The sequence below is a fragment of the Pseudomonas sp. NBRC 111130 genome (genome assembly GCF_001320485.1).
GTDB classification, from domain to species: Bacteria; Pseudomonadota; Gammaproteobacteria; order Pseudomonadales; family Pseudomonadaceae; genus Aquipseudomonas; species Aquipseudomonas vlassakiae.
This window is the reverse complement of record NZ_BCBG01000026.1, coordinates 1-56752: the sequence shown is the minus strand read 5'-3', so window position 1 is coordinate 56752 and position 56752 is coordinate 1. Positions and strand designations below refer to the sequence as shown.

The following is a 56752-nucleotide window of genomic DNA, read 5'->3' as shown; positions in this document are numbered from 1 at the left end:
CTGAGCCTGCAGCCAGTCGGCAAGGCCTTGGGCGATGACCTGCAGGCCCGGATCATGGCGCGCCTGGAGAGCGAAGGCGGGGTGCTGGCGGTGAGCGACAAGAGCGCTCCGGAACTGGTCAGCCAGATGTTCAACGTCAGCAAGGGCAACTTCAAGAAGGCCATTGGTGGGTTGTTCAAGCAGGGGCGCATCGTCATCCATGACGATCGCATCGAAAAGGCCTGATCAGGCCTGCACGAAGGTCCGGAAGTCCAGCTGCTCGCCACCCGGGCGGGTGTCGCGCAGCAGCGAGTCACGGTCGGCGCTCAGGGCCAGGCTGATGGTCGAGCGGCGCTTGCCGGGGTTGCGCACTTCCATCTGCTCCTGGTGAGCACGAAGGAAGTTGACCGGCACCTTCAGGTGCTGCAGATCGTCGCTTTCCGGGGTGTGCAGCAGCAGGTTGACCCAGTCGGGCTGGCCTTTGCGCAGCAATGCCACCGGCACCTCGAACCACCACAGGTTGCGCTTGCGGTCGAGGATGGCGAACAGGGTGTTGGCGCTGGTCAGCACCGGGTTGGCCAAGGCCTGGTTACGGCGGGCGATGGCGGTGGGTTTGTCGAGTTTCATGCAGGTTCCTGCGGGTTGACGCTTGATTAGGGCTGCATTGTGAGGGGTGCCACCGGCCCTCGCAAGGTTTGAGGCCCTCATCGCAGTTGAACCCGCTGCCCCGGGTTCAGCACATACCTCGAAGGCAGCGGTATCCCTGTAGGAGCGGGTTCACCCGCGAAAGGGCCATCAGCCCTGGCGACGAACCGGCAGGCTCAACTCTGAAGTGGCCCCATCCGCCGTAGTGACCGTCGCAGTGAAGCTCTTCAACTCACTGATGTTCTCCAGAACCTGGGCAAACCGCGCCTGCCCCTGCTCATCAGTGTTCACCAGCACATCCCCCAGATACCGCTCCGCCTCGGTCCCATCCGCCCGGGCATTGCCAAACACCTCGATGCGCAACAGGCTCGATACCGGCCCCTGCACCTCGCCACGCAATACATTGCCGTCCAGGGCGATCAGCCGTGGCGCCTGCTGGTTGTGGTTGGGCAGCGGCTGGCACGGCGTGGGCTCGCCCTTGGCATCGCAAATGATCGCCTGGTCCTTCTTCGGCAGATCCGCACCGACCCCGCGCGATCCCACGTACAGCGCATGGGCCTGGGCCGGCACGCCAAAGACGATGGCGCCGGTACGCTGGTTCGGCACGCAGGAACCACCGGCTTCACAGCGGCGGATGTCCTGGCTGTTACCCCAGATGCGATTGCCGCTCAGGCGCGTGGTGGTGACGTCCGGTTCCGGTCGCAAGGCTACGCCGATGCGGTTGCCGTGGATCAGGTTGCCGTCGAGGATGTTGCTGTCGCCGGTGACACTGACGCCAATCGAGTTACCGCTGAAGGTGTTGGCGCCCAGGTAGTTGCGCTTGCCCCAGTTGATCTGCAGGCCGTCGGAGTAGTTTTCGAAGCGGTTGCGCACCACGCTGTTGTCGTTGCCCAACAGGATCTCGATGCCCTGTGACGGCTCAGGGTTGGCCGGGGTCGAGCGGAACAGGTTGTCGGCCACCAGGTTGAACGCCGCGCCGCGGGTCAGCTCCAGGCCATCGCCGTTGTCGATCAGCTGGTTGCGCAGCACTTTGTTGTTGACCGTGGTGGTGGCAGTCGGGTTGCCGGCACCGTCGTCGCCGGTGAGCATGATGCCGGCGCCGCCCTTGTTGGCGACGATGCGGTTGTCTTCGATGACGTTGCCGCTGGCGCGGTTGACCAGGATGCCGATGCAGAAGTTGCGCACCTCCAGGCCTCTCAGGTGCACGCCCTGGGTGTCGCGCATCACCAGCCCCGGGTTGGTGGTGGTGCGCACGTTGGTGCCGAACTGGCCGGGCAGGGCGCCTGGGCAGGTGCGCACGCCCTGGTCCTTGATGTAGCCCGAGCCGTCGATGGCGATGTACTGGCCGTCACGGGCCCAGGGCAAGCCGGTGATCTGTACCGGCCCCTTGATCTCCGGCAGCGCACGGGTCGGGCGAATTACATAAGGCGGCTTGCCGACGGCTGCGATCTCGATGCGGTAATGGCCGGGGTTCTGGTTGCTGGTCTCGATGGCCCAGCGCAGGGTGCCAGGTTGGCCATCGTCGGCGTAACGCTCGACTTTAAGGGTTTCGCTGGCCGGTGCGGCGGCCAGGGCAGGCAAGGGCAACAACGGCAGCATGGCCGCGAACAGGGGCATCAAACGCATGGGGCAAATATCCGGAAACTGTTGTTCTTATACGCAGGTTGGCATCGATTCTAGGCCAGCCTTCGGCCCTTGAGCAGTGCGCCGGGCCCTATTCGGTGCGATATTCGCCCGCAGATTCACCGCTTGGCTTGAACCGGGCAAATTGTTTGAAACTCTTGGAGAAAGTGTCAGGTCCACCGACTGTCGACACGGTCCACGTGTCTCCATTCGCAGGAGTTTTGCCATGAGCGGTACCAAAGACAAAGCCAAAGGCCTGGTCAACGAAGCGGTCGGTAACGTCAAGCAAGGTGTCGGCAAGGTGACCGACAACGACAAGCTGCGGGCCGAGGGCAAGGCCCAGGAACTCAAGGGCGAGGCACAGCAGATCAAGGGCAATGTGAAGGATGCGGTGAAAAAGCCTTGATCTGAAATGGCTGTCACCGGCCTCTTCGCGGGCACGCCCGCGAAGAGGCCGTGCAGGTACAGGCATTTTCTTCTGGCATGGCCGGGAGCAGTACATCACCGGCGCGGTCTATTAGACTTACCCGTTGTACTTACGAATCAAGCGGCGAAAGGAGACGCTATGATTTTCCCCGACCTGCGCGGGCTGCCCGTGCACCGCGTACTGGTACGCACCGTCAAGGAGTTCCTCGATGACGAGATGTCGACCTATGCGTCAGCAATGGCCTACCAGATGCTGTTTTCGCTGTTCCCGTTCCTGCTGTTCCTGATTGCCCTGATCGGTTTTCTGCACCTTCCCGATTTCTTCTCCTGGTTACGCCTGCAATCAGAGCTGGTACTGCCGCCCCAGGCGCTGGAGCAGGTGAACCCGGTCATCGACCAGCTGCAGCAGTCCAAGGGCGGGCTGTTGTCGGTGGGTATCGTGATCGCGCTGTGGACTGCATCGGCCGGCGTGCGCCTGATGATGAGCGCCATGAATGCCGCCTATGACGTGCCTGAGGGCCGCCCGGTGTGGAAACGCATTCCCTTGTCGATCATCTATACCGTCGGTATTGCCGGCATGCTGCTGGCGGCAGCCGCGCTGATGGTGCTGGGGCCGCAGGTGATGGAGTGGATTGCCGCTCAGGTCGGCCTGCAGGAAGTGATCGTCACCGTGTGGACCGTGCTGCGCTGGCCGGCGATCATCATCCTGATGATGATCGCGGTGGCATTGATCTATTACGTGATGCCGGACGTCAAACAGAAGTTTCGCTTCATTACCCCCGGCTCGGTGCTGGCGGTAGTAGTATGGATCATCGCCTCTCTGGGCTTTGCCTACTACGTCAAGACCTTTGCCGACTACAACGCCATGTATGGCAGCATCGGTGCGATCATCGTGCTGCTGTTGTATTTCTACATATCTGCCGCCGTACTGCTGCTGGGCGCTGAAATGAACGCGGTGATCGAGCACATGTCCAGCGAAGGCAAGGACCCGGGCGAGAAGGAATTCGAGGGCGCCAGACCTCAGGAAACCATCACCGTGCTCGGCCATGAACACCCGGTCGAGCCCCAACCGACCGAGCCGAACCCGCGATGATCCGTGACATTCTCAAGATGGGCGACGAGCGCCTGCTGCGCATCGCGCCGCCGGTGCCTGAACATCTGATCGGCAGCAGCGAATTGCAGCATTTGATCGATGACATGTTCGAAACCATGCACCACGTGGGTGGGGTAGGGCTGGCTGCACCGCAGATCGGCATCGACCTGCAGCTGGTGATCTTTGGTTTCGAACGCAGCGAGCGTTATCCGGATGCCGAGCCGGTACCACAGACCATCCTGCTCAACCCGGTGATCACCCCGCTGACCACCGAGATCGAGGAGGGGTGGGAGGGCTGCCTGTCGGTGCCCGGTCTGCGCGGGGTGGTGCCGCGCTTCAAGCACATCAGCTACGAGGGCATCGACCCGCAGGGCAATCCGATCAACCGTTTTGCCGATGGGTTTCATGCGCGGGTGGTGCAGCACGAGTGTGATCACCTGATCGGCCGGCTGTACCCCTCGCGTATTCAGGATTTTTCCCGGTTCGGCTATACCGATGTGCTGTTCCCGGGGCTGGATGACCACGAGGACTGAGCGCGCACCATGGCCAGCAAGTCCTTGCTGCGCTGGTAGCGTTGCAGGCGCGAGGCCAGCGCTTCGGGCAGTTGCGCAGTGATGCTGAAGCCCAGGCGCTGGTAGTAAGCCGTGAGGTCGGGGTGGCAAAACAGCCAGGTCGGGCCGCTGTGCCCGGCCAGCGCCGCCTCGACCAGTTGCGCCGCCACCCCACGCTTACGGTGGTCCGGGGCGACGAACAAGCCGGTGAGCCAGTGGCCGTCAGCGACGGCAGTGAGGCAGAGGCCGGCAATGATCCCATCACTGCGTGCCACCCATGATTCACCGTCATTGGCTGCGCGCATGCGCGAACCCTGGTGCTTGTAGAAATGTTCGAGCAATCGACGCTCGGGGCCGATAAGCCGGGTGCAATGCAGGGCAGTCATGGCGATACCTGGAGCGATGGGCTCTACCCAGGGGTTCCAGGTCAGCGAGCCGTTGCGCTTTGTCGCAGATTGTTGCAAATCCCGCAAGGGTGAATATCCGAGTTCAGGATTCAACTATTTTTGCTCGAGAGTAGAATTTCAGCTATTCCCACTCGCAGTAGACGAAGCGGGATCGGTACTTCGTGTCATCTTTGCAGTTGATGACAACTTCTCCGCGCCATTGACGGCATCAGAAGTCACTCGATCAGCTGGATTGCTCTAAAGGCCAAACCCCATGAAACCATTACTGATTCTTGCACTGGTCGGTATGTCCTCGTTCGCCCTCGCCGATGAGGCCAAGCCGGTCTCCAGCGAGCCCGTGGCCCAACAGTACGACTATTCCATGAACCTTGACATCAAGCGGGTGATCAACCTGTCGACCATCCCCAATGTCTGCGAAGTGGTGCCTGCGACCATGACCTATGAAGACCATCATGGCCAGGTACATACCATTCAGTACCGGGCGATGGGCGAAGGTTGCCAGCAAGGCTGATGCGCTGATGGCCCTGTCGCCGCTTGGTCGGTGACAGGGCCCTGAGCAATTTACCAAACCTGCCCAAGGCGATTAGGATCGGTGCCTTACCGACCGATAAGGATGATCGCCATGTTCGACCTCGCCGCCCTGCGCGAAGCCGCCGATTTCGTTCACCAGCACGTCCAGCCGACGCCACAGCGCGTCTGGCCGCTGTTAGCCGAGCGAGTCGGCTGCAAGCTGTGGGTCAAGCACGAAAACCACGCCCCTACGGGTGCCTTCAAGGTGCGCGGCGGCTTGGTGTATGTGCGTTCGCTACTGGCCGCCGGCAAGCCACCGCGGGGCCTGGTTACCGCCACCCGCGGCAACCACGGCCAGAGCATGGCGCTGGCTGCGAGCCAGGCGGGCATGCCGTTGGTGATCGTGGTGCCTGAGGGCAACTCGAAAGAGAAGAACGCTGCCATGCGTGCGTTGGGCGCCGAGTTGGTGGAACACGGTGTCGACTTCGACGTGGCCCGCGAAGAGGCAGCCCGCCTGGCGCAGGAGCTGGGTTATGACATGGTGCCCTCGTTCCACCCAGAGTTGGTACGCGGTGTGGCCACCTATGCCCTGGAGCTGTTCGAGGCGGTGAGCGAGCTGGATTGCGTGTACGTGCCGATTGGCATGGGCTCGGGCATCTGCGGGCTGATCCAGGCGCGCAACCTGCTGGGGCTCAGGACCGAGATCGTCGGTGTGGTCTCCAGTGCCGCCGATGCCTATGCGCAGAGTTTCGAGCAGGGCCGCATCGTCACCACGGCCACGGCCGATACCTTTGCTGATGGCATGGCCTGCCGGGTACCTCACCCGGATGCCTTCGCCCTGGTCCGTGAACATGCCGCACGCATCGTGCGGGTGACCGACAGTGAAGTGGCAGCGGCCATGCGCATCTATCACGAAACCACCCACAATACCGCCGAAGGCGCTGGTGCCGCAGCGCTGGCCGCGTTGCTGCAGGAGCGCCAGCGCCAGGCCGGCAAGCGTGTGGCCGTGGTGCTGAGCGGGGCCAACGTCGACCGCGAGCGTTATGCGCAGGTGCTGGCAGGTACGGAAAAATCCTGAATGGATATCGGGGAATAAATGCTATCTTAATGTGATAGCATTTTTCGATGAACACTCGATACCGAAAAATCTACGACGCTATCTTCAGAACGCCCACCACGGCCTCTCTGGCGTTTTCCGAGGTCGAAGCCCTGGTGCTTCACCTGGGTGGGCAGGTGCTTGAGCGGCAAGGCTCCAGGGTCAAGCTGGTGCTTGGCGGCCAGAGCTGGAGGTGCCATCGCCCCCATCCTGGCAAGGAAGCCAAACGGTATCAGATTGAAGAGGCCCGCGAATTTTTGCTGCGGGCAGGAGTAAGCCTATGAGTTGCATGCGCTACAAGGGCTATGCCGCCCGTATCGAATACGATGAGCGTGATGATATTTTTGTTGGCCGTGTGCTGGGCATGCGCGACATCATCAGTTTTCACGCAAGCTCGGTGCCCGAGCTTCATGAAGCCTTCCGGGAGGCGTTGGAGGATTATCTGGCCGACTGCGCGGAGCAAGGCATTACCCCGGAAAAACCGGCTTCAGGCAAGGTCATGCTGCGCATTCGTCCAGAGGTGCATGCGGCAGCCAGTGTTGCAGCCCGCGCTGCCGGCAAAAGTCTCAATCAGTGGGCGGATGAGGTGTTCGAGCAGGCAGCTCTGGCTTGATCACTCACCCTGTTGGCTGTGGACACATGCCTGTCTCCAGCAAAATTATCCCGTGGCCGGTCGATTTCTCCGGCTACCGTTCGACCATGAGCTGAAGGTGCAAGACATCCTTGTGCCAGAACGCTCATGAACGATCGGAGGAACACCCGATGAACACGGCAGCCGAAAATGAAATCCGTCAGCTTATCGACCGCTGGATGCAAGCCGTGCGTGACCGTGATATCCCCGCCATCACGGCGCCCTACGCCGACGACATCGTCGCTTTCGATGCCATCCAGTCCCTGCAGTTCAAGGGTAAGGCCGCCTACCAGGCGCACTGGGAAATGTGCATGAGCATGTGCCCCGGGCCAATGGTCTTCGAACTTGCCCAACTCACCGTGCACGCCGAGGGCGAGCTGGGCCTGGCTCACTGGTTGAACCGTTGCGGCCCCGGGGATGACGAGAGCCAGTGCGGCTTCATGCGTGCCACTGTCGGTTACCGCAAGGCCGCTGGCCAGTGGCAAGTGATTCACGAGCACTGGTCGGCTCCGTTCGACATGCAGACCCAGAAAGCACTGTTCGATCTCAAGCCTTGATCGGCTATCGCCAAATGCACGTTGCCAACGCCTGGAGGCGACCATGAAATACCTGTGCCTGGTCTATTGTGACGAAGGGCTGCTGCACAGCCTGCCCGACAGCCCGAAAGACGCCGAATGCATGGCTTACGCCGAAGCCCTGCAAAGCTCCGGGCGCATCATTGCGGCCGAGGCGCTGAAAACCGTGCAGACCGCCACCACCGTGCGTGTTCGTGCCGGGCGAATGAGCATCACCGATGGCCCATTTGCCGAGACCAAAGAGCAGCTTGCCGGTTTTTACCTGATCGATGCCCGTGACCTCAACGAGGCGCTGAACATCGCCAAGGGCATTCCGGCGGCGCGAGTCGGCAGCGTGGAAGTGCGGCCAGTGCGTGAACTGCAACCCTGACAGCAACGGAGAACAACAAGAATGACACTTGTCCAACCCGCGCCTGCGCAGCACGAGCTGTCCATCAGTCGCTTGATCGATGCCCCGCCGGCCAAGGTGTTCCGTGCCTGGACCGAGCCCGAATGGCTGATGCAGTGGTGGGGGCCCCACGGCATGACCACCCCGCAATGCGAGATGCAGCTGTGGGTCGGTGGCCTTTTCCGTACCCTCATGCGTGCCCCGGATGGCTCCGAGTACCCTACCCAGGGCGTGTTCCTGGAAATCGCCGCCCCGCGCCGGCTGGTGTTCACCGATGCCTTCACGCCCGGTTGGGTGCCGTCGGACAAAGCCTTCATGACTGCGGTGATCAGCTTTGACGAAGAACACGGCAAGACCCGCTATACCGCACGTGCCTGGCACTGGAACGCTGCCGACAGCCGCGCCCATGAAGAAATGGGTTTCCATCAGGGCTGGGGAGAGAGCCTGGACCGCCTAGTGGAGGTCGTGACCCAGCGGATGCCGGACTGATGACGGGGCCGGCGCAGGTTCGTGCTGAAGTCGAAGCGGTGTACCGGCGGGATTCACGGCGCATCCTGGCGACGTTGATCCGCCTGCTGGGGGATTTCGACCTGGCCGAGGAGGCCCTGCACGATGCCTTCTTTGTCGCCGTCGAACGCTGGCAGCGTGACGGCATCCCTGACAATCCACGGGCCTGGCTGGTCTCGACCGGGCGTTTCAAGGCCATTGACGCGTTGCGCCGGCGTGCCCGCTTCGACCGCTCCCAGGCCGACCTGATCATGTTGATCGAAGGCCAGGGGCAAAACCCCAGTGAAGAGGAACTGCTGGCCGATGACCGCTTGCGGTTGATTTTTACCTGCTGCCACCCGGCCTTGGCGGCCGATGCCCAGGTACCGCTGACCCTGCGTGAAGTCTGCGACCTGACCACCGAGCAAATCGCTCGCGCCTTCCTGCAAAGCCCTGCGACCATCGCCCAGCGCATCGTCCGCGCCAAGGCCAAGATTCGTGATGCCGGCATTCCCTACAAGGTCCCGGAAATGCATGAGCTGCCCGAGCGCCTGGAGAGCGTGCTTCGTGTGATTTACCTGGTATTCAACGAAGGTTATTCGGCGTCCTCGGGCGAGGCCGTGCTGCAACAGGAACTGAGTGACGAGGCGATCCGCCTCGGCCGCTTGCTGGTGCAACTGCTACCGGACGCCGAGGCCGTCGGGTTGCTGGCGCTGATGCTGCTGCAGGCATCGCGGCAGCAGGCACGCTGCGATGCCGAGGGCAATCTGGTGTTGCTTGACCAGCAAGACCGTAGCCTGTGGGACCGCGAGCAAATCGCCGAAGGCTGCGAGCTGGTGCGCCTGGCATTGGCCAGCCGGGCTTTTGGTGCCTATACCGTGCAGGCGGCGATCGCGGCCGTGCATGCCGAGGCCGTGACGGCTGAAGAAACCGATTGGGCAGAAATCGTCGGGCTATATGATGTGCTGCAACGGCATTGGCCGTCAGCCGTGGTGGCGCTCAATCGGGCGGTGGCGCTGGCCAATCGCGACGGTGCGCAGGCGGGCCTGGACGCGGTGGAGGCAATTCTGACGGCGGGTGATTTGCGTGACTATCACCTGGCCCATGCGGCGCGGGCAGAGATGCACCAGCAGTTGGGGAATGTCGAAGAGGCGCGGGCGGCCTGGCAGCGGGCGCTGGAGTTGACTAGCCAAGCGCCGGAGCGGCGGCATATCGAAAGGCGATTGCGCGGATTGAGGTAGGGGCTTTGCCGGCCCATTCGCGGGCACGCCCGCTCCCACAGGTGCTGCAGCGCCTGCCAGGTTCTACTGAACCTGTGGGAGCGGGCGTGCCCGCGAAGAATCCAACGCCGATTTCAGCTGGCGACGAAGTTCGGCGGCGATACCAGCTCGACGGTCTGCTGCTTGCGCGGCGCGAGGATTTCGGCCACGCCCTCGACCACCAGCTCATCGTTCTGGTTGTAGACGTTGGTGGCGATACGCACCTTGAACTTCGGCAGCTTCTCAAGGATTTCCAGGCGCACGGTCAGGGTGTCGCCGATCTTCACGGGCTTCTGGAAGCTCATCTGCTGGCCCAGGTAGATGGTGCCAGGGCCCGGCAGGGTGCAGGCCACCGCAGCGCTGATCAGCGCGCCACTGAACATGCCGTGGGCGATGCGTTCCTTGAACATGCTCTTGGCGGCGAACTCGGCATCCAGGTGCACGGGGTTGTGGTCACCGGACATGGCGGCGAACAGCTGGATATCACGTTCTTCCACGGATTTTTCATAGGTGGCCTTCTGGCCGACTTCAAGGGCTTCGTAAGGCGTGTTGGTGACCTGGGTCATTGGGCTTCCTTAAGGGGCGGGCGAGGGCGCCTATCATTCACTGCGCGCAGGGCGGCCAAGGGCCAGCGCTTGCTCTAACCAAGCGAGGATATCAGCGGTGACCTCGTCGCGGTTGAGTTCGTTGAGTACTTCGTGCCGCGCATCAGGATAGACGCGCAGCTGTACATGTCTATTGCCGGTCGCACGCAGGGCGTCGGCCAGATGGTTTAGACGCTTGCCAGCACTCACCGGATCACATTCACCGCCAATCACCAGCAGGGGCAGGTTCGGGTCGATCTGCGCCAGGTTGTGTGCCTGGCTGATCTGCGCCAGCCCCTGTAGCAGGTCGAGCCACAGCTGGTTGCTGCAGCGAAAGCCGCACAGCGGATCGTTGATGTACTTGTCCACTTCGTCCGGGTCACGGCTGAGCCAGTCGAACGCCGTGCGGGTGGGCTTGAAGGCGTTGTTGAACGAGCCGAACGACAGCCACTCGATCAACGCGCTCTTGCCCAGTGGCCCCTGGCGCCAGGCTTCCACGCGTGCAATCAGGCGCGCCACCCGGTACAGCGCAGCGGGCTGGAAGTTCGAGCCGCTGAGGATCGCCCCTTGCAGGCTGGCGCTGTGGTGCATGAGGTAGGCCTGGGCGATGTAGCTGCCCATGCTGTGGCCGAACAGGAACAGCGGTGTGCAAGGGAACTGCTGGCCGATGTGCTGGGCCAGCAGGCCAAGGTCGTTGACCACGGCATTCCAGCCATGTTGCCGGGCGAACAGGCCGAGGCTGCCTTGCTCGGCGGTGCGCCCGTGGCCGCGCATGTCCGCTGCCAGCAGGGCGTAGCCAGCAGTGCACAGCGCCTCGCCCAGGCGCTGGTAGCGCCCGGCGTGCTCGGCCATGCCATGCGCCAGCAGCACGACGGCCTTGACCGGTGTGGCCGGCAGCCATTGGTGCACGTACAGCCTGCAATGTTCGCTGGCAGCTAGCCAGAAAGCGTCATGGGGCATGGCGAGTCCTTTGCGCGAAGGTGACCCGCACAGTGTATGCACAACCGGTCGAATTGCAGGAAGGGCACAAATAAGATTCACAATGTTAATGGCGGCACTTGGCGTATATGCCGCCTCGGGCTTACCTGCTAACGTCGGTTCAACGCCTGTCTGCCATCTGGCAGACAGGGCAAAGGATCCGTGCGGGCTCAGGCAGAGGAACAATAATAAATGCAAGCCGACTTCTGGAATGACAAACGCCCCGAGGGCGTGCCTTCCACCATCGACATCCACGCATACACCTCGGTCGTTGAGGTGTTCGAGCGCAGCTGCAAGCGCTTTGCCGAGCGCCCGGCATTCAGCAACCTCGGCGTGACCCTGAGCTACGCCGAACTCGAGCGCCATTCGGCAGCCTTTGCTGCCTGGCTGCAGCAGCACACCGACCTCAAACCCGGTGACCGCATCGCGGTGCAGATGCCCAACGTCCTGCAATACCCGATCGCCGTGTTCGGCGCCCTGCGCGCCGGGCTGATCGTGGTCAATACCAACCCGCTGTACACCGAGCGCGAAATGCGTCACCAGTTCAAGGATGCCGGCGCGCGCGCCCTGGTGTACCTGAACATGTTCGGCAAGCGCGTGCAGGAAGTGCTGCCCGATACCGGCATCGAGTACCTGATCGAGGCGAAAATGGGCGACTTGCTCCCCGTCGCCAAGGGCTGGCTGGTCAATACCGTGGTCGACAAGGTCAAGAAGATGGTCCCGGCCTATCATCTGCCCCAGGCCGTCCCGTTCAAGCAGGTAATGCGCCAGGGCCGCAGCCTGACGCACAAGCCAGTGCCGCTCATCCTCGATGACATCGCCGTGCTGCAATACACCGGCGGCACCACGGGCCTGGCCAAGGGCGCCATGCTCACCCACGGCAACCTGGTGGCCAACATGCTGCAGGTGCTGGCCTGCTTCTCCCAGCACGGCCCGGACGGGCAGCGGCTGATCAAGGAGGGCCAGGAGGTGATGATCGCACCGCTGCCGCTGTACCACATCTATGCCTTCACCGCGAACTGCATGTGCATGATGGTCACCGGCAACCATAACGTGCTGATCACCAACCCGCGCGATATCCCCGGCTTCATCAAGGAGCTGGGCAAGTGGCGCTTTTCGGCGCTGTTGGGGTTGAACACCTTGTTCGTCGCGCTGATGGACCACCCGGGCTTCCGTCAGCTGGACTTTTCCGCGCTGAAAGTCACCAATTCCGGTGGCACGGCGCTGGTCAAGACCACTGCCGAACGCTGGGAAACACTCACAGGCTGCCGCATCGTCGAAGGTTATGGCCTGACCGAGACTTCACCGGTAGCCAGCACCAACCCCTATGGCCAGTTGGCTCGGCTGGGTACCGTGGGCATTCCGGTGGCGGGCACGGCTTTCAAGGTCATCGATGATGACGGCAACGAACTGCAGTTGGGCGAACGCGGCGAGTTGTGCATCAAGGGGCCACAGGTGATGAAGGGTTATTGGCAACAGCCGGAGGCCACGGCGCAGGCACTGGATGCCGAGGGTTGGTTCAAGACCGGCGATATTGCAGTGATCGACCCGGATGGCTTCACCCGCATCGTCGACCGCAAGAAGGACATGATCATCGTCTCCGGTTTCAATGTGTACCCCAACGAGATCGAGGATGTAGTGATGGGCCATCCGCAGGTAGCCAGCTGCGCCGCCATCGGCGTGCCGGACGAGCGCTCAGGCGAGGCGGTGAAGCTGTTCGTGGTGGCGCGGGAAGGTGGGGTGAATGTCGACGACCTCAAGGCTTATTGCAAAGCCAACTTCACCGCCTACAAGGTGCCCAAGCACATCGTGGTGCGCGAGTCGCTGCCCATAACACCCGTGGGCAAGATCCTGCGCAGGGAGTTGCGCGACATCGCGTGATACCGCGCTGGCTGCTTCGCGGGCGAGTCCGCTCTCACAGACACCGCGCATGCTCGAAGCTTGCGTAGTACCTGTGGAAGCGGGCTTGCCCGCGAAGGCTTCAGGTGCTCTAGCAGGCAGTTTACAGCCCGATTTGCGACATTTTGGTCAATTACTCTAAAAATGACTCGTATATTTCATTGAGTCATTTTTGTGACCGTGAGGCCTTTCTTGGCCTCTAGGCGACCCCAGTCAAAGCTGTTACTCTCGGCGCGCTTTTCAGATGATCCGGTTTGCAACGAACCGCCATCTCATATCAATAATAAACGCATAGACGCGTGAATCGAACTTCGCTGTTGCTGAAGGAGTGGGCTTCCATGATCGAAAATTTTTGGAAGGATAAATACCCAGCCGGGATTACGGCGGAAATCAATCCTGACGAATTCCCCAATATCCAGGCGGTACTCAAGCAATCCTGCCAACGCTTTGCCAATAAACCGGCCTTTAGCAACCTGGGCAAAACCATCACCTACGGCGAGCTCTACGCGCTGTCAGGCGCTTTCGCTGCCTGGCTGCAGCAGCACACCGACCTCAAGCCGGGTGACCGCATTGCCGTCCAGCTGCCCAATGTCCTGCAATACCCGGTAGCGGTATTCGGTGCCATGCGCGCCGGCCTGATCGTGGTCAACACCAACCCACTGTATACCGTGCGGGAGATGGAGCACCAGTTCAACGACTCCGGTGCCAAGGCGCTGGTGTGCCTGGCCAACATGGCGCACCTCGCCGAGAAGGTGGTGCCCAAGACCCAGGTCAGGCATGTCATCGTCACCGAAGTAGCCGACCTGCTGCCACCGCTCAAGCGCCTGCTGATCAATAGCGTGATCAAGTACGTGAAGAAGATGGTGCCGGCCTACAACCTGCCGCACGCCGTGCGCTTCAACGATACGCTGGCACTGGGCAAGGGCCAGCCGGTCACTGAAGCCAACCCCCAGGCCAACGACGTGGCAGTACTGCAGTACACCGGTGGTACCACAGGCGTGGCCAAGGGCGCGATGCTGACCCACCGCAACCTGGTGGCCAACATGTTGCAGTGCCGGGCGCTGATGGGGGCCAACCTGAAGGAAGGCTGCGAGATCCTCATCACCCCGCTGCCGCTGTACCACATCTATGCCTTTACCTTCCATTGCATGGCGATGATGCTGATCGGCAACCACAACGTGCTGATCAGCAACCCACGCGACCTGCCGGCGATGGTCAAGGAGCTGGGCAAGTGGAAGTTCAGCGGTTTCGTTGGCCTCAACACGCTGTTCGTGGCCCTGTGCAACAACGAGGCATTCCGTGCCCTGGACTTCTCCGCGCTGAAAATCACCCTGTCCGGGGGCATGGCCTTGCAACTGAGCGTGGCCGAGCGCTGGAAGAGCGTCACCGGCTGCGCCATCTGCGAAGGTTACGGCATGACCGAAACCAGCCCGGTGGCTGCGGTGAACCCGGCCGAGGCCAACCAGGTAGGCACCATCGGCATCCCGGTGCCCTCGACCCTGTGCAAGGTCATCGACGATGCCGGCAACGAACTGCCGCTGGGCGAAACCGGCGAGCTGTGCGTCAAGGGCCCGCAGGTCATGAAAGGCTACTGGCAGCGTGAAGACGCCACTACCGAGATCCTCGACGCCGATGGCTGGTTGAAGACCGGTGATATCGCACTGATCCAGCCCGATGGTTACATGCGCATCGTCGACCGCAAGAAGGACATGATCCTGGTCTCGGGCTTCAACGTGTACCCCAACGAGCTGGAGGACGTGCTCGCCGCTTTGCCGGGCGTGCTGCAGTGCGCAGCCATCGGTGTGCCGGACGAGAAGTCGGGTGAAGTGATCAAGGTGTTCATCGTGGTCAAGCCGGGCATGACCGTGACCAAGGAGCAGGTGATGGAACACATGCGCGCCAACGTCACCGGTTACAAGGTGCCGCGTTACATCGAGTTCCGCGATGCACTGCCGACCACCAACGTCGGCAAGATCCTGCGCCGTGAGCTGCGCGATGAAGAGCTGAAGAAGCAGGGCTTGAAGAAGATCGCCTGATCTTCTCAATCTTTGCTGGCTTGACCGGCCTCTTCGCGGGCACGCCCGCTCCCACAGGTACAGCACAACTTTCCAGGCTCGTGCAGTACCTGTGGGAGCGGGCGAACCCGCGAAGAGAGCAGCGAAATCAGCGCAGTTTTTCCAGCATCTGGTAGTACCACATCCCCGCCGCCAGCAGCGGGTTGCCCAGCAAGTCCCCCATCGGCACTCGCACGTGCTTGCACTGCGCGAAGGTGTCGAACTTCTCCAGCGTTCCGGTCAGTGCCTCAGCCATGATCTCGCCCATGATGTGGCTGGTGGCGATGCCGTGCCCGGAATAGCCCTGGCAGTACCATACGTTGTCCGACAGCTTGCCCAGTTGCGGGATGCGGTTGACCACGATGCCCATCGCACAGCTCCACTTGAACTCGATCGGCACACCCTTGAGCGCCGGGAAGGTGCGCTCGATGCACGGGCGCAGTTCGCCTTCGATATCGCGCGAATCCTTGCCTGAGTAGTTGGCTCCGCCACCGAACAGCAGGCGCTTGTCGGCCGTCAGGCGGTAGTAGTCGAGCACGAAGCGGCAGTCGTACACCGCCAGGTCCTGCGGGTTGATCTGCTCGGCCAGTTCACCTAGCGGGGCGGTGGTGACGATACCGCCCATGGCCGGGAAGATCTTGCCCTTGAGCTGGCGCTTTTCCAGCCGGTGGTAAACGTCGCCGGCCAGCATCACCTGGCGTGCTTCGACCCGACCGTGGGCGGTGACGACCGCTGGGCGTGGCCCGTGGACGATGTCCAGGACTTCGGAGTTTTCGAAGATCAGCGCGCCCAGGCCGTGGGCCGCGCGCGCCTCGCCCAGGCACAGGTTGAGCGGGTGCAGGTGCAGGTTGCGCAGGTTCTTCAGCGCGCCCAGGTACAGCGGGCTCTGCAGGTGCCGGGCGACACCGTCGCGGTCGAGCAGTTGCACCTGGTCGCCCATGCCGCGGCGTTCGGCTTCGGCCTGGAAGTTGCGCAGCTCCTCCATGTGCGAAGGTTTCATCGCCGCATGCAGATGGCCGCGCTTGAGGTCGCAGTCGATGCCATAACGCTCGACCCGCTGCTCGATGACCTGGTGCCCGCGCCAGCGCAGGTGCCAGATGAAATCATCGACTTCGGCGCCCAGGTGGTTGCGCATCTGTGTTCGCATGGCCTCGTCACCGGACAGGCTGCCGGTGACCTGGCCGCCGTTGCGACCGCTGGCCCCCCAGCCAATCCGGTTGGTCTCGACGATCGCCACCTTCAGGCCGCGCTCGGCCAGCTCCACCGCAGTGGCCACGCCCGTGAAACCACCACCGATGATCGCCACGTCGACCTGCACCGTGCCCTTGAGTTGCGGGTACTCGGTGTGGTCGTTCAGCGAGGCGCTGTAATAGGACGGTGCACGCTGGGCTGGGCCAGTGTTCAATACTGCGTTCATGGGTGTTCCTTGTTCTGAATGGGGTAGGGCTCAGGCCTGGTGCAGGTACCAGCGCCAGTCCTGTTCGCTGACTTCGGCCATGAACTGGCGGTACTCGGCGCGCTTGACCTTCAGGTAGACGCCGAGGAACGCCTCGCCGAGCGCTTCCCGTGCCCAGTGCGAATGCTCCAGCGCATCGAGGGCTGTCAGCCAGTCGGTGGGCAGGTGCTCGGTGGCCTGGGCATAGCCGTTGCCTTCGACCGGCGCGCCCGGGTCAAGCTGCTCGCGGATGCCACGATGGCTGGCAGCCAGAATCGCCGCGGCAGCCAGGTAAGGGTTGGCATCGGCGCCACAGATGCGATGCTCGACATGCCGGCTGTTGGCCGGTCCGCCGGGGACACGCAGGCTGACCGTGCGGTTGTCGACACCCCAGGTCGGTGCCAGCGGGGCGTAGCTGTTGGCCTGGAAACGACGGAACGAGTTGGCGTTGGGGCAGAACAGCAACAGCGAGTCACGCAAGTGGTGGAGCATGCCGGCCACTGCCTGGCGCAGCAGTGGGGTACCGGCTTTGTCATCGCTGGCGAACAGGTTGTTGCCGGCGCTGTCTGCCAGGCTCATGTGCATGTGCATGCCGGTGCCGGCCAGTTGCGCGAAGGGTTTGGCCATGAAGCAGGCCTGCATGCCGTGGGCATGGGCCACGCCCTTGACCAGGCGCTTGTAGCGCACGGCCTGGTCCATTGCCTCCAGGGCGTCGCCATGTTCCAGGGTGATTTCCACCTGGCCGGGGGCGTATTCCGAAATCGCCGTGCGCGCCGGAATGCCCTGGGCCTTGCAGGCGGCATAAAGGTCGGCGAGGAAGGGTTCGATCTGTTCCAGTTCACGCAGGCCGTAGACCTGGGTAGTGCGCGGCCGGCCACCGTCGTTGTCCAGTGCCGGTTGCGGGCGGCCTTGGGCATCGCGCTGCTGGTCGAGCAGGTAGAACTCCAGCTCGCAGGCCATTACCGGGTGGTAACCGTCAGCCTTGAGCGCTTCGATGGTACGCAGCAATACATGGCGCGGGTCGGCGACACTGGCGGGCAGGCCTTCGCTCGGGTGCATGCTGACCTGCACGGCGGCAGTCGGCACGCGGCGCCAAGGCAGGCGCACCAGGCTGCCTTGCAACGGGTAGGCGCGGCAGTCGATGTCACCGACATCCCAGACCAGGCCGGAGTTTTCCACGTCATCGCCATTGAGGGTCAGGCCGAGGATGGTGCTGGGGAGCGGGCGGCCGCTCTGGTAGACCGCCAGCAGTTCCTCGCGGTGCAGCAGCTTGCCGCGTGGCACACCGTTGGCGTCGAGGATGAACAGTTCGAACAGTTCGATATCTGGGTTTTCGGCCAGGAAACGGCTGGCGTGCTCTACAGGTGCAAAGTGCATGATGGATTCGCTCACAGGCGCATGGGACCCGCGCGCAGGCGCGGTCCAGCGGAGACAAACGGCCGCACGGCGGCCGGGTTTGGTCACACAGGCGTGAGCGAAGCATCCGGTGGGCGCGCATGGCGGCAATGCCACAGGGCCCAGAAGGCGAGAATGATGTGGACCAGCGGATTTTCACCGGCGCGGGACCGGGCCTTCGCTAGCGAAGGGCGGGACGACGGTGGGGCGATGGTCTGGACGGGAGTCATGCCTTTGATACTCACATGCGGCGTAAGGTTGATTAAAGCAGTGAATGGCAACGTTCACATCGTCGATCACTAAACATTCCGCCGTTGTGCAATCCCCTGTAGGAGCGGCCTTGTGTCGCGAAAGGGTCGCGGAGCGACCCCAGCTATCTCTGCTTTTTCTTCAAAATCTGGGGCCGCTTCGCGACCCTTTCGCGACACAAGGCCGCTCCTACAGGACGGCGCCAGCCTGGACAGCAAAGAAGGCCCAAATCTGCGACAATCGCGCATCCTTCGAATGCCGATCATGAAAAAGCAGGCCCACCTGCATCACTAAAAAGCCCCATGACTGACCAAGCCATCGACAAACTGCTGCAAAACCTCGACCACGCCATGATCGCCGAGCGCCACCGCCTGCGCCGGCAACTGCATGAGCTGCGCAAGCGCCCCGACGAGGCCAAGCTGGCGCAGTGGGTGGAAAAGGTCCAGGCCTCCTGTGCCCAGGTCACTGCCCGGCAGAACAGCGTGCCGCAGATCCGCTACGACGACAGCCTGCCGATTGCCGCCAAGCGTGACGAGATCAAGAAAGCCCTGGCCGAAAACCAGGTGCTGGTGATCGCCGGCGAAACCGGTTCGGGAAAGACCACCCAGTTGCCGAAGATCTGCCTGGAACTGGGCCGCGGCAGCCATGGCCTGATCGCCCACACCCAGCCGCGGCGAATTGCAGCGCGCAGCGTCGCCGCGCGGGTTGCCGAAGAACTCGGCACGCCATTGGGCGGGCTGGTCGGCTACCAGGTGCGCTTCGAAGACCAGAGTGATGCCAACACCTTGGTCAAGCTGATGACCGACGGCATCCTCCTGGCCGAAACCCAGCACGACCGCTTCCTCGAACGCTACGACACGATCATTGTCGACGAAGCCCACGAGCGCAGCCTGAACATCGATTTCCTGCTTGGCTACCTGAAGACCCTGCTACATCGCCGTCCGGACCTGAAGCTGATCATCACCTCGGCGACCATTGACCTGGAGCGCTTTTCCAAGCACTTCGACAATGCGCCGATCATCGAGGTGTCGGGCCGTACTTTCCCGGTGGAAACCTGGTACCGCCCGCTGACCAGCGAGCAGGACGAGGAAGGCAATCAGGTCGAGGACGACCTGACCGTCGACCAGGCGATTCTCGCGTCCCTCGACGAGATCGCGCAGCACGAGCGCAGCGTGGGCAAAGGCCCCGGCGATGTGCTGGTGTTCCTCCCGGGCGAGCGGGAAATTCGCGATGCCGCAGAGATCCTGCGCAAGGCGCAACTGCGCCACACCGAAATCCTGCCGCTGTATGCGCGCCTGTCGCCGGCCGAGCAGCAGCGCATCTTCCAGTCGCACACCGGGCGCCGCGTGGTGCTCGCCACCAACGTCGCGGAAACCTCGCTGACCGTGCCCGGTATCCGTTACGTGATCGATACCGGTACCGCGCGCATCAGCCGCTACAGCTACCGCGCCAAGGTCCAGCGCCTGCCGATCGAGGCCGTGTCCCAGGCCAGCGCCAATCAGCGCAAGGGCCGCTGCGGCCGGGTCGAGCCGGGCATCTGCATCCGGCTGTACAGCGAAGAAGATTTCAACAGCCGCCCGGCCTTCACTGACCCCGAGATCCTGCGCACCAACCTGGCGGCGGTGATCCTGCAGATGCTGCACCTGCGCCTGGGCGCCATCGACGCTTTCCCGTTCATCGAGCCGCCCGATGGCAAGGCCATCAGCGATGGCTTCAACCTGTTGCAGGAGCTGTCGGCGGTCAACCGGGAGAACCAGCTGACGCCGATCGGCCGGCAGCTGGCACGCCTGCCGATCGACCCGCGGCTGGGCCGTATGTTGCTCGAGGGTGCCCGCCAGGGCAGCCTGCAGGAAGTGTTGATCGTCACCAGCGCACTCTCGGTGCAGGACCCACGCGAGCGCCCGCCGGAGCGCCAGCAGGCCGCCGACCAGGCCCATGCCCAGTGGAAGGACGCCGATACCGACTTCGCCGCGCTGGTCAACCTGTGGCGCGGTTTCGAAGAGCAGCGCCAGGCGCTGACGGCCAGCCCGCTGCGCAACTGGTGCCGCAAGAACTTCCTGAATTACCTGCGCCTGCGTGAGTGGCGCGATGCCCATCGCCAGCTGTCGCTGATCTGCCGCGAGTTGCAACTGACGGTCAACAAAGAGCCGTCCGACTACCAGAAGGTGCACAAGGCAATCCTCAGTGGCCTGCTCAGCCAGATCGGCCAGAAGACCGAAGAGGGCGATTACCAGGGCGCCCGCCAGCGGCGCTTCTGGGTGCATCCGTCTTCTGGCATCGGTCGCAAGCGCCCGCAGTGGGTGATGGCCGCCGAACTGGTGGAAACCACCAAGCTGTATGCGCGCATGGTCGCCAAGATCGAGCCTGACTGGATCGAGCCGCTGGCAACCCACCTGATCAAGAAGAATCACTTCGAGCCGCACTGGGAAAAGAAGCGTGGGCAAGTGGTGGCCTATGAGCAGATCACCCTGTACGGCTTGATCCTGGTGGGCCGGCGCCCGGTGCATTTTGGCCCGATCGACCCAGTCACCTCGCGTGAGCTGTTCATTCGCGAGGGCCTGGTGGGTGGTGAAATCCAGTCGAAGGCCAAATGCCTGGCCGCCAACAAGCGCCTGCTCGAAGAGCTCGACGAACTGGAGGCCAAGGCCCGGCGGCGTGACATTCTCGCCGATGAGGAAACCCTGTACGCCTTCTACGAAGCACGTCTACCGGCGGAGATCCATCAGACCGCGACCTTCGATGCCTGGTACCGCATGACCAGCCAGAAGGACCCGAACCTGCTGATCATGCGCGAGGAAGACGTGTTGGCCCGCGAGGCCAGCGAGGTCACCGCCGCGCAGTACCCAGACAACCTGCAAGTGGGTGAACTGCGCCTGCCGCTGGCCTACCACTTCGAGCCGGGCCACCCGCGTGACGGCGTGACCGTCAGGGTGCCGGCGCCGCTGTTGCCGAACCTGCCGGGCGAGCGCCTGGAGTGGCTGGTGCCGGGCTTGCTGGAGGCCAAGTGCGTAGCCCTGGTGCGCAACTTGCCCAAGGCGCTGCGCAAGAACTTCGTGCCGGTGCCGGACTTCGTCAAGGCCTCGCTGGCGCGCATGAGCTTTGGCCAGGGCGCGTTGCCCCAGGCGCTGGGCCAGGAGTTGCTGCGCATGACCGGCGCGCGGGTTTCCGATGAGGCCTGGGCCGAGTCGGTCAACCTGGTCGAAGGGCACCTGCGCATGAACATCGAAGTGGTTGATGGCCAAGGCAAGTTCCTTGGCGAAGGCCGTGACCTGGCCGAACTGACCGCGCGCTTTGCCGCCGCCAGCCAGGCCGCGTTGGCCGTGCCGCGTACCGAGAAGAGCGAGCAGCCGGTGCAGGCCAGGGCCTTCAGCGAGGTCAAGCAGACCGCCCAGCAGAAGATCGCCGGCCTGTCGATGACCGTGTACCCGGCGCTGGTGGAAGAAAACGGCACTGTGCGTGAGGGCCGTTTCTCGACCCAGGCCGAAGCCGAGTTCCAGCACCGTCGGGCCTTGCAGCGCCTGTTGCTGCAGCAGTTGGCAGAACCTGCCAAGTTCCTGCGCGGCAAGCTGCCGGGGCTGACCGAGCTGGGCCTGCTGTATCGTGAACTGGGCCGGATCGAAGCGCTGGTGGAGGACATTCTGTTGGCAAGCCTGGACAGCTGCATCCTCGACGGTGAAGCCACGTTACCGCGTGACGGGGCAGCCCTGGCCGGGCTGGCCGAGCGCAAGCGCGGCAGCTGGGCCGAGCATGCCGAACGGCTCGCCCGCCAGACGCTGGAAGTGCTGAAGCTGTGGCACGGTTTGCAAAAGCGCTTCAAGGGTAAGATCGACCTGAGCCAGGCCGTGGCGCTGAACGATATCAAGCAGCAACTGGCCAACCTGGTGTATCCGGGCTTCGTGCGCGAGACCCCGGCAGCCTGGTTCAAGGAATTGCCGCGCTACCTCAAGGCGGTGGAATTGCGCCTGGAGAAGCTGGGCGCCCAAGTGCAGAAGGACCGCGTGTGGAGCGGCGAGCTGGGCAACTTGTGGGCGCAGTACAAGGCGCGGGCCGACAAGCATGCACAGGAAGGCAAGCGTGATGAGCAACTGACCTTGTACCGCTGGTGGCTGGAGGAGTATCGGGTGTCGCTGTTTGCCCAGCAGCTGGGCACCAAAGTGCCGATTTCCGACAAGAGATTGAGCAAGCAGTGGGGCCAGGTGGAAGGCTAACTGCCTGGATTTGTGGCACACTTGATCGAATTTGGGGCCGCTTTGCGGCCCATCGCGGATCAATCCGCTCCTACACCGTTCTGTGGGAGCGGATCTATCCGCGATCGAGGGCGCAGCCCTCGCCGTGAAATTGGTACTAAAGTGCCATTGTTCTGTCATATTCCCAGCCAGCGCCCCGTGGCGATGGCCTTTGAGCAGAGGACCGATCGTGCATAACGTCGTGATCAGCGGCACCGGCCTGTATACCCCGGCCCAGAGCATTTCCAACGAAGAACTGGTGGCCTCCTTCAATACCTGGTCGCAGCAGTACAACCAGGACAACGCCGCCGCCATCGAGCGTGGCGAAATCGAAGCAGCCCCCCTGTCCGACGCCGCCTTCATTGAAAAGGCCTCGGGCATCAAGAGCCGTTTCGTCATGGACAAGGCCGGCATCCTCGATCCGCAACGCATGAAACCGCGCCTGCCAGAGCGCTCAAATGATGAGCTGTCGATCCTCTGCGAAATGGGCGTGGCCGCTGCACGCCAAGCCCTGGAGCGCGCGGGTCGTACCCCGGCGGATGTCGATGGCGTGATCGTCGCCTGCTCCAACCTGCAGCGCCCATACCCTGCCATCGCCATCGAAGTGCAACAGGCGCTGGGCGTCGACGGCTTCGCCTTCGACATGAACGTGGCCTGCTCGTCGGCCACCTTCGGCATCCAGACCGCTGCCAACAGCGTGCAACTGGGCCAGGCGCGGGCACTGCTGGTGGTCAGCCCGGAAATCTGCACCGGCCACTTGAACTTCCGCGACCGCGATAGCCACTTCATCTTTGGTGATGCCGCCACGGCGGTGCTGGTCGAGCGTGCCGACCAGGCCACTTCGGCGCACCAGTTCGACATCGTTGGCACCAAGCTGCAAACGTCGTTCTCCAACAACATCCGCAACAACTTCGGCTTCCTCAACCGCGCAGCGGAAGAGGGGATCGGTGCGCCGGACAAACTGTTCGTGCAGGAAGGCCGCAAGGTGTTCCGCGAAGTCTGCCCGATGGTCGCCGAGCTGATCGGCAAGCACCTGGGCGAAAACGACCTGCAACCGTCCGACGTCAAGCGCTTCTGGCTGCACCAGGCCAACCTGAGCATGAACCATCTGATCGTCAAGAAACTGCTGGGGCGTGAGGTGAGCGAGGAAGAGGCACCGGTGATTCTCGACCGCTATGCCAACACCAGTTCGGCGGGGTCGGTGATTGCCTTCCACCTGTACCAGGATGATCTGGCCAAGGGGTCCCTTGGCGTACTGAGCTCGTTCGGTGCGGGCTATTCGATTGGTAGTGTGATTCTGCGCAAGCGCTGAGTCATTTTGGAGACTGTGCCGGCCTCTTCACGGGTTTACCCGCGAAGGGGCCGGATGCATTTCTGGCAGGCAAAAAAAGGCGGGAAACGCCGGATGGGGTCGGCATTTCCCGCCTCAGAGTGAAGCAGAGGAGTCTGCAGCTTAGAACTTGGCTTCCAGGTCCACCTGCAGGGTGTCTACGTCGGCGTCGCTGTTCGGCAGGTTGGAGTAGTCGGTCTTGGCCATCATGTAGGCCGCACCGACGCCGAAGTTCTTGTCGATTTCATAACCGACCTTGAACTTGTGACCACGGGAACCGGTGAAGCCGTTACCGAAGTCGGAGTCGGTGAACAGGCTGACTACGCCGTTACGCTGGACGTCGCGGTAGTTGTAGTCCAGGCTCCAGGCGCCGATCTTGGACTTCAGGCCAGCCAGCCAGGCAGTGTCCTTGCCATCGGTGCTTTCGGTGTTCTTCACGTACTGGCCGTAAGCCGACAGCGGGATGGCGAAGCCGGTGAAATCGAGCTGGCCGAAGCCTTCCACGAGCTGGAACTCGTTGGTGGTGTTGCCCAGCGAGGCCAGGGCTGCCGAGGCCTTGTCGTTGTCGTAGCCATAGATACTGGCACCGACAGTGACCTTGACGGCGTCAGCCGCGTTGAACTTGGTCCCCAGCTGGGCAGCGTACAGCTGTGCGTCGTGCTTGTACTGCACGCCGTCGCCGTCGACGTTGTCCTTCAGGTTGTAGTGGCCGATGCTGCCGAAGACTTCGGCCGGGCCGGCGTTGGTCTTGTAAGTGACGGCCACGCCTTCCGGGTTGATATCGCTGTCCCAGATGATGTCGCCCATGCTCACCCACGGCTGCATCATCTTGCCGCCGATCAGGTGCAGGTTAGGGACGGCAGTCGGGTGCCAGTCGAGGTAGGCCAGGTCGACCCACAGCGATTTCTTCTCGAAGTAGTTGTCCAGGCTCTGGTTGGTCGAGCGGGCATCGGCGCTGCTGCCGGTGGCCACGCGCACACCGGCGTCGACCTGCGGGTTGATCTCGCTGTAGAAGCCGACGCGGGCACGGACGCGTTCACGGTCCTGGTTGCCACTGCGGGCGATCGGGTTGTCGACGTTGACGTCTTCGTAACGCAGGCGTACATCACCTTTGATCTGGGTCTTGGCGGCCCATGCCACTTTTTGTTCGAAAGAGCTCATACGGTCGGACTGAGCTTTCTGGTCGGCCTTTTCCTTGGTTTCTTGTGCCAGGTCGCCCTGCAGTTCGTTGTACTGCGCCTGGTTGATCGAGCCATTGGCGCGGAGCATTTCGAGCAGCTTGGCGTCGACGGCCGCACTGGCCGGAGTACTCAGAGCCAGCATCATGCCGGTGAGGCTCACTCCGGTAAGTGTAGAAACAAGACGCATAAGGTTCTCCCTACTTGAAAGATTCGGGGAGGCTCAGCGCCCACCCCCATGTTGGCATGTCTTCGGAAAGGGCCTGACTAGACAGGTTCTAGGGTTCCGGAAAACAGGCGCAAGTATTGCGGGGGCGAATGACAGAATAATGTCCAATTAGTGGCACTGCTGTTAAGTAATTGAGAATGAAAGGCGAAACGGGCCGATGCTGATTTGAGCGATGGGCCTCTGTTGGCTGATACTGATGGCCTTGCACAGCGAGTCGAAAACGTGACCAGTCTCTACAGCCTTGCCCACCTGCGTGACCTGCCAGCGGCGACCTGGGATGCTTTGGTACCCCCTGGCCAACCGTTCCTGCGCCATGCCTTTCTCAGCGCCATGGAAGACAGCGGCAGCGTTGCCCGCAGCACCGGTTGGGCCGCCGAGCACCTGGTGCTGGAGCGTGACGGGCAGGTGCGTGCACTGCTGCCGGCCTATCGCAAATGGCATTCGTATGGTGAGTACGTGTTCGACCACGGTTGGGCCGATGCCTGCGAGCGTGCCGGCATCGCCTACTACCCCAAATTGCTCGGTGCCGTACCGTTCAGCCCGGTCAGCGGCCCGCGGCTGCTGGCGGCCGACGCTGCCGATGGCCTGCTGATGCTGCAGGCATTGCCGCAATATCTGGGCAAAGGCGGGTTGTCGGGGGCGCACATCAATTTCACCGACCCACAGCTGGATGCGCAGATGGCGGACCTGCCGGGCTGGATGGAGCGCCTCGGCTGCCAGTTTCACTGGCGCAATCACGGGTACCGCGATTTCCAGGATTTTCTCGACAGCCTCAGCTCACGCAAGCGCAAGCAGATGCGCAAGGAACGTGAGCAGGTGGCGGGGCAGGGCATCGATTTTCGCTGGTATCGCGGCGACGAGCTGGACGAGGCGCAGTGGGACTTTGTGTTCCTGTGCTATGCCAATACCTATGCGGTGCGCGGGCGTTCGCCCTATCTGACCCGGGCGTTCTTCAGCCTGCTGGCTGAACGCATGCCCGAGGCGGTAAGGGTGGTGATGGCGCGCCAGGGCGGGCGTGATGTGGCCATGGCCTTGAGCCTGGTCGGCGGCGACAGCCTGTTCGGCCGTTACTGGGGCTGCCTCGATGAGTTCGACCGGCTGCATTTCGAGACCTGCTTCTACCAGGGCATGGACTTTGCGATTGCCGAAGGGTTGCAGCGCTTTGATGCCGGGGCGCAGGGTGAGCACAAGCTGATTCGAGGGTTCGAGCCGGTGCTGACGCGTTCGTGGCATTACCTGCTGCACCCGGGGTTGCGGCGGGCGGTGGAGGATTTTCTGCAGCAAGAGCGGGAAGGGGTAAGGGGGTACGCCGAGGACGCCAGGGCGATGCTGCCATTTCGTAAGGATTGAGAATTCTGCCGCCTGCGCTGGCCTCTTCGCGGGCACGCCCGCTCCCACAGGATCACCACAGCTCTCAAAATCTGTGCAGTACCTGTGGCAGCGGGCGTGCCCGCGAAGAGGCCGGAACAGGACTCAGTCGACCCCGACAAAGCCCCCGGTCTGGTGATGCCACAAGCGGGCATACAACCCCCGCTGTTCCAGCAGTTCACTGTGGCTGCCACTCTCGACGATGCGCCCTTTGTCCAGCACCACCAGGCGGTCCATCCGGGCGATGGTCGACAGCCGGTGAGCGATGGCGATCACCGTCTTGCCTTGCATCAGCGTCTCCAGGCTTTCCTGGATGGCCGCCTCGACCTCCGAGTCCAGCGCCGAAGTGGCTTCGTCCATGATCAGGATCGGTGCATTCTTCAGCAGTACCCGGGCAATCGCGATGCGCTGGCGCTGGCCACCTGACAGTTTCACGCCACGCTCACCGACATGGGCATCGAAGCCAGTGCGGCCCTGGGCATCCGACAACTGCGGAATGAACTCGTCGGCCCGCGCCCGGCGCACGGCTTCGTGCAGCGCCGCTTCACTGGCGCCGGGGCGGCCATACAGCAGGTTGTCACGGATCGAACGGTGCAGCAGCGAGGTGTCCTGGGTGATCATGCCGATCTGGGCACGCAGGCTGGCCTGGCTGACCTCGGCGATGTCCTGGCCGTCGATGAGGATGCGCCCGCCCTGTACGTCGTACAGGCGAAGAAGCAGGTTGACCAAGGTCGACTTGCCGGCGCCGGACGGGCCGATCAGGCCGATCTTCTCGCCGGGGCGGATGTCCAGGTTGAGCCCTTCGATCACATTGGCTGCCTTGCCGTAGTGGAAGTCGACGTCGTCGAAGCGCACCGCGCCGCGGTTGACCTTGAGTGGCGGCGCCTGGGGCTTGTCGGTCACCGTGACCGGCTGGGCGATGGTCTGCAGGCCATCCTGGACCATGCCGATGTTCTCGAAGATGCCGTTGACCACCCACATGATCCAGCCCGACATGTTGACGATGCGGATCACCAGGCCCGTCGCCAGGGCGATGGCACCCACGGTGATCAGCGACTGGCTCCACAGCCACAGGGCCAGGCCGGTGGTGGTGACGACCAGCAAGCCATTGAGGGTGGTGATGACCACGTCCATGCTGGTGACCACGCGCGCCGCCAACTGGGTTTTTTCAGTCTGTTCACGGATCGCTTCGCGCGCGTATTGCTGTTCGTAGTCGGTGTGGGCGAACAGCTTGAGGGTGGCGATGTTGGTGTAGCCATCGACGATGCGCCCCATCAGCTTGGAACGTGCATCGGAAGAGATCACCGAGCGCTCTTTCACCCGCGGCACGAAGTAGTACAGCGCGGCGATGTAACCGACGATCCATACCAGCAGCGGCAGCATCAGGCGCCAGTCGGCCTCGGCGAACAGCACCAGCGAGGTCACCGCGTAGATCAGCACATGCCATAGGGCATCCACGGCTTGCACGGCCGAGTCGCGCAGCGAGTTGCCGGTCTGCATGATGCGTTGGGCAATGCGCCCGGCAAAGTCGCTCTGGAAGAAGTTCAGGCTCTGCTTGAGCACATAGGTGTGGTTCTGCCAGCGGATCAGGCTGGTCATGCCCGGGTTGATGGTCTGGTGCACCAGCAGGTCGTGCAAGCCGAAGAAAACCGGCCGCAGCAGCAGGATCACCACCAGCATCCAGATCAGCTCGCCGCTGTGCTCGCTGAAGAAGTTGGCGTTGGGCGTGCCCTGGGCCAGGTCGATGATGCGGCTCAGGTAGCTGAACATCGCCACCTCGATCAGCGAGGCGAACAGGCCCACCACCAGCAGGGCGAGAAAGCTCGGCCAGACCTGGCGCAGGTAGTACAGGTAAAACGGCCAGACCTTGCCGGGCGGCGAGTCGCTGGGCGCGTCGCGGAAGATATCGATCAGTTGCTCGAAACGGCGGTACAGCATGGGTGACAAGACTCCTGTGCTACCCGACCCCGGAAGGTTTCACGTCCCTGTGAAACCTGTGGTCAGTCGATGCGTTTGGCGGACTTGATGAACACCGGGTCGGTCGGCACGTCGCGCATGCCTTTCTTCACGGTCGTTGGCGAGTTGACGATCTGGTCGACCACCTCCATGCCCTTGGTCACTTTGCCGAACACGGCGTAACCGGCGTCGCGGCCCGGGTTGAGGAAGTCGTTGTCGGCCACGTTGATGAAGAACTGGCTGGTGGCCGAGTTCGGGTTGGACGTGCGCGCCATGGCCAGGGTGCCGCGCGTGTTCTGCAGGCCGTTGCCGGCCTCGTTCTTGATCGGGTCCTTGGTGTCTTTCTGCACCATCTGCTCGGTAAAACCGCCGCCCTGGACCATGAAGCCCGGAATCACGCGGTGGAAGATGGTGTTGTTGTAGAAGCCGCTGTCTACGTACTGCAGGAAGTTCTTGGTACTGATCGGTGCCTTCTCGGCGTTGAGCTCGATTTCAACCTGGCCGAAGCTGGTGTCCAGCAGTACGTGCGGGGTCTTGTCGGAAGCCATGACGCTGGTGGCGAAGGCGACCGAGCAGGCGGTGAGCAGGAGTTTTTTCAGCATGGGCTCAATGATCCTTGAGAGGTGGAAGCGGCTGCGAGGAACTGCAGCAGGGTCTGGTTGAAGACCTCGGGTTGATCGAGGGGTGTAGCGTGCCGGGAATCGTCGATGACCACCAGCCTGGCGTGGGGCATCAGGGCGACGTAGCGCTCCTTGAGGTGTATCGGGGTGTAATCGTGGTCGGCGGCAATCACCAGCGTGGGACAGTGGATCTGCCCGATGCGTTCCTGCACGCCCCAGTCGACGATGGCGTCGAAGCTCTTGAGGTAGGCACGCTTGTCGTTGCGTGCCCAGCGTTCGGCCATCTTCTTGCGCAGTTCGGCCTGCTCCGGCTTGGGGAACAGGCGTGCGGCCAGGCCTTGGCCGACCGTCTCGACACTGAGGATGCGCGCCAGGCCCCAGCGCTTGAGCCACCACAGCCAGTCGCTGCGAGTGCGGCGCTTGACTTCGGGGGCACTGTTGACGATGCACAGGCTGCGCAGCCATTGCGGGTGATCCACGGCGAACTGGAACCCGACCATGCCACCCATGGACAGCCCGACGAAGTGCACCGGGCCAGTCTGCAGGTGCTCGAGCAGTGCCAGCAGGTCTGCGCTGAAGGTGGCGATCTGGTAACCGTCGCGTGGCTTGTCGGAGCGGCCGTGGCCGCGGATGTCCATGAGGATCACCCGGTAGCGGCGGCTCAGCTCGGGCACCTGCAGTTCCCAGTCCTGGCTGCTGGAGCCCAGGCCGTGCAGGAGCACCAAGGGCTCGCCCTGGCCATATTCCTGATAATGCAGCGAGCATCCTTCATGTTCGAAATAGGCCATGGGCGCGGTCCTCTCAGGCTTGTGGGGGGGCTGCGAAGGGCACGTCCAGCGGCGCAGTGTCGAAGTTACGCAGCAGGTCGATGAGAATCTGCGTGGCCGGGCCCAGGGTCTTCTCTTTGCTCGAATAAAGGTAGAACAGTGGGTGGCGGCTGCCACCCTGATCGAGCGGCAGCGGCTTCAGCACGCCGTCGTGCAGTTCACGCTCGATCATGTGCCGCGGCAACCAGGCAAAGCCCAGGCCGCTGCCGACGAATGTGGCGGCAGTGCCCAGGCTGCCGACTGTCCAGCGCTGCTCGGCGCCGAGCCAGCCAACGTCGCGCGGCTGGGCGCGACCGGAGTCGCGGATCACCACCTGCAACTGGCTTTCCAGATCCTGGAAGGTGATCTCCCGGCCCAGGCGATGCAGGCTGTGTTCGGGGTGGGCGACGGCGACGAACTCCACCGAACTGAGTTCAGTGCCCAGGTAGCCGCCAATGCTGTAGCTGCTGATGGCAAGGTCGGCGATGCCTTCGTGCATGACTTCCTCGACGCCGGACAGCACTTCTTCACGCAGGCGCACCCGGCAACCACGGCTTTGCGGCATGAACGCTGCCAGGGCGCGCACCAGGCGGGCGCTGGGGTAGGCGGCATCGACCACCAGGCGCACTTCGGCTTCCCAGCCTTGCTCCATGTGGTGCGCCAGGTCTTCCAGCTGGCTGGCCTGCTTGACCAGGTGCCGCGAACGGCGCAGCAGTACGTTGCCGGCCTCGGTCAGTACCGCCTTGCGGCCATCGATGCGCAGCAGCGGCACACCCAGTTGCTCCTGCATGCGCGCCACGGTGTAGCTGACCGACGACTGCGAGCGGTGCAGGGCTTCGGCGGCCTGGGCAAAACCGCCATGGTCGACCACTGCCTGCAAGGTCCGCCACTGATCCAGGGTCACGCGCGGCGCTTTCATGTTTGGCTCCTGTTGTCCTAAGCTGCGCTCTTTCAAGGAGAGCGCCCCATGAAGAAATGTTGTGCGGCAATTTTGATGTGCCTGCCCCTCGGGGCCATGGCTTACCCCATCGATGTGGAGAAGGAACTGACCGGGGTCAAGCTGGACTACACCACCTACGACACGGCTTACGACATCGGCTCCATTACCCTGAACAACTATGGGCAAGTGCCGGCGGCTTGCAAGGTGACCTTCCGCAATGGGCCTGAGGCGCCGCGAGTGCGCCGGGTCAACGTGCCGGCTGGCAAGCATGTCGATGTAACCGCCAAATTCAATCGGCAGATCATCAAGCTGCGCATCGCGTTGGACTGCACTGCGCAATAAAACTGATTAATCGATAGATTGCACCCACTTTTTACGCTTTTTTATCGATAGGTCAAGCCTTAATCTCACCTCCATCGAATCGCAACCCTTTTCGCCGATGGAGGCACCCATGTCCCGCGTACTGATCATCGAAAGCAGCGCTCGCCAGCAGGATTCCGTTTCCCGTCAACTGACCCGTGACTTCATCCAGCAGTGGCAAGCGGCGCACCCGGCCGACGAGATCACCGTACGTGACCTGGCGCTGAACCCGGTGCCGCACCTGGATGCCAACCTGCTTGGCGGCTGGATGAAGCCTGAAGAACAGCGCAGCGCTGCCGAACTGGAAGCCCTGGCCCGCTCCAACGTGCTGACCGATGAAGTGCTGGCGGCCGACGTGCTGGTGATGGCTGCACCGATGTACAACTTCACCATCCCCAGCACCCTCAAGGCCTGGCTGGACCACGTGCTGCGTGCCGGCATCACCTTCAAGTACACCCCGACCGGCCCGCAAGGCCTGCTCACCGGCAAGCGCGCCATTGTCCTGACTGCCCGTGGCGGTATCCATGCCGGCGCCACCAGCGACCATCAGGAACCGTACCTGCGCCAGGTGATGGCCTTCATCGGTATCCACGATGTCGACTTCATCCATGCCGAAGGCCTGAACATGAGCGGCGAGTTCCACGAAAAAGGCCTGAACCAGGCCAAGGCCAAGCTGGCTGCGGTGGCCTGAGGCTCAACGAATTCCCATCCCTGACACCTGTTTTGCTCCTTGGGTGTACCTGCCCGGCCTGATGGCCGGGCTTTTTTATGCCTGGGATGCTTGCATCGCCTGTACCGGCCTCTTCGCGGGCACGCCCGCTCCCACAGGCACAGCACAACATTCAAGGCCTGTGCAGTCCCTGTGGGGCGTGCCCGCGAAGAGGCCGGTACAGCCCCCACATTCCTCATGGTTGAACACAAAGGGCGCAACCCGCTAAGGTCGCGCCCTTGATCCACGAGAGGCAACCATGGGCTACCTGATAATCGTCGCGCTGATCCAGGCGTTTTCCTTCAACGTGATCGGCGAATACCTGGCCGGCCACGTCGACAGCTACTTCGCCGTGCTCGCGCGCGTCGTGCTGGCGGGCCTGGTATTCCTGCCGCTGACCCGCTGGCGCCAGGTCGAGCCACGCTTCCTGCGCTCGATGCTGCTGATCGGCGCGCTGCAATACGGCATCACCTACGTCTGCCTGTACCTGAGCTTCCGCGTGCTGAGCGTGCCCGAAGTGCTGCTGTTCACCATCCTCACGCCGCTACACGTGACCCTGATCGAAGACGCCCTGAACCGGCGCTTCAACCCGTGGGCGCTGCTCGCGGCCCTGGTGGCGGTGGCGGGGGCAGGGGTGATCCGCTTCGACAGCATCAGCGGCGACTTCTTCATGGGCTTCCTGCTGCTGCAACTGGCCAACTTCACCTACGCTGCCGGCCAGGTGCTGTACCGCCACCTGGTCGCCCGCCACCCCAGCGACCTGCCGCATTACAAGCGCTTCGGCTACTTCTACCTGGGCGCGCTGATCGTGGTGCTGCCGGCGTTCCTGCTGTTCGGCAACGCCCAGCACCTGCCGAGCACCAGCGTGCAATGGGCGGTGCTGCTGTTCCTCGGCCTGTGCCCGACGGCCCTGGGCCTGTATTGGTGGAACAAGGGCGCGTGCCTGGTCTCCGGCGCCACGCTGGCGGTGATGAACAACCTGCATGTACCGGTGGGGCTGTTACTGAACCTGCTGATATGGAACCGCGACGAACCGCTTGGCCGGCTGCTGCTCGGTGGCGCGATCATCCTCGCATCGGTATGGCTGAGCCGCTTGGGCAACCGCGTGACGGCGCCAGCGACCGGCAAGGCCTGACATGCACACCGTCTTGGTCATCGTCGCGCCGATCTTCGCCCTGATCCTGGTCGGCTTCCTGTGCCGCAAGACAGACAAACTCGGTGACAAGGCCGCCGCCGAGATCAACAAGATGGTGGTCTGGCTGTGCCTGCCGGCGTTGCTGTTCAAGGTCACCGCCACGGCAACCTGGAGCGAGATCTGGCACCCGGGGTTCATCGTCGCCTTCGGCGCCGGCGCCCTGGCGATGTTCGTCGTGACCCTGGCCTGGCGCCTGCACAGCGGCCACGGCCTGGTGGCGGCGAGCATCGACGGGCTCAGTGCCGGTTATGCCAATACCGGCTACATCGGTATCCCGCTGTGCCTGCTGCTGTTCGGCCAGCCGGGGCTGCAGCCGGCGCTGATCTCGTCATTGATCGTGGTGTGCCTGGTGTTCGCGATTTCCCTGACGCTGATCGAGATCGGCCTGCAGGAGGAGCGGCAGATCGGCCGCGCCATTTTGCTGGTGAGCAAGGCGCTGGCGAAGAATCCGCTGGTGATCTCGCCGCTGGCGGGGGCAGGGTGGGCCATGAGCGGTCTGGGGCTGGCCGAGCCGGTGATGCATTTTCTCGACATGCTGGCCTTGGCGACCACACCTTGCGCGTTGATCTCGCTGGGGGCATTTCTGGCTGAGAAACGCACCGGTTCGCAGGCAAGCCCGTGGCCGCTGGTGGCGCTGAAACTGATTGGTCAGCCGGCGTTGATCTGGGTATTGGCGTTCAAGGTGTTCAGCCTGCCGACCATGTGGGCGGCGTCGGCGGTGCTGCTGGCGGCGCTGCCGACCGGTACCGGCCCGTTCATGCTGGCGGAGTACTACAACCGCGAGGCAGGGCTGATTTCGCGGACGATCCTGTTGTCGACCGTGGCTTCCCTGATAACTCTGACCGGGCTGCTGTACCTGCTGGGCTATGCGGGTTAGCTGCCGGCCTCTTCGCGGGTTAACCCGCGAATGGGCTGTAAAGCAGCCCCGACTCTCTCAAGCCAGTTTGCTCATCTGGAACCAGCACGGGCCATTGGATAGCCTGACGTTATCAAGCAAGGCATGGCGCTGCCAGCTAAGACGCGTTCGTTAATAAACTCAAGCCCGGCCAGCGCCTACCCGATAATCATGAAAATAAAAATCGGGAGACCGGCGTGAAGCTAGAAACGCGAAGTATCGAATTCGTCCCACACGCTGAGCGTTATGGCACGCCCAAACGATTGTTCACCATCTGGTTCAGCTCCAACTTCCAGATAACCGCACTGATGGTCGGTACCCTGGGCGTTGCCTCGGGGCTGAGCTTTGCCTGGACCTTGCTGGCCCTGTTGGTCGGCAACCTGATCGGCACCGTGTTCATGGCCGCGCACTCTGCCCAGGGGCCGCACCTGGGCGTGCCACAGATGATCCAGAGCCGGGCCCAGTTCGGTGTCCATGGCGCGGCGCTGCCTTTGCTGGTGATGGTCACGGCCGCCGTACTGTTTCTCGCCGCCAGTGGCGTGCTGATGCGCAATGCCGTGCAGGCCCTGGTGCCCATGAGCGACGATCAGGCCATCGTGGTCGTCGGCGTGCTGACCTTCGTCATCGGCTTTGTCGGGTACGAACTGATCCACCGCCTCGGGGCGTGGATGAGCCTGCTGTCGACACTGGTGTTTGCCGGCGCCCTGGTGCTGATCCTGCTGCACCCCGGCGACACCACAGGCACGACGGCAGTGACGACCGGTTTTTCATTCACCGCCTTCAACCTGATCGTGGCCCAGGCCGCGTCCTGGACGTTGGGCTATGGCCCCTATGTGGCGGATTATTCGCGCTACCTGCCGGCCAACGTCAACCCGCGTGCCACGTTCTGGGCCACCTATTGCGGTTGCGCGCTGGGCTCGTTCGCCATGATGGCGTTGGGCGCGCTGGTGGCTGTGCAATTACCCTCGGCACTGGGGCATGACCCTGCGACGGCCATTGCCGGGCTGTTTGGCCCGTGGGCGCCGTTGGCACTGGCCGTGATTGCGCTGGGGGTGATCCAGTACAACGTCTTGTGCCTCTACAGCGCCTACATGTCCTCGGTCACGATCTTCGGTGCCTTCAAGACCATCAGGCGCGTGACTGCGACAGCCAAGGCACTGGTGATGGCGGGCCTGACTGCTGCGGCAACGCTGATTGCCATCGCGACCCAACACAATTTCGATACGTTCTTCGCCGATATCCTGATCGGCCAGCTGTACCTGTTGATTCCCTGGAGCGCGATCAACCTGGTGGATTACTACTGGGTGTGCCGGGGCCAGTATGACGTGGGGGCGTTGTACGACGCCAAGGGGCGTTATGGCTGCTTCAATCGTCGAAGCCTGGCGGTGTATGCCGTATCGATCATCGGGACCATCCCGTTCATGAAACTGTCGTTCTACACGGGCTTCGTGGCCGAGTGGCTGGGGGCGGATATCAGTTGGGCGATGGGCTTGATCCTGGCTGGTGCGCTGTACTGCATGGTAAACGCCCGGGAAAGCAGGCCGCTTCTGGCAAGCTAGGCCTCTGACTCGCCGTTGAGGCGTCAAGGGGCTGCAACGCAGCCCCCGGCCATCTCAAGCCTCGTTCATTTCTTCAAGGCGGCGCGGCATCGGCTCGGATGCCGCTCGCCCCGCCAGCCCCACGCGCATGTCATTGCCACTCGGCTGCTGATACAAGCTCAGGCCAAATTCCGGCAACACCGCCAGCAGGTAATCGAAGATATCCCCCTGGATCCGCTCGTAATCGGCCCACACCGTGGTGGTGGTAAAGCAGTAGATCTCCAGCGGCACGCCTTCGGCGGTGGTCTGCATCTGCCGCACCATGCAGGTCATGTTCGGGTGCACGTTGGGGTGCTTCTTCAGGTAGGCCAGGGCAAAGGCGCGGAAGGTGCCGATGTTGGTCAACCTGCGGCGGTTGGCCGACAGCTCCGCTACCGGCCCCAGCGCTTCGTTCCAGGCCAGCAGTTCCTGGCGCTTGCCGGCCAGGTAGTCACTCAGCAGGCTCACCTGGCTCAGGCGCTGTTCTTCGTCCGGGGTCAGGAAGCGCACACCTGCGGCATCGATGAACAGGCTGCGCTTGATGCGCCGGCCACCGGACTGCTGCATGCCGCGGTAGTTGCGGAACGACTCGCTCATCAAGCGCCAGGTCGGGATCGAGACGATGGTCTTGTCGAAGTTCTGCACCTTGACCGTGTGCAGGGTGATATCCACGACATCGCCATCGGCACCGACCTGTGGCATCTCGATCCAGTCGCCCACGTGCAGCATGTCGTTGCTGGTCAGTTGCACGCTGGCGACGAACGACAGCAGCGTGTCCTTGTACACCAACAGCAGCACCGCCGACATCGCACCCAGGCCAGACAGCAGCAACAGCGGCGAGCGGTCGATCAGGGTGGCGACGATGACGATCGAGGCGAAGATCCACAGCATCATCTTGGCCAGCTGCACGTAGCCCTTGATCGAGCGGGTGCGGGCGTGTTCGGTGCGGGCATAGATGTCCAGCAGGGCATCGAGCAGGCACGACAGCGCCATGGTCATGAACAGCAGGGTGAATGCCAGGGCAAGGTTGCCGAGGAAGTGCTGGGCGGTGTCGGAAAGCTCCGGCACCAGTTTCAGGCCGAACTGGATGACCAGTGACGGGGCGGTCTGGGCCAGGCGATGGAAGACTTTGTTGTGGCGCAGGTCGTCGAGCCACTTGAGTGCCGTCTGCCGGGCCAGCAGGCGAGCGCCGTGCAGCACCAGGAAGCGTGCCAGGCGCCCGAGCACCAGTGAAACCAGCAGCAGTACGGCCAGGCCGATAGAGGCGTGAAGCAGCGGATGTTGATCGAGGGTGCCCCACAGGTCGAGGCTGTCACGCCAGATGCGTTGGATGTCCATGAGCTTGTAAACCGGTCTATTGCAGCAAAACGAAGCGCCATTAGAGCGCGGAAGCCGACGAAGTTGCCAAAAGAAATTCGGCTAAGGCGGCAGAAAACGTTACCCTATGCAACTGAATTTCCCGCACTTGCCTGAGGTTACCTCCGTGTTCTCCCAATTCGCCCTGCATGAACGCCTGCTTAAAGCCGTGGCCGAGCTTAAATTTGTCGAGCCAACCCCGGTGCAGGCCGCGGCCATCCCCCTGGCCCTGCAAGGGCGCGACCTGCGCGTGACCGCGCAGACCGGCAGCGGCAAGACCGCGGCATTCGTCCTGCCGCTGCTCAACCGCCTGGTCGACCTCAAAGGCGGGCGCGTCGAGATCCGCTCGCTGATCCTGCTGCCGACCCGCGAGCTGGCCCAGCAGACCCTCAAGCAAGTGCAACTGTTCTCGCAGTTCACCTACATCAAGGCCGGCCTGGTCACTGGCGGTGAAGACTTCAAGGAGCAGGCCGCCATGCTGCGCAAGGTGCCGGACGTGCTGATCGGCACCCCGGGCCGCCTGCTCGAGCACCTCAACGCCGGCAACCTCGACCTGTCCCACGTGCAAGTGATGATCCTCGACGAAGCCGACCGCATGCTCGACATGGGCTTCGCCGAAGACATGGAGCGCCTGTGCAAGGAGTGCGAGAACCGCGAGCAGACCCTGCTGTTCTCCGCCACTACCGGCGGCGCGGCCCTGCGCGACATTATCGGCAAGGTCCTGAAAGACCCTGAGCATTTGATGCTCAACAGCGTCTCGCAGCTGGCAGAGGGCACCCGCCAGCAGATCATCACCGCCGACCACGACCAGCATAAAGAGCAGATCGTGCAGTGGCTGCTGGCCAACGAGACCTTCGACAAGGCGATCATCTTCACCAACACCCGCGCCCTGGCCGACCGCATCTATGGTCACCTGGTGGCCAAGGACGTGAAGGCCTTCGTGCTGCACGGCGAGAAGGACCAGAAGGACCGCAAGCTGGCCATCGAGCGCTTCAAGCAAGGCAGCTCCAAGGTACTGGTGGCCACCGATGTGGCGGCCCGTGGCCTGGACATCGACGGCCTGGACCTGGTGATCAACTTCGACATGCCGCGCAGCGGTGACGAGTACGTGCACCGTGTGGGCCGTACCGGCCGTGCCGGTGGCGAGGGCCTGGCGATCTCGCTGATCACCCACAATGACTGGAACCTGATGTCCAGCATCGAGCGCTACCTCAAGCAGCAGTTCGAGCGCCGGGTGATCAAGGAAGTCAAAGGCACCTACAGCGGGCCGAAGAAGGTCAAGGCCTCGGGCAAGGCGGCGGGTGCCAAGAAGAAGAAGGTCGACAAGAAGACTGGCGAGAAGAAAGCCGCTGCCAAGCGCAAGCCGACCGCCAAGCCACGGCCGAATGCACCGCTGGCCAGCGCCGATGGCCTGGCACCGCTGAAGAAGCGCAAGCCGGCAGCTGAGTAAGGCTCAATAGCGGTGCTGGCCTCTTCGCGGGCAAGTCGGATCGCGAAGAGGCCAGCACAGGCCAATACTTATTCAGCCTTTTTCTCCGCCTGTTTCAGCTCCTTGATCCGCTTGTCGATCAACTGGCACTTGTCGGGCAAATCCTTGCTCGCCGTCCCCAGCTCCATCCCCTGCAGTTCGTCATTGATCTCCTTGGCCTTCTGCGGGTTCTGCTCGGTCAGCTGACTGACCAGTCCGGCCAGCTCCTCCCGTTTCTGAGTTGCCTCTTCCGGCGTGCAGGCCCAGGCGGGCAGGGCGCAGCACAGGGCGGTGGCACAGGCGATGCGCAGCAGCGGTTTCATCCTTTCTACCTCCGGCGGTGGTGTTGCCCGGTGGAGGCGCGTGCCGGCGAGTTGGTTCAGCCCCAACGACCGACGGCTACAACCCCGAAGTACTAGTACCGCGATCCCCCTGGGCCCCAGTTTGAAGTCGTAGCGGAGCCTCGCCAGGCACTTGTTCAGGCAGCTTCCGCTTCATGCTGTAGTCCTTTTCCCAAAGCCTCCTGGCGCTATTGAAGGGCGAGCAATTGCCCTCTAGTCTCGCCATCAAACAGGAGGTATCGTATGTACAGATGTAAATACGGAGCGTCCCATGTTCTTTGAGTGGGACGAAGCAAAGAACCAGATCAACATCCGCAAACACGGCATCGATTTCTGCGATGTACCGGATATGTTCAATCACCCGATGCTGATTCGCCGGGATGATTGTCCGGGCCACGATGAGGAGCGCTGGGTCAGCCTTGGCTGGTTGAAGTGCCTGATAGGCGTTGTCGTCTACACGGAAAGGCAGGGTGATGTCATTCGAATCATCTCTGCGCGAAAAGCCACCAGATGGGAGGCCAAAAATTATGACCAAAACATCGAAAACTGATTGGAGTCGCTTGGCTCAACAGAGTGACAGGGACATCGACACCTCTGATATCCCCGAACTGGGAGAAGACTTTTTCCGTGAAGCCGAATTGCGCGTTCCAGCCAAGCAGACGGTTACCATACGCCTGGATTCTGATGTTCTTGCCTGGTTCAAGGAGCAGGGAGCCGGATATCAGACCCGGATCAACCAGCTGCTGCGCCAATACATGCAGGCGCAACAACGCCAGCGCTGATAGGTACGCAATGGTTACGTCCGCCCCTTCTCCATGAACAGTGCCGAAGGGGAGGTGATGCATTAATGGGCCAGATGTGGTTTGGCAGCCATGTCGACAGCAAATAGTTTCTACCTTTTGCCACCTGATACACGATGTGAGCCACCTTGTTTCAGCCTGTTCCAGTTGCGGATTTAGCCGTAGTCCAATTCGGCAACGTTCGTGTCTGGATAACTTTTGGAACACTCCCGCCTGCCAACAGGTCCCAACCTGTGTACCCCCTTCGTCCACAGCAGGAGGCCATCTCCATGAGCAGCACCTACGACTGGGACCTGATCGAGCGTTTGCTGCACGAAGTGCAGAACGGCGCCGGTCACAGCTTCACGCCACGCCCCTATGCCGAGCAGCACGCTGCGGCGCTGGCCGCCAAGGGCCAGCCGGTGGGTGACCTGGACCATTTGAAGACCCGTGCGTGCGAATACGAGAAGCTACTGTTCGAGCGCGGTTTCATAGAGACTCGGCCTCCGGAAGACGGCGGCAATGGCGAGAACTTCGTGCTCACCGAGCGTGGTTCGCGCTTGCTCAGCCTGATCGACAGCAGCATCCCCGGCTTCGAGCACCCGCGCCAAGTGCTGGATGAACAAGAAGATGCGCTGGATGAAACCACCTTCGAGCACGTTTCGGCCAAGGCACAGATCGCTTGAGGTTGTTTTGAGGCTGGCAAGGGCGGGCAGGGAAACCCGATAATCGGTATTCCTTGACCACTGCCGAGCCCTTGCCGATGCCCTCGACCACCCAAAAGGCCCGCCCATGAGCGCGGCCCGCAAGAACCCCGACGCCTTTGCCTTCCAGGTGATGCTGGGCCTGTGCCTGATCTGGGGCTGCCAGCAGGTGCTGATCAAGACGGCGGCGGTGGACATCGCGCCGGTGATGCAGGCTGCGCTGCGTAACTGCATCGCCGCGCTGCTGGTGGGGCTGATGATCTGCTGGCGCGGCGGCTGGGAACAGGTGGGCAGCACCTGGCGGGCGGGGCTCGTGGCCGGTGGGCTGTTCGGCCTGGAGTTCCTGTTCATCGCCGAGGGCCTGAAGCTGACCTCGGCAGCGCATATGTCGGTGTTCCTCTATACCGCCCCCGTGTTTACGGCGCTGGGCCTGCACTTCATGCTGCCCAGTGAGCGGCTGCGGTTGTTGCAATGGCTGGGGATTCTATTGGCCTTTGCCGGCATCGCGATGGCATTTGCCGGCGGCATGTCGTTCGCCGAAATGGATGGGCGGATGCTGTTGGGAGACGCCTTTGGCGTACTTGCCGGGCTGGCCTGGGGTGCGACCACGGTGGTGGTACGTGGCTCGCGTCTTTCGGAAGCACCCGCGACTCTGACCTTGTTCTACCAACTGGCGGTGGGGTTTGCCGGGTTGCTGCTGATCGCCCTGGTCAGCGGGCAAATTGGCGATGTGACATTCACGCCGCTGGCGGTGGGCAGCGTACTGTTCCAGGGGATCGTGGTGTCGTTTGTCAGTTACCTGACCTGGTTCTGGTTGTTGCGCAAGTACCTGGCTTCCAACCTGGCGGTGTTTTCGTTCATCACCCCATTGTTCGGCGTAACCTTCGGCGTGGTGCTGTTGGGTGAGCCGTTGAGTCTGAATTTTGTGCTTGGGGCGGTCATGGTACTGCTGGGGGTGATCCTCGTGAGTGCCGAGCCTTGGGTGAAGCAGCAACTGCGTAAGTTTGTGGGTTGAAGGTTGCCAGTACCGGCCCTTTCGCGGGTTTGCACGCGAAAGGGCCGGTACTGCAAACCTTGACCGTTCAGGCTGCCCGAGTCGCCGCCAGGCAATCCTCAAGGCTGCGGCCACCGGTCAGCACCAGCACGCCCGCCACCCCCAGGCCCATCGCAGCCAGCACCAGCGCTGGCTGCAAACTCCCGCTGTAGTGGTTGCTCAACGCCGCCAGCAACGGCCCGCTCAACTGGCCCAAGGCAAAGCACGCGGTCAGCAGCCCGGCATTGCGTTGGGTGGCGTGCGGCGCCAGTTCACGCGAGCGCTGCATCACCAGTTGCATGCACGCCAGGAAGGGCCCGCCGCACAGCACCACGCCCAGGGCCAGGCCAACACTGCCACCGATCAGGCAGGCCGCCACTCCCAACCCTTGCAGCCAAAGGGTGACAGTCAGCCAGGCCGAAGTGCGGCTTCCCCGACGCAGGCTCACCAGCACCACACCCAGCGCCGCTGCCAGGCCGAATGCAGGCCAGAACAGGTCGGCCATCCAGTTGCCGCGAAACTGCTGGTTGGCCATCTGTGACAGGAAGGTGGCCGGTAGGATGTAGCCCACGCCGTACAGGGCATAGACCAGGCCCAGGCGACCGATACCGAGGCTGCGGTTCGGGCCTTGTTGCGCGGCGGCTGGCACCACGGCCGTTTGCAGGGCACCAGGCAGCCAAGGGCGCACGGCCAACAGCATGACCAGCGCCGCAACGGCATAGATCAGCCAGAGTGCCGCCGAACCGAGCCCCAGCAGATGGGCAGCCAATGCCAGCAGACCAGTCAGTGCGATGCCCAGCCCAGGCCCGGCGAACACCAGCGCCCCAAGGCGCTGGCGGTTGTGAGCATTGGCCACTTGCTGGCTGAGGCTGGTGATCATCACCAGTACCCAGGCACTGGCCACGCCAGTGCCGAAGCGCAGCAGCAGATGGCTCCAGAAACCGTCCGCCGCCCACGAGGCCAGGCTCAGCAGCACGCACAGCCACAGGCCACCATGCAGGCGCAGTTTCACCTGGTTGGGCCGCCGGGCATACATGGCGTCCACGGCGCCGAGGAAGTAACCCAGGTAGTTGGCTGCCGCCACCAGCCCGGCGGCGGTCAGGTCGAACTGCCCTTCGGCGATCAGTTGCGGCAGTTGCGGGGTGAGGGCGAAGCGGCCGATGCCCATGGCCATCATCAGGGCCACGGCGCTGGCCAGCAGTTGTACGAGCGGCGACATGAGAACTCTCCTGCGCGAAGCGATGCGATGGATGGCAGGTTAGGGCGGATTGACTTTCAATAAAATTGAATAATGATGATCAAGTTGTTCTGTTTTGGAGAATGTCATGGAGTTCAGCCAACTGCGCATCTTCCAGGCCGTGGCCGAGGAAGGTTCGGTGACCCGCGCCGCCGAGCGCCTGCACCGGGTGCCGTCGAACCTGTCGACGCGCCTGCGCCAGCTCGAAGAGCAACTGGGGGTGGAATTGTTCCTGCGCGAACGCCAGCGCTTGCAGCTGTCGCCCGCTGGCAAGGTGCTGCTGGATTATGCCAACCGCCTGTCGGCGCTGCGTGATGAAGCCGTGGCGGCGGTGCAAGGCGGCCAGCCGGCCGGCGATTTCGTGCTGGGCACCATGTACAGCACTGCCGCCATCCACTTGCCGGCGTTGTTGGCGCGCTATCACCAGCAATACCCGGCGGTGAACCTGTAGGTACAGGCAGCCCCCAGCGGCGATCTGCTTGAAGGCCTGCTCAGCCATCGCCTGGATGCCGCACTGGTGGACGGCCCGCCAAGCCTGGCCGGGCTTGATGGTGTGCCGCTGTGCGATGAAGTGCTGGTCTTGATCACCAGCCCGGAACACCCGGCGGTGCGCAGTGCCAGGGACGTGGCCGGCAAGGCGGTGTTCACCTTCCGCCAGGGCTGTTCCTACCGTATGCGCCTGGAGGCCTGGTATGCCCATGACCACACGCCGATGGGGCGGGTGATGGAAATCGAGTCGTACCAGAGCATGCTGGCCTGCGTGATTGCGGGTGCGGGCGTGGCCTTGATGGCGCAATCGATGCTCGACAGCCTGCCTGGGCGTGATCGAGTCAGCGCGCATCGGTTGCATTCACCCTTCGATCACGCTGAAACCTGGTTGATGTGGCGCCAGGGCATGCGCGGGGCGAATTTGCAGGCCTGGATCGATCTGCAACAAACCGAAACGATTAACCAGTCGTCGGAATACGCCGTTTCCGCTTGATCCGCGTCAATCTAGCCCATATCTGTAGGAACAAGAGCATGCGTAGTACAGGACATCGGACTATGATCTGTATGAAACATCGCAGGATTGAATTTGCCGTGAGGCTGACCCGTCAAGGGGGCATTATGAAAAACCAAATGTTCAACTGGCTCCACGACCTGGCCGTCGCCTTGGGGCTGATTCCACCACCTTTGCAGCCGGTGCCGATCCCGACTGATGAAGAGCAGCGCAAGCGCCAGCCGCGTCGTCGCTGAAATGCAAAAGGCCGCAGCATCTGTCCGATGCCGCGGCCTTGTTGTTTCCGCTGTTGCGGCCTGATCAGGCCAGCTTCACTTCACCCAGCGGCTTGCGCGACAGCACGCTCACCAGCACGAAGCTCACCAGGCCAACTGCCAGGCTGTAGTAGATCGGCGTGTTGGCATCCAGACCGTCCTTGAACATGAAGAACAGTGCGGTGGCAAAGCCCAGCGACATGCTGGCGATGGCGCCTGCGGTGGTTGCACGTTTCCAGAAGATCGCACCGATCAGCGGGATCAGCATGCCGCCGACCAGCAGGTTGTAGGCCAGGGTCAGGGCGCTGATCACATCGTTCACTGCCATGGCGATGCCCAGCACCACCAGGCCGGTAATCAGGGTGAACAGGCGGCTGACGCCCAGGCTCGACTGCTTGCCGCCACGCAGCTTGGGCAGCAGGTCTTCGGTCAAGGTGGTCGAGGCTGCCAGCAAGCCGGCACTGGCGGTCGACATCATGGCCGCCAGCGCGGCTGCCATCAGCAGGCCACGAATGCCTTCCGGCAACTGGCCCTTGATCATCTCGGCAAAGGCGTTGTTCGGGTTGGCCAGGTCCGGCATCAGCACATGGGCGGACATGCCGATCAGGGCGCAAGCCAGGCCGTACAGCACGCAGTACACACCGGCGGTGGTGCCGGCGCGCTGGCAGACCTTTTCGTCACGGGCAGTGAATACCCGCTGCCAGATGTCCTGGCCAATCAGGATGCCGAAGAAGTAGATCAGGAAGTAGGTGATGATGGTGTCCCAGCCGATGGTGGTCCAGCTGAAGCTGGCTGCCGGCAACTTGGCCACCAGGGTATCCCAGCCACCGGCCTTGTACAGGCAGATCGGCAGCAGGATGAACATCAGGCCAACGGTCTTGATCACGAACTGGACGATGTCGGTCAGGGTCAGCGACCACATGCCACCGATGGTCGAATAGATAACCACTACACCGCCGCCGAGCAGCAGCGACGCCCAGAAGGGCAGGTCGAGCAGCACTTGCAGCACGGTTGCCATGGCCAGGGTCGAGGTGACGCCGATCATCAGTGCATAGGCCAGCATGATCGCCGCGCTGGCCTGGCGGGCCATGGGGTTGTAGCGTCGTTCCAGCACCTGGGTGACGGTGAAGATCTTCAGGCGCAGCAACGGTTTGGCGAGGAACAGGTTGAGGGCGATGATGCCCAGGCCCAGGGCGGCACACAGCCAGAAGCCAGAGATGCCATGGACGTAGCCCAGGCGCACGGTGCCGACGGTGGAGGCGCCGCCGAGCACGGTGGTGGCCATGGTGCCCATGTACAGGGTCGGGCCGAGGTTGCGCCCGGCCACGAGGTAGTCTTCGTGGGTTTTAGCGCGCCGCATGCCATACCAGCCCAGCCCGAGCATGCCGACGGTATAGATCATTACAACAATGATGTCCAAGGCCATTGGGGGTCTCCCGATTATCTTTATTATGGCGAGATCGACCGCAAGGCGGGTTCACGGCGCCCGGCGGTCTTGTCTTGTGTTGGCGGGCCTCTATGGCCCTCCCTCATGGCTCCTGCCGGGGTCTGTAGGAGCGGCCTTGCGTCGCGAAAGGGCCGCGCAGCGGCCCCGGCAATCTATGCGGTGCCGCCAAATCCGGGGGCCGCTTTGCGGCCCTTTCGCGACACAAGGCCGCTCCTACAAGGGTGTTGCAAATGCCGGCGGTCAGCGACGCACGACGCCCGGCAGTACGCAGAGCATCTCGAACAGCAGGTTGGCGCCAAGCAGCGAGGTGTTGCCGGTGGTGTCGTAAGGCGGGGAGACTTCGACCAGGTCACAGCCGATCAGGTCCAGGCCGTGGCAGCCGCGAATGATCTCCATCGCCTGGATGGTGGTCAAGCCGCCGATTTCCGGGGTGCCGGTGCCAGGGGCCCAGGCCGGGTCGATGCCGTCGATGTCGAACGAGAGGTACACCGGGCCACCGCCGACCTTTTCGCGCACTTCGGCCATCAGCGGTTCCAGCGACTTGTGCCAGCACTCTTCGGCCTGCACCACGCGGAAGCCCTGGCGGCGGCTCCAGTTGAAGTCGTCGGCGGTATAGCCCTGGGCGCGCAGGCCGATCTGCACCACGCGGTCGCAATCGAGCAGGCCTTCTTCCACGGCGCGGCGGAAGGTGGTGCCGTGGGCGATCTTCTCGCCAAACATGTGGTCGTTGACGTCGGCGTGGGCATCGATGTGCACCAGGCCGATCTTGCCGTGCTTCTTGTGCAGGGCGCGCAGGATCGGCAGGGTGATGGTGTGGTCGCCCCCCAGGGTCAACGGGATGACGTTGTGTTCGACGATCTCGTCGTAGGCCTGTTCGATGATGCGCACGGCGTCGAGCAGGTTGAACGTGTTGATCGCCACGTCACCGATGTCGGCCACCGACAGCGAGTCGAACGGAGCGGCACCGGTGGCCATGTTGTACGGGCGGATCATCACCGATTCGGCGCGGATCTGCCGCGGGCCGAAACGGGTGCCGGAGCGCAGCGAGGTACCGATGTCCAGTGGTACGCCGATGAACGCGGCGTCAAGGCCTTCGGCGCTTTGCAGGTGGGGGAGACGGAGCATGGTGGCGATGCCGCCGAAACGCGGCATTTCGTTGCCGCCCAGTGGTTGGTGGAGAACTTTGTCCACGGTGGGCCTCATCAGTCGGTCGATTGTTCTGTTTGTTCGAACCTGTGCCGCCGCACGCCTTTCAGCTTTGTATATGCCGGCGGGCAGGGCCATTTCGGCCAAGTCTGCGCAAGGTAGTGAGTGAGAAAAATCGCTACCGGCAAATACTTACTTCAGGAATTTCTGAACTATCGCGCGCCGGAGCGGTTAGACTGCGCGCAAATACCCTGCGGAACCGTTGCCCATGGCCTCGACCTTGCCCGACCTGAAACTGCTGCGCATTTTCGTCAGCGTGGTGCGCCACCAGGGGTTCGCCAATGCCCAGCGCGAACTCAACCTGTCGACCTCGGCCATCAGTACCTACATGAGCCAGCTCGAAGGCGCCCTGGGGATCGTGCTGTGCCACCGTGGCCGGGGCGGCTTCAGCCTGACCAGCAAGGGCGAGCTGTTCCATCAGGAGACCCTGCGCCTGCTGGCCGAGCTGGACGGTTTCGAACAGTACGCCGCAGCGCTCAAGGGCGAGCTGCGCGGCACCCTCAACCTGGGGGTGATCGACTCCACCGTTGGCGACCAGGCGCTGCCCTTGGCCGAGGCCATCGGGGCCTATAGCCAGGAACACCCGGCGGTCCACCTGCACCTGTCGGTGTCCAGCCCCTACGAATTGCAACTCGGTGTGCAGGACAATCGTCTGGACCTGGCCATTGGTGCGTTTTCTTCACGCATGAGCGGCTTGCTTTATCTGCCGCTATACCGCGAGCAGCATTGGTTGTATTGCAGTAGCCGGCACCCGTTGTTCGCCGAGCGGCGCATCCCCGAGCAGGTGGTGACGCAGCAGCGCATGGTGGGGCGTGGCTACTGGAGCCAGGCCGAACTGGCCCGGCACGGGTTCAAGCACAGTGCGGCGACGGTGGAAAGCATGGAGGCGCAGCTGATCCTGATTCTCTCGGGCGCCTACATCGGCTACCTGCCCGAGCACTACGCCCAGGCTTGGGTCGACAAGGGCGACCTGAGGGTGTTATCGCCAGCTACTTTCGGGTATCAGGCCCCATTCTCGCTGATCGTGCGCAGGGGGCGTAGTCGTGAGCCGCTGATTCAAACATTCCGGGACTTGCTCAAGAGCCAGTTGAATGTCGGTTGAAGGATGTTTCGTAGGACAATCCGACTGAGTGCGCTAAATAAATTTTCAAATTAGCCGCTAACCCCTCCACGCTCTGCTAGATATTTAGTTGCGCTGCACCCTCAATACCCCATCTTCGAAGGACCGTTCAAGATGCGCATGAACTTGCCCGTCACTGAGCACGAAAGAACCTTTCCCCACGAGCAGCGCCTGATCTCCACCACGGACCTCAATAGCCGCATCACCTACTGCAATGACGCCTTCGTCGCGATCAGCGGTTTTACCTACGACGAACTGGTTGGCCAGCCACATAACCTGGTGCGTCATCCTGACATGCCCCCCGCCGTATTCGGCCACATGTGGGAGACCATCAAGCAAGGCAAACCCTGGATGGGGGTGGTCAAGAACCGCGCCAAGAACGGCGATCACTATTGGGTCAGCGCCTATGTCACGGCGATCTACGAAAATGGTCGCATCAGTGGCTACGAGTCGGTGCGTTCGGTGCCGACCCGCGAGCAGATCCGCCGTGCCGAAGCCCTGTACGCGCGGCTGCGCGCGGGCAAGTCGCCGGCGCCCTGGGCAGCCCGGTTGGCGCGTGGCGTGGCCCACGGCGGGCCGTTGATCGGCGCCGGCCTGCTGTCGGCTGCCGGCTACCTCTGGCTGGCGCCATATCTGGCGCTGGGCGTGCTGATGACCAGCTTGCTGGTGGCCTGGTACCTGATCGAGCGCCAGCAAGGCCAAACGATCCGCCGCACGCTTGCGGAGCACCCGAAGGCGTTCACCAGCCCCCTGGTGGCCCTGACCTACAGTGACAATCCTGGCCTGCTGGGCCAGCTCGACCTGGCCATCATCAGCGAAGAAGCGCGCCTGCAAACCGCGCTTACTCGCCTGGTGGACGCCGGCGTGGGGGTCAAGTCGCGGGCCGCTCAGTCGGCCGACCTGTCCGATGCCCAGGCGCAGATGCTCGACCGCCAGCGCAGCGAGACCGACCAGTCGGCCACGGCCATCGCCCAGATGGCCGCGACCATCCAGGAGGTCACCCACAACGTGCAAAGCACGGCCCATGCTGCCGGTGACGCCGACCAGCTGGCCCAGCACGGCAGCGAGCTGGCGCAGCAGAGCCTGAAGGCCATGGGCAGCATGAACGAGGCGGTCAGTGATATCGGTCAGGCGGTCAACGCCCTGGCCGAGCAGACCCAGTCGATCGGCAGTGTGGTCGATGTGATCACTTCGATTGCCGAGCAGACCAACCTGCTGGCGCTCAACGCCGCGATCGAGGCAGCCCGCGCCGGCGAGCAGGGCAGGGGCTTTGCCGTGGTCGCCGACGAGGTGCGTTCGCTGGCGCAGCGCACACGTGCTTCCACCGACGAAATCCATCAGATCATCGCCTCGCTGCGTGCTGGCGCCGAGCGTGCAGTGAGCACTGCCAGCCGCGGCGAGCAGATCTCGCGCGACAGTGTGCAAAGTGTCGAGGCGGTGCAAACGGCGCTGGCCGGCATTGCCCAGGCGGTCAGCCGCATTACCGGCATGAGCCAGCAGATGGCCACGGCGTCGGAACAGCAGAGCCATGTGGCCGAGGATATCAATCAACAGATCGTGCGCATTGCCCAACTGTGCGACCAGTCGGCGGGGCAGGCCAAACAGGGGGCCGAGATCAGTCAGGACCTGGAACGGATGGCCGAGTATCTGCATAGCCTGGCAGAGCGGTTCAACCGCTGAAGGCTTTGGGGCCCGCAAAGCGGGCCCAAACTTCCAGCCTGTGGCAAAATCCCTCCGCCAACGGAGACCCCCATGCCCAGACCCCGCTGCGAACGCTGCCAGCGCCCGCTCGACCATTGCCTTTGCCCACTGATCCCCAGCCTGGAAAGCCGCACCCGCGTGGTCCTGCTGCAGCACCCCAGTGAAACCGCCCACGCCTTGAACACCGCCCGCCTGGCCGCCCTGGGCCTGGTCAATGCCGAACTGCGGGTCGGCGAAGTGTTCACTGACCTTGGCGAGCTGTTGGCCAGCCCAGGCTATCGGCCTGTGCTGCTGTTTCCGGGCGAACAGGCGCAAGCGCTGACGGCCTACGGCGAAACGGACGACAGGCCATTGATGCTGATCGTCCCCGACGGCACCTGGCGCAAGGCACGCAAGCTGCTGTACCTGAATCCGCTGCTCGACGCGCTGCCTCGCATGACCTTGGCCGAGGTGGCGCCTTCACGCTACCGCCTGCGCAAGGCACCGGAGCCGGGGGCGGTGTCGACCCTCGAGGCGGTGGTGCAGGCGTTGAACGTGCTGGAACAACCCGTGAATTTCGATGACCTGTTGCGGCCGTTCGAGGCGTTGATCGAAGGGCAGATCAAGGCCATGGGCGCCGAGACATTTGCCCGTAATCATGGGTGAGGGTTGAGGTCATGCTTTTTCTGTGCCGGCCTGTTCGCGGGCAAGCCCGCTCCCACAGGATCACCGCTGACCGTGAAATCTGCGCAGTACTTGTGGGAGCGGGCTTGCCCGCGAAGAGGGCCTGAAAGGCTGTTCATCTTTCCCGCAGCGCCTCGGTCCGTGCCTTGAGCACCGGCTTGAGCAGATAATCCAGCACACTCTTCTGCCCGGTGATGATATCCACCGTGGCCACCATCCCGGGGATGATCAGCAATGGCTTGTTGTCCCCACCCAGGTGGTTCTTCTCGGTCCTCACCTGGATCAGGTAGAACGCATTGCCCTTGTCATCGGTGACGGTGTCGGCGCTGATCAGCTCCAGCTTGGCCTTGAGCCCGCCGTAGATGGTGTAGTCATAGGCACTGAACTTGACCATCGCCGGTTGCCCCGGGTGCAGGAAGGCCACGTCTTGCGGGCGCACCTTGGCCTCGATCAGCAGGTTGTCTTCGATCGGCACGATCTCCACCAGGTCGCTGCCCGGCTGCACCACGCCGCCGATGGTGTTGACCTTGAGCAACTTGACGATGCCGCGCACGGGCGACACCACTGTGGTGCGGTTGACCCGGTCGTCGATGGCGATGCTGGTGGCGGTGATCTTGGACAGCTCGGTGCGCTTGTCATTCAGCTCTTTGGCTGCGTCCGAGCGGAAGCTTGCATCAGACTCCTCGATCTTGCTCTTGATCTCGGCGATCGCTGCCTCGGCGCGGGGAATGGCCAGGCTGGTGGCATTGAGCTGGCCGCGGGCTTCCACGGTGCGTTGCTTGAGGCGCAGGATCTCCACCGGCGAGATGGCGCCCTTGCTCACCAGCGGCGCTGACATGTCCGTCTCCTGCTGCAGCAGTGCTACGGCCGAGCGGTACTGGTCGACCTTGGAACGGAACTCGGCCAGCTCCTGGTTCTTCTGCCGCAGTTGTTCGTTGAGGGTCTGTTTTTCGCTGGCCAGGCGCCGCTGGCGCGAACCGTACAGGGCGATCTCGTCTTCGGCGACCTGCGGCGCATTGGCACGTACTTCATCCGAAAGCACGAACGGGCGGCCCTCGGCTTCCGCCGACAGGCGCTCGACCTGGGCGGTCAGGGCATAACGGTCAGCCTCGCTTTCGCCTTTGTTGGACTTGAAGCGGGTGTCGTCAAGGCGCAGCAACGTGGCGCCTTTTTCGACCATCTGCCCTTCGCGCACGAAAATCTCGGTAACGATGCCGCCTTCGAGGTTCTGCACCACCTGTACCTTGCTCGACGGGATGGCCTTGCCTTCGCCGACCGTCACTTCGTCGAGCACCGCCAGGCTGGCCCAGACCAGCGCCACCAGCAATAGCGCGGCGGCCAGCCACACGGTCAGCCGCGACAGGCGTGGCGAGTCCTGAAGGGTGGCGCCGGCCAGTTCCGGCATGTAGTCGCGTTCGGCCCGTTTGTCGGCGCCATGGCTGCTACGGATGTTGTGGCTCAAGGACATGCCTACCTCACTTGTCTCAGTGGCAAGGCGCGGTCCCTGTGGGAGCGGGCTTGCCCGCGAACACCGGCAAAGCCGGTGCCACACACCGCGGTGTCTGCTTCGCGGGCACGCCCGCTCCCACAGGGTTGAGTATGTTGAGTCAAAGGGCCGAGCCGATACGGCCCTTGCGCAAGGCGTCGACAACCGCATCCTTCGGCCCGTCGGCGACGATCTTGCCGTTGTCCAGTACCACCAGCCGCTCCACCAGGCTGAGCATCGCGGTGCGATGGGTGACCAGCAGCACGGTCTTGCCTGGCACCCAGCTCAGCAGGCGCTGGCGCAGTTGCTCTTCGCTACTGTTGTCCATGTGGCTGGTGGGTTCGTCGAGGATCAGGATCGGCGGTTCCAGCAGCAGTGCGCGAGCCAGCAGCACAGCCTGGCGCTGGCCGCCGGAGAGCAACTGGCCGCGCTCGCCTACCGGGCGGTCGAAACCGTTGGGGTGTTGCCGGGCCAGCTCGCTGACGCCCGTCAGTTCGGCCACTTCGAGCATGCGCGCATCGCTGATGTGGCGGGCGCCGAGGGTCAGGTTGTCGCGCAGGCTGCCGGCCAGCAGTGACAGGTCGTGGGCCACGTAGCCGATCTGGCTGCGCAGGTCGGCGATGTCCAGCTGGCGCAGGTCAAGGTTGTCCAGCAGCACCTGGCCTTCGTCGGGGTGATGGAAGCCCATCAGCAGCCGCCCGAGGGTGCTCTTGCCCGAGCCGCTGCGGCCGATGATGCCGATGCGCTCGCCGGGGGTGATGGTCAGGTTCACATCGTGCAGTGCCGGGCTGACTTGCCCCGGGTAGCGGAAGGTGATGTGGCTCAGCGCCAGGCCGCCCCTGAGCGTGGTGTGCTCCAGGGCCTGCTGATCGAGCTGACGTTCCTGGGGCAGGGCCATCAGTGCGTCGGTGCTGCGCATGGTCAGCTGCGCCTGTTGGTAGCGGGTGATCAGCCCGGCTATCTGGCCGAGCGGGGCGAGGACGCGGCTGCCGAGCATGTAGCTGGCGACCAGGGCGCCAACGCTGAGGTTGCCGGCGATGATGCTGTACACCCCGGCAACGATGGTGGCCATGCCGCAGAACTGCTGAATGAACAGCGTGCCGTTGCTGGCCAGCGACGACAGGTTGCGGGCGTGGGCGTCGAGGCGGGCGATGGCGGCGTTGGTGTGCTCCCACTGATACTGGCGTTCGCTTTCGGCGCCGCAGGCCTTGAGGGTTTCCAGGCCGCCGAGGGTTTCGATCAACAGCGCCTGGCGCACGGCGCCGAGGCTCAGGCTTTTTTGCACGGTGTCGCGCAGGCGGGCCTGGATGGCCAGGGCAAAGCCTACTGCCAGCGGGAAGGCGATCAGCGGGATCAGCGCCAGCCAGCCACCGAGCAGGCCGATCACCAGCAGCATCAGCGCCACGAAGGGCAGGTCGATGATGCTGGTCAGGGTGACTGCGGTGAGGAATTCACGCAGGCCCTGAAAGTCATGGATGCTTTGGGCGAAACCACCGATAGTGGCGGGCTTGGCCTTCATCGCCATGCCGGTGATGCGCTCGAACAGGGTAGCGGAGAGGATCAGGTCGGTCTTCTTGCCGGCCTGGTCCAGCAAGTGGGCGCGGACCATGCGCAGCACCAGCTCGAAGGCGGTGCCGATGAACAGGCCAGCGACCAGCACCCACAAGGTCGACAGCGCCTGGTTGGGGACCACGCGGTCGTAAGTCTGCATCACGAACAGCGGCACCATCAGGCCGAGCAGGTTGATCAGCAGGCTGGCCAGCAGGGCGTCGCCATACAACCAACGGGAATGGCGCAGGGTGTCGCGGAACCAGGCGTTGACCCGCGGCAACAGCGGTGAGCGCACGTCTTCGAGGGTATGCCGTGGGCGGGCGAACAGGGCGTGGCCGCTGTAGGCCTGCTGCAGTGCTTCGCGCTCGACCCATTGTTCGCCGCCTTCAGCTTCGCAGGGCAGGATCAGCGCTCGGCCGTCATCGCCCCAGCGCTGCAACACCGCGCTGCGGCCATTGTCGAGCAACAGCAGCACTGGCAGGTTGAGCGCCGAGATATCATCCAGCGCCCGCTCCAGCACCCGCGCTTGCAGCCCGGCACGCGCCGCAGCCCGCGGCAGCAAGTCCGCGCCCAGACGTTGCTGGGCCAATGGCAGGCCGCTGCACAGGCTGGCGCGGCTGGCCGGGCGGCCATGCAGCCGGCAGAGTATCAGCAGGCCATCGAGCAGCGGGTCATCGACATCCGGGCGCGGTTGCGCACTTTGCATACTGGTCACGATGGCCTACTCCCGCCAGGTGGATGGTTTTGCTGTGCAGGCGATCCGTGCCAGTGCGGGCGACGCTCAGCGCATGTCGGGCAATCTGGCTTCGGTGCGGACGTCGTTGTTGGCGATAGCCTCTGGTGGTAACGAAATGCGTTGCTTGCTGAGCAGTTCACCCATGGTCGCCAGTACCCGGTACATCGAATACTCTTCGGTATAACGCACTTCGGTGTAACGGCGGTTGGCGTTGTACAGCTCGTTTTCGCTGTCGAGCACGTCGAGCAGGGTGCGCTGGCCCAGGCCGAACTGGTCCTGATAGGCGGCGCGCACGCGCTGAGTGGTCTCGGCGTATTCGCGTGCGGTCGGGGTCTGCTTGCGGGCGTTGTTCATCGCGTTCCAGGACAACCTGAGGTTTTCGGTCAGCTCGCGCAGGGCATTGTTGCGGATGTCCAGGGCCTGGTTGATCTTGTGCGCGTCAGATTGCAGCCGGGCTTTGTCACTGCCGCCACGGAACAGGTTGTAACTGAGCTCGACGCCGGCCTGCCAGTCGTTGTTGCTGTGGCCTCGCTCGCCGCCGATGTTGTTGTTGGCACCGGTGGCCAGCACCGCGTCCAGACGGGGGTAGAACGGCGACTTGGCCACTTCGTATTGCTGTTCCGCGGCATTGACGTCGGCCTGGGCCGACTTCAGGTAAGGGTTGTTCTGGCGCATGGCTTCGCGTGCTTCGTCCAGCGTGCCTGGCACATCAACCTTGATCGAGCGCGGCCCTTCCAGTTCGTCTGGCATCCGGCCGACCACACTATAGAAGTTGGCTTCGGCATCGGCGAGGTCGACTTCGGCAGTGTCCAGGTTGTTTTCTGCAAGGGCGCGACGGGCGCGGGACTGATCGAGGTCGGCGGTGCTGCCGACACCGCGTTCGCTACGCAGGCCGATCTGGTCGTTGACGCGCAAGTGCGCCTGCAGGTTGTTCTTGGCCAGGTCCACAAGCTCCCGGCGCTTGAGCACTTCCAGGTACACCTCCACGGTGCGCAAGGCGACATCCTGGGCGATGGCCTGGGTGTAGTAGGCGCGAGAGGTCGCCACCGCCTCGGTGCGGCCCACTTCATTGGCGGTGTTGAAACCGTCGAAGATCATTTGCCGCAGGCGCAGTTCCGACTGTGTGTAGTTGAGAGTTTCCTTGTTGTGGTTGGTCGTGCCGTCCGGGTTGATACCACGGGTGTTGAGGTTGTCCGAGCGCTGACGCCCATAACCTGCCACCAGATCCACGGTCGGGTAGTAACCACCGCGGGCGAATTTGACATCCTCATCGGCCGAAAGCTTGCTGTTGCGATTGGAGCTGATCTGCGGGTGGTAATCCACGGCACTCTGGATGGCTTCGTTGAGGGACATCGCCTCGACGTTCGTGCATGCCATGGCTATCAACATGGCGCTGGCGAGGGGGGTTAAAACGCGCATGGGGCTACTTCTCCCTGGTCACAAAAAATTCCTGCTTTTCGCCAAAAAAATGACGAATTTTATTATCCAAACCGTTTCATGTTTGTAACAACAGAGCTAAGAACATTTGACGGGCGATCTAAGAAGATTTTTTCATAATGGTTATGCGAAAAAAAACTTATGCGGTCTAAGGAAAGCAAGACATTGTTTCATCCAAGTGAATTCGCGAGTCGTTACAGGGCGCGATGTACAAGCACTGCGGCAAGTTCCATATTTTTTGCAGCTAAGGACGTAGAGGGGTTAGGTGAAAGCAGTATTTGGCGACAAAAAATTGGCAGAAATTGATGGCCAACTTACATTATTACTATCGCCAAAGTAGTGCCTGAGCGTACGAGTCTTACCGTCGAACGGTTTCGTAGCCCATGCCTGCACCTGCCTGCGCAATGTCACTGGCTGATGTAGCCCACCAGTAAGGGGAGGCGTGCGCTCATGGCTAAGTATGTCGGTGTGGTCAGCAAGGTGATTGGCCAGGTATTCGCAGTCGCCAGCGATGGAAGTCGGCGCCCTTTGATCGAAGGTGACCGCCTGTTCGTGGGCGAGCAGCTGGAGACGGGGGTTGCAGGGGCCGTGGCGGTGCGCCTGCAGAACGGTGCCGAGTTGACCCTGGGCCGCGACAGCAGCCTGGAGATGACGCCAGACCTGCTGGCCAACCGGGCGCCCCATGCACCGGCCCACGACGTAGCGCCGAGCGACGCACAATTGAGTGATGTGGAGCGTATCCAGCAGGCGATTGCCGCAGGCGACGACCCGACCCAGAGCGCCGAGGCAACCGCCGCCGGCTCAGGCAGCCCTAGTGTCTCCGGGGCGCTGGGAGGAGGTCACAGTTTCGTCATACTTGATGAGGTCGGCGCCCGTGTCGATCCGGTGGTGGGCTTCCCGACGGCAGGTTTCAATGGTTTTCCCGAACTTGCCAACCGCGAAGTAGGCGGCCTCGACCCCAGCAATGGCAGTACGCTCAACGGTCGGCCCGTGGCAGGTGACAACGGCAATGGCGGCACGGGACCTACGGAGCCGACCATCCCGTCAGTAGACGAAAATCATCCCGTCACCTTGCTGGGCCTGAACATCGCCCCGGGTGAACTGAGCCTGAACGAGGCGAATCTGCCACTGGGTTCTGCCAGTGATGCGATGGCACTGACCCAACAGGGCCGCTTTACCGTGGTGGCACAGGATGGCGTGTTCAATCTCAGTGTCGCTGGCATCAATGTGGTGACGGGCGGTGTGGTGACGGGCGTTGGACAGTCGATCACCACCGGGCTAGGTAACATCCTGACGATTACTGGCTACAACCCTGACACTGGCCAGGTAAGTTACAGCTATACACTCACTGCATCCGGACAACATATCGAAAACGATGGGGCCAAGTCGTTGACCGAGCATTTGCAGGTGCTCGTCAGTGACAGTGACGGCGATGTCGCCCAAGGCTTGCTCGATGTGATCATCCATGATGATGCGCCGCAGGCATTCGATGACAGCAACGCGGTGACGGCAACCGAACAGCACGTCGAGCTGACCGGTAACGTGCTGGGCAACGATATCCAGGGCGCTGACCGCGTTGTC

At 62.9% G+C, this 56752-nt stretch carries 52 protein-coding genes and 1 pseudogene (1 of these 53 cut by a window edge); 33 read left to right on the top strand and 20 right to left on the bottom strand.

Features of this window, described 5'->3' with window-relative positions:
• Nucleotides 1-225: the 3' end of a S1 RNA-binding domain-containing protein gene (locus APH33_RS13945; RefSeq protein WP_054885709.1), read on the top strand. The gene continues 612 nt to the left of window position 1, outside the view; the window shows 225 of its 837 coding nt (coding positions 613-837); its start codon lies off the left edge, out of view; its stop codon occupies nt 223-225.
• Here the strand turns inward: APH33_RS13945 and APH33_RS13940 are convergent, their stop codons facing one another.
• Both APH33_RS13940 and APH33_RS13935 read right to left on the bottom strand, forming a co-directional pair.
• A complete protein-coding gene (locus APH33_RS13940) occupies nt 226-606 on the bottom strand; it encodes a hypothetical protein (protein WP_054885708.1) in 381 nt (126 codons plus the stop codon).
• A gap of 168 nt (nt 607-774) precedes the next feature.
• Nucleotides 775-2250, bottom strand: coding sequence for a nitrous oxide reductase family maturation protein NosD (locus APH33_RS13935; RefSeq protein ID WP_054885707.1), 1476 nt, complete (start codon nt 2248-2250; stop codon nt 775-777).
• A 223-nt stretch (nt 2251-2473) separates the two neighbouring features.
• On the opposite strand from APH33_RS13935, the gene APH33_RS13930 reads away from it, so the two are divergent.
• From APH33_RS13930 to def, 3 genes are all read left to right on the top strand, one after another.
• Nucleotides 2474-2653 carry a CsbD family protein gene (locus APH33_RS13930; RefSeq protein WP_054885706.1) on the top strand — a complete coding sequence of 60 codons (180 nt, stop codon included), beginning with the start codon at nt 2474-2476 and terminating at the stop codon, nt 2651-2653.
• Nucleotides 2654-2812: 159 nt separating this feature from the next.
• Nucleotides 2813-3766, top strand: coding sequence for a YihY/virulence factor BrkB family protein (locus APH33_RS13925; RefSeq protein WP_054885705.1), 954 nt, complete (start codon nt 2813-2815; stop codon nt 3764-3766).
• On the top strand, nt 3763-4299 hold the full coding sequence (def, locus tag APH33_RS13920; protein ID WP_054885704.1) for a peptide deformylase: 537 nt from the start codon (nt 3763-3765) through the stop codon (nt 4297-4299). The genes APH33_RS13925 and def overlap by 4 nt, the downstream gene beginning before the upstream one ends.
• On the opposite strand, the gene APH33_RS13915 is transcribed toward def, so the two are convergent.
• Complete coding sequence (locus APH33_RS13915) at nt 4254-4622, bottom strand: GNAT family N-acetyltransferase (RefSeq protein WP_054885731.1); 369 nt, start codon at nt 4620-4622, stop codon at nt 4254-4256. The two genes, def and APH33_RS13915, sit on opposite strands and share 46 nt — an antisense overlap.
• Nucleotides 4623-4977: 355 nt before the next feature.
• On the opposite strand from APH33_RS13915, the gene APH33_RS13910 reads away from it, so the two are divergent.
• The 8 genes from APH33_RS13910 to APH33_RS13875 all read left to right on the top strand — a co-directional run bounded on the left by APH33_RS13910 (nt 4978) and on the right by APH33_RS13875 (nt 9651).
• Nucleotides 4978-5235, top strand: a complete 258-nt coding sequence (locus APH33_RS13910; protein WP_054885703.1) for a DUF2790 domain-containing protein — start codon at nt 4978-4980, stop codon at nt 5233-5235.
• A gap of 111 nt (nt 5236-5346) precedes the next feature.
• Complete coding sequence (locus APH33_RS13905) at nt 5347-6312, top strand: threonine dehydratase (RefSeq protein ID WP_054885702.1); 966 nt, start codon at nt 5347-5349, stop codon at nt 6310-6312.
• A 47-nt stretch (nt 6313-6359) separates the two neighbouring features.
• A complete protein-coding gene (locus APH33_RS13900; protein ID WP_054885701.1) occupies nt 6360-6614 on the top strand; it encodes a type II toxin-antitoxin system HicA family toxin in 255 nt (84 codons plus the stop codon).
• Nucleotides 6611-6943, top strand: a complete 333-nt coding sequence (locus tag APH33_RS13895; RefSeq protein WP_054885700.1) for a type II toxin-antitoxin system HicB family antitoxin — start codon at nt 6611-6613, stop codon at nt 6941-6943. Before APH33_RS13900 ends, APH33_RS13895 begins: the two co-directional genes overlap by 4 nt.
• Nucleotides 6944-7092: 149 nt before the next feature.
• Complete coding sequence (locus APH33_RS13890) at nt 7093-7518, top strand: nuclear transport factor 2 family protein (RefSeq protein WP_054885699.1); 426 nt, start codon at nt 7093-7095, stop codon at nt 7516-7518.
• A gap of 43 nt (nt 7519-7561) precedes the next feature.
• Complete coding sequence (locus APH33_RS13885) at nt 7562-7906, top strand: YciI family protein (RefSeq protein WP_054885698.1); 345 nt, start codon at nt 7562-7564, stop codon at nt 7904-7906.
• A 21-nt stretch (nt 7907-7927) separates the two neighbouring features.
• The gene (locus APH33_RS13880) at nt 7928-8413 is read left to right on the top strand and encodes an SRPBCC family protein (RefSeq protein WP_054885697.1); all 486 of its coding nucleotides are present in this window, start codon (nt 7928-7930) and stop codon (nt 8411-8413) included.
• The gene (locus tag APH33_RS13875; RefSeq protein ID WP_054885696.1) at nt 8413-9651 is read left to right on the top strand and encodes an RNA polymerase sigma factor; all 1239 of its coding nucleotides are present in this window, start codon (nt 8413-8415) and stop codon (nt 9649-9651) included. The genes APH33_RS13880 and APH33_RS13875 overlap by 1 nt, the downstream gene beginning before the upstream one ends.
• A 113-nt stretch (nt 9652-9764) precedes the next feature.
• Here the strand turns inward: APH33_RS13875 and APH33_RS13870 are convergent, their stop codons facing one another.
• Together APH33_RS13870 and APH33_RS13865 are read right to left on the bottom strand one after the other, a co-directional pair.
• Entirely contained in the window at nt 9765-10235 is a 471-nt protein-coding gene (locus tag APH33_RS13870; RefSeq protein ID WP_054885695.1) for a MaoC family dehydratase, read from the bottom strand.
• A gap of 33 nt (nt 10236-10268) precedes the next feature.
• On the bottom strand, nt 10269-11213 hold the full coding sequence (locus APH33_RS13865) for an alpha/beta hydrolase (RefSeq protein WP_054885694.1): 945 nt from the start codon (nt 11211-11213) through the stop codon (nt 10269-10271).
• 210 nt (nt 11214-11423) lie between these two features.
• On the opposite strand from APH33_RS13865, the gene fadD2 reads away from it, so the two are divergent.
• On the top strand, nt 11424-13112 hold the full coding sequence (gene fadD2, locus APH33_RS13860; RefSeq protein WP_054885693.1) for a long-chain-fatty-acid--CoA ligase FadD2: 1689 nt from the start codon (nt 11424-11426) through the stop codon (nt 13110-13112).
• Between the two features lie 356 nt (nt 13113-13468).
• The gene (gene fadD1 / locus APH33_RS13855; RefSeq protein WP_054885692.1) at nt 13469-15166 is read left to right on the top strand and encodes a long-chain-fatty-acid--CoA ligase FadD1; all 1698 of its coding nucleotides are present in this window, start codon (nt 13469-13471) and stop codon (nt 15164-15166) included.
• A 127-nt stretch (nt 15167-15293) separates the two neighbouring features.
• On the opposite strand, the gene APH33_RS13850 is transcribed toward fadD1, so the two are convergent.
• Together APH33_RS13850 and APH33_RS13845 are read right to left on the bottom strand one after the other, a co-directional pair.
• Nucleotides 15294-16601: an FAD-binding oxidoreductase gene (locus tag APH33_RS13850; protein ID WP_054885691.1), complete on the bottom strand. Its 1308-nt coding sequence runs from the start codon at nt 16599-16601 to the stop codon at nt 15294-15296.
• 30 nt (nt 16602-16631) lie between these two features.
• Nucleotides 16632-17996 (bottom strand): glutamine synthetase family protein, encoded by a 1365-nt coding sequence (locus APH33_RS13845; protein WP_054885730.1) that lies wholly within the window; start codon nt 17994-17996, stop codon nt 16632-16634.
• A gap of 569 nt (nt 17997-18565) precedes the next feature.
• On the opposite strand from APH33_RS13845, the gene hrpA reads away from it, so the two are divergent.
• Complete coding sequence (gene hrpA / locus APH33_RS13840; protein ID WP_054885690.1) at nt 18566-22471, top strand: ATP-dependent RNA helicase HrpA; 3906 nt, start codon at nt 18566-18568, stop codon at nt 22469-22471.
• Between the two features lie 208 nt (nt 22472-22679).
• Complete coding sequence (locus APH33_RS13835) at nt 22680-23801, top strand: beta-ketoacyl-ACP synthase III (RefSeq protein WP_054885689.1); 1122 nt, start codon at nt 22680-22682, stop codon at nt 23799-23801.
• A gap of 141 nt (nt 23802-23942) precedes the next feature.
• On the opposite strand, the gene APH33_RS13830 is transcribed toward APH33_RS13835, so the two are convergent.
• On the bottom strand, nt 23943-25187 hold the full coding sequence (locus tag APH33_RS13830) for a putative porin (protein ID WP_054885688.1): 1245 nt from the start codon (nt 25185-25187) through the stop codon (nt 23943-23945).
• Nucleotides 25188-25448: 261 nt separating this feature from the next.
• Here APH33_RS13830 and APH33_RS13825 point away from each other — a divergent pair, with 261 nt between their 5' ends.
• Entirely contained in the window at nt 25449-26576 is a 1128-nt protein-coding gene (locus tag APH33_RS13825) for a GNAT family N-acetyltransferase (protein WP_054885729.1), read from the top strand.
• 123 nt (nt 26577-26699) lie between these two features.
• On the opposite strand, the gene APH33_RS13820 is transcribed toward APH33_RS13825, so the two are convergent.
• The 4 genes from APH33_RS13820 to APH33_RS13805 all read right to left on the bottom strand — a co-directional run bounded on the left by APH33_RS13820 (nt 26700) and on the right by APH33_RS13805 (nt 30895).
• Nucleotides 26700-28532: an ABC transporter ATP-binding protein gene (locus APH33_RS13820; protein WP_054885687.1), complete on the bottom strand. Its 1833-nt coding sequence runs from the start codon at nt 28530-28532 to the stop codon at nt 26700-26702.
• A gap of 62 nt (nt 28533-28594) precedes the next feature.
• Nucleotides 28595-29152: a peptidylprolyl isomerase gene (locus APH33_RS13815; RefSeq protein WP_054885686.1), complete on the bottom strand. Its 558-nt coding sequence runs from the start codon at nt 29150-29152 to the stop codon at nt 28595-28597.
• Nucleotides 29146-29958 (bottom strand): alpha/beta fold hydrolase, encoded by an 813-nt coding sequence (locus tag APH33_RS13810; protein WP_054885685.1) that lies wholly within the window; start codon nt 29956-29958, stop codon nt 29146-29148. Before APH33_RS13810 ends, APH33_RS13815 begins: the two co-directional genes overlap by 7 nt.
• Before the next feature lie 13 nt (nt 29959-29971).
• A complete protein-coding gene (locus APH33_RS13805; RefSeq protein ID WP_027918709.1) occupies nt 29972-30895 on the bottom strand; it encodes a LysR family transcriptional regulator in 924 nt (307 codons plus the stop codon).
• A 48-nt stretch (nt 30896-30943) separates the two neighbouring features.
• Between APH33_RS13805 and APH33_RS13800 the strand changes: the two genes are divergently transcribed.
• The 5 genes from APH33_RS13800 (at nt 30944) to APH33_RS13780 (ending at nt 35634) form a co-directional block, all read left to right on the top strand.
• Nucleotides 30944-31258 carry a hypothetical protein gene (locus APH33_RS13800; protein ID WP_054885684.1) on the top strand — a complete coding sequence of 105 codons (315 nt, stop codon included), beginning with the start codon at nt 30944-30946 and terminating at the stop codon, nt 31256-31258.
• A 109-nt stretch (nt 31259-31367) separates the two neighbouring features.
• Nucleotides 31368-31967 carry an FMN-dependent NADH-azoreductase gene (locus tag APH33_RS13795; protein WP_054885683.1) on the top strand — a complete coding sequence of 200 codons (600 nt, stop codon included), beginning with the start codon at nt 31368-31370 and terminating at the stop codon, nt 31965-31967.
• A 277-nt stretch (nt 31968-32244) separates the two neighbouring features.
• Entirely contained in the window at nt 32245-33120 is an 876-nt protein-coding gene (locus APH33_RS13790) for a carboxylate/amino acid/amine transporter (RefSeq protein ID WP_054885682.1), read from the top strand.
• 1 nt (nt 33121) lies between these two features.
• On the top strand, nt 33122-34057 hold the full coding sequence (locus APH33_RS13785) for an AEC family transporter (RefSeq protein WP_054885681.1): 936 nt from the start codon (nt 33122-33124) through the stop codon (nt 34055-34057).
• 215 nt (nt 34058-34272) lie between these two features.
• Nucleotides 34273-35634 (top strand): cytosine permease, encoded by a 1362-nt coding sequence (locus tag APH33_RS13780; protein ID WP_054885680.1) that lies wholly within the window; start codon nt 34273-34275, stop codon nt 35632-35634.
• A 54-nt stretch (nt 35635-35688) separates the two neighbouring features.
• On the opposite strand, the gene APH33_RS13775 is transcribed toward APH33_RS13780, so the two are convergent.
• Nucleotides 35689-36990: a mechanosensitive ion channel family protein gene (locus APH33_RS13775; protein WP_054885679.1), complete on the bottom strand. Its 1302-nt coding sequence runs from the start codon at nt 36988-36990 to the stop codon at nt 35689-35691.
• 106 nt (nt 36991-37096) lie between these two features.
• Here APH33_RS13775 and APH33_RS13770 point away from each other — a divergent pair, with 106 nt between their 5' ends.
• Nucleotides 37097-38458 carry a DEAD/DEAH box helicase gene (locus APH33_RS13770; RefSeq protein ID WP_054885678.1) on the top strand — a complete coding sequence of 454 codons (1362 nt, stop codon included), beginning with the start codon at nt 37097-37099 and terminating at the stop codon, nt 38456-38458.
• Nucleotides 38459-38526: 68 nt separating this feature from the next.
• Here APH33_RS13770 and APH33_RS13765 read toward each other — a convergent pair whose 3' ends face one another.
• A complete protein-coding gene (locus tag APH33_RS13765; protein ID WP_054885677.1) occupies nt 38527-38799 on the bottom strand; it encodes a hypothetical protein in 273 nt (90 codons plus the stop codon).
• A 289-nt stretch (nt 38800-39088) separates the two neighbouring features.
• Between APH33_RS13765 and APH33_RS13760 the strand changes: the two genes are divergently transcribed.
• The 4 genes from APH33_RS13760 (at nt 39089) to APH33_RS13745 (ending at nt 41315) form a co-directional block, all read left to right on the top strand.
• Nucleotides 39089-39367 (top strand): BrnT family toxin, encoded by a 279-nt coding sequence (locus APH33_RS13760; RefSeq protein WP_054885676.1) that lies wholly within the window; start codon nt 39089-39091, stop codon nt 39365-39367.
• The gene (locus tag APH33_RS13755) at nt 39345-39599 is read left to right on the top strand and encodes a BrnA antitoxin family protein (protein WP_054885675.1); all 255 of its coding nucleotides are present in this window, start codon (nt 39345-39347) and stop codon (nt 39597-39599) included. The genes APH33_RS13760 and APH33_RS13755 overlap by 23 nt, the downstream gene beginning before the upstream one ends.
• A 287-nt stretch (nt 39600-39886) precedes the next feature.
• Nucleotides 39887-40282 carry a hypothetical protein gene (locus APH33_RS13750; RefSeq protein WP_054885674.1) on the top strand — a complete coding sequence of 132 codons (396 nt, stop codon included), beginning with the start codon at nt 39887-39889 and terminating at the stop codon, nt 40280-40282.
• 106 nt (nt 40283-40388) lie between these two features.
• Complete coding sequence (locus APH33_RS13745) at nt 40389-41315, top strand: DMT family transporter (protein WP_054885673.1); 927 nt, start codon at nt 40389-40391, stop codon at nt 41313-41315.
• Between the two features lie 67 nt (nt 41316-41382).
• Here APH33_RS13745 and APH33_RS13740 read toward each other — a convergent pair whose 3' ends face one another.
• Nucleotides 41383-42552, bottom strand: a complete 1170-nt coding sequence (locus APH33_RS13740) for an MFS transporter (protein ID WP_054885672.1) — start codon at nt 42550-42552, stop codon at nt 41383-41385.
• A 106-nt stretch (nt 42553-42658) separates the two neighbouring features.
• Between APH33_RS13740 and APH33_RS13735 the strand changes: the two are divergent.
• Nucleotides 42659-43552 (top strand): annotated as a pseudogene (locus APH33_RS13735) (LysR substrate-binding domain-containing protein).
• Nucleotides 43553-43677: 125 nt separating this feature from the next.
• Nucleotides 43678-43806 carry a PA1414 family protein gene (locus APH33_RS27825; protein ID WP_256215799.1) on the top strand — a complete coding sequence of 43 codons (129 nt, stop codon included), beginning with the start codon at nt 43678-43680 and terminating at the stop codon, nt 43804-43806.
• A gap of 64 nt (nt 43807-43870) precedes the next feature.
• On the opposite strand, the gene APH33_RS13730 is transcribed toward APH33_RS27825, so the two are convergent.
• Both APH33_RS13730 and speB read right to left on the bottom strand, forming a co-directional pair.
• Entirely contained in the window at nt 43871-45250 is a 1380-nt protein-coding gene (locus tag APH33_RS13730) for a sodium:solute symporter (RefSeq protein WP_054885671.1), read from the bottom strand.
• 261 nt (nt 45251-45511) lie between these two features.
• Nucleotides 45512-46462, bottom strand: a complete 951-nt coding sequence (gene speB, locus APH33_RS13725) for an agmatinase (RefSeq protein WP_054885670.1) — start codon at nt 46460-46462, stop codon at nt 45512-45514.
• Nucleotides 46463-46685: 223 nt separating this feature from the next.
• On the opposite strand from speB, the gene APH33_RS13720 reads away from it, so the two are divergent.
• From APH33_RS13720 to APH33_RS13710, 3 genes are all read left to right on the top strand, one after another.
• On the top strand, nt 46686-47579 hold the full coding sequence (locus tag APH33_RS13720; RefSeq protein ID WP_054885669.1) for a LysR family transcriptional regulator: 894 nt from the start codon (nt 46686-46688) through the stop codon (nt 47577-47579).
• A gap of 132 nt (nt 47580-47711) precedes the next feature.
• Entirely contained in the window at nt 47712-49277 is a 1566-nt protein-coding gene (locus APH33_RS13715) for a PAS domain-containing methyl-accepting chemotaxis protein (protein ID WP_054885668.1), read from the top strand.
• A 72-nt stretch (nt 49278-49349) separates the two neighbouring features.
• Entirely contained in the window at nt 49350-49943 is a 594-nt protein-coding gene (locus tag APH33_RS13710; RefSeq protein WP_054885667.1) for a tRNA-uridine aminocarboxypropyltransferase, read from the top strand.
• A 133-nt stretch (nt 49944-50076) separates the two neighbouring features.
• On the opposite strand, the gene APH33_RS13705 is transcribed toward APH33_RS13710, so the two are convergent.
• The 3 genes from APH33_RS13705 to APH33_RS13695 all read right to left on the bottom strand — a co-directional run bounded on the left by APH33_RS13705 (nt 50077) and on the right by APH33_RS13695 (nt 55153).
• Nucleotides 50077-51429 (bottom strand): HlyD family type I secretion periplasmic adaptor subunit, encoded by a 1353-nt coding sequence (locus tag APH33_RS13705; protein WP_054885666.1) that lies wholly within the window; start codon nt 51427-51429, stop codon nt 50077-50079.
• 139 nt (nt 51430-51568) lie between these two features.
• Entirely contained in the window at nt 51569-53704 is a 2136-nt protein-coding gene (locus tag APH33_RS13700; protein ID WP_156351950.1) for a type I secretion system permease/ATPase, read from the bottom strand.
• Between the two features lie 75 nt (nt 53705-53779).
• Nucleotides 53780-55153 carry a TolC family outer membrane protein gene (locus APH33_RS13695; RefSeq protein WP_054885664.1) on the bottom strand — a complete coding sequence of 458 codons (1374 nt, stop codon included), beginning with the start codon at nt 55151-55153 and terminating at the stop codon, nt 53780-53782.
• A 468-nt stretch (nt 55154-55621) separates the two neighbouring features.
• Here APH33_RS13695 and APH33_RS13690 point away from each other — a divergent pair.
• A partial coding sequence (locus APH33_RS13690) for a retention module-containing protein (RefSeq protein WP_156351944.1) occupies nt 55622-56752 on the top strand: 1131 nt, incomplete at its 3' end.

Coding starts and splice junctions, on each gene's coding strand:
- APH33_RS13940 (WP_054885708.1), bottom strand. CDS start 606: ATGAAACTCGACAAACCCACCGCCATCGCCCGCCGTAACCAGGCCTTG.
- APH33_RS13935 (WP_054885707.1), bottom strand. CDS start 2,250: ATGCGTTTGATGCCCCTGTTCGCGGCCATGCTGCCGTTGTTGCCCTTG.
- APH33_RS13930 (WP_054885706.1), top strand. CDS start 2,474: ATGAGCGGTACCAAAGACAAAGCCAAAGGCCTGGTCAACGAAGCGGTC.
- APH33_RS13925 (WP_054885705.1), top strand. CDS start 2,813: ATGATTTTCCCCGACCTGCGCGGGCTGCCCGTGCACCGCGTACTGGTA.
- def (WP_054885704.1), top strand. CDS start 3,763: ATGATCCGTGACATTCTCAAGATGGGCGACGAGCGCCTGCTGCGCATC.
- APH33_RS13915 (WP_054885731.1), bottom strand. CDS start 4,622: ATGCGCGCAGCCAATGACGGTGAATCATGGGTGGCACGCAGTGATGGG.
- APH33_RS13910 (WP_054885703.1), top strand. CDS start 4,978: ATGAAACCATTACTGATTCTTGCACTGGTCGGTATGTCCTCGTTCGCC.
- APH33_RS13905 (WP_054885702.1), top strand. CDS start 5,347: ATGTTCGACCTCGCCGCCCTGCGCGAAGCCGCCGATTTCGTTCACCAG.
- APH33_RS13900 (WP_054885701.1), top strand. CDS start 6,360: ATGAACACTCGATACCGAAAAATCTACGACGCTATCTTCAGAACGCCC.
- APH33_RS13895 (WP_054885700.1), top strand. CDS start 6,611: ATGAGTTGCATGCGCTACAAGGGCTATGCCGCCCGTATCGAATACGAT.
- APH33_RS13890 (WP_054885699.1), top strand. CDS start 7,093: ATGAACACGGCAGCCGAAAATGAAATCCGTCAGCTTATCGACCGCTGG.
- APH33_RS13885 (WP_054885698.1), top strand. CDS start 7,562: ATGAAATACCTGTGCCTGGTCTATTGTGACGAAGGGCTGCTGCACAGC.
- APH33_RS13880 (WP_054885697.1), top strand. CDS start 7,928: ATGACACTTGTCCAACCCGCGCCTGCGCAGCACGAGCTGTCCATCAGT.
- APH33_RS13875 (WP_054885696.1), top strand. CDS start 8,413: ATGACGGGGCCGGCGCAGGTTCGTGCTGAAGTCGAAGCGGTGTACCGG.
- APH33_RS13870 (WP_054885695.1), bottom strand. CDS start 10,235: ATGACCCAGGTCACCAACACGCCTTACGAAGCCCTTGAAGTCGGCCAG.
- APH33_RS13865 (WP_054885694.1), bottom strand. CDS start 11,213: ATGCCCCATGACGCTTTCTGGCTAGCTGCCAGCGAACATTGCAGGCTG.
- fadD2 (WP_054885693.1), top strand. CDS start 11,424: ATGCAAGCCGACTTCTGGAATGACAAACGCCCCGAGGGCGTGCCTTCC.
- fadD1 (WP_054885692.1), top strand. CDS start 13,469: ATGATCGAAAATTTTTGGAAGGATAAATACCCAGCCGGGATTACGGCG.
- APH33_RS13850 (WP_054885691.1), bottom strand. CDS start 16,601: ATGAACGCAGTATTGAACACTGGCCCAGCCCAGCGTGCACCGTCCTAT.
- APH33_RS13845 (WP_054885730.1), bottom strand. CDS start 17,996: ATGCACTTTGCACCTGTAGAGCACGCCAGCCGTTTCCTGGCCGAAAAC.
- hrpA (WP_054885690.1), top strand. CDS start 18,566: ATGACTGACCAAGCCATCGACAAACTGCTGCAAAACCTCGACCACGCC.
- APH33_RS13830 (WP_054885688.1), bottom strand. CDS start 25,187: ATGCGTCTTGTTTCTACACTTACCGGAGTGAGCCTCACCGGCATGATG.
- APH33_RS13820 (WP_054885687.1), bottom strand. CDS start 28,532: ATGCTGTACCGCCGTTTCGAGCAACTGATCGATATCTTCCGCGACGCG.
- APH33_RS13815 (WP_054885686.1), bottom strand. CDS start 29,152: ATGCTGAAAAAACTCCTGCTCACCGCCTGCTCGGTCGCCTTCGCCACC.
- APH33_RS13810 (WP_054885685.1), bottom strand. CDS start 29,958: ATGGCCTATTTCGAACATGAAGGATGCTCGCTGCATTATCAGGAATAT.
- APH33_RS13805 (WP_027918709.1), bottom strand. CDS start 30,895: ATGAAAGCGCCGCGCGTGACCCTGGATCAGTGGCGGACCTTGCAGGCA.
- APH33_RS13800 (WP_054885684.1), top strand. CDS start 30,944: ATGAAGAAATGTTGTGCGGCAATTTTGATGTGCCTGCCCCTCGGGGCC.
- APH33_RS13795 (WP_054885683.1), top strand. CDS start 31,368: ATGTCCCGCGTACTGATCATCGAAAGCAGCGCTCGCCAGCAGGATTCC.
- APH33_RS13790 (WP_054885682.1), top strand. CDS start 32,245: ATGGGCTACCTGATAATCGTCGCGCTGATCCAGGCGTTTTCCTTCAAC.
- APH33_RS13785 (WP_054885681.1), top strand. CDS start 33,122: ATGCACACCGTCTTGGTCATCGTCGCGCCGATCTTCGCCCTGATCCTG.
- APH33_RS13775 (WP_054885679.1), bottom strand. CDS start 36,990: ATGGACATCCAACGCATCTGGCGTGACAGCCTCGACCTGTGGGGCACC.
- APH33_RS13770 (WP_054885678.1), top strand. CDS start 37,097: ATGCAACTGAATTTCCCGCACTTGCCTGAGGTTACCTCCGTGTTCTCC.
- APH33_RS13765 (WP_054885677.1), bottom strand. CDS start 38,799: ATGAAACCGCTGCTGCGCATCGCCTGTGCCACCGCCCTGTGCTGCGCC.
- APH33_RS13760 (WP_054885676.1), top strand. CDS start 39,089: ATGTTCTTTGAGTGGGACGAAGCAAAGAACCAGATCAACATCCGCAAA.
- APH33_RS13755 (WP_054885675.1), top strand. CDS start 39,345: ATGACCAAAACATCGAAAACTGATTGGAGTCGCTTGGCTCAACAGAGT.
- APH33_RS13750 (WP_054885674.1), top strand. CDS start 39,887: ATGAGCAGCACCTACGACTGGGACCTGATCGAGCGTTTGCTGCACGAA.
- APH33_RS13745 (WP_054885673.1), top strand. CDS start 40,389: ATGAGCGCGGCCCGCAAGAACCCCGACGCCTTTGCCTTCCAGGTGATG.
- APH33_RS13740 (WP_054885672.1), bottom strand. CDS start 42,552: ATGTCGCCGCTCGTACAACTGCTGGCCAGCGCCGTGGCCCTGATGATG.
- APH33_RS27825 (WP_256215799.1), top strand. CDS start 43,678: ATGAAAAACCAAATGTTCAACTGGCTCCACGACCTGGCCGTCGCCTTG.
- APH33_RS13730 (WP_054885671.1), bottom strand. CDS start 45,250: ATGGCCTTGGACATCATTGTTGTAATGATCTATACCGTCGGCATGCTC.
- APH33_RS13720 (WP_054885669.1), top strand. CDS start 46,686: ATGGCCTCGACCTTGCCCGACCTGAAACTGCTGCGCATTTTCGTCAGC.
- APH33_RS13715 (WP_054885668.1), top strand. CDS start 47,712: ATGCGCATGAACTTGCCCGTCACTGAGCACGAAAGAACCTTTCCCCAC.
- APH33_RS13710 (WP_054885667.1), top strand. CDS start 49,350: ATGCCCAGACCCCGCTGCGAACGCTGCCAGCGCCCGCTCGACCATTGC.
- APH33_RS13705 (WP_054885666.1), bottom strand. CDS start 51,429: ATGTCCTTGAGCCACAACATCCGTAGCAGCCATGGCGCCGACAAACGG.
- APH33_RS13700 (WP_156351950.1), bottom strand. CDS start 53,704: ATGCAAAGTGCGCAACCGCGCCCGGATGTCGATGACCCGCTGCTCGAT.
- APH33_RS13695 (WP_054885664.1), bottom strand. CDS start 55,153: ATGCGCGTTTTAACCCCCCTCGCCAGCGCCATGTTGATAGCCATGGCA.